At 50.8% G+C, this 57,671-nt stretch carries 47 protein-coding genes (2 of these 47 cut by a window edge); 17 read left to right on the forward strand and 30 right to left on the reverse strand.

Translation table 11 applies throughout. The annotated features are described in order from the left end of the window. The 4 genes from BUF15_RS10625 to BUF15_RS10640 form a co-directional block, all read right to left on the reverse strand. On the reverse strand, positions 1–65 hold the 5' portion of the coding sequence (locus tag BUF15_RS10625; RefSeq protein WP_073613461.1) for an acyl-CoA dehydrogenase family protein. 1,129 nt of this gene lie to the left of the window's left edge; the window shows 65 of its 1,194 coding nt (coding positions 1–65); it begins with the start codon at positions 63–65; its stop codon lies beyond the left edge, outside the window. Positions 66–147: 82 nt separating this feature from the next. Next, on the reverse strand, positions 148–1,140 hold the full coding sequence (locus BUF15_RS10630; protein WP_073613462.1) for an electron transfer flavoprotein subunit alpha/FixB family protein: 993 nt from the start codon (positions 1,138–1,140) through the stop codon (positions 148–150). 28 nt (positions 1,141–1,168) lie between these two features. Next, entirely contained in the window at positions 1,169–2,839 is a 1,671-nt protein-coding gene (locus BUF15_RS10635) for a long-chain-fatty-acid--CoA ligase (RefSeq protein ID WP_084553860.1), read from the reverse strand. An 85-nt stretch (positions 2,840–2,924) separates the two neighbouring features. Then, entirely contained in the window at positions 2,925–3,668 is a 744-nt protein-coding gene (locus tag BUF15_RS10640; protein ID WP_073613464.1) for an electron transfer flavoprotein subunit beta/FixA family protein, read from the reverse strand. A 124-nt stretch (positions 3,669–3,792) separates the two neighbouring features. On the opposite strand from BUF15_RS10640, the gene BUF15_RS10645 reads away from it, so the two are divergent. Beyond that, complete coding sequence (locus tag BUF15_RS10645) at positions 3,793–4,557, forward strand: histidine phosphatase family protein (RefSeq protein WP_073613465.1); 765 nt, start codon at positions 3,793–3,795, stop codon at positions 4,555–4,557. Positions 4,558–4,626: 69 nt separating this feature from the next. Here the strand turns inward: BUF15_RS10645 and BUF15_RS10650 are convergent, their stop codons facing one another. Next, complete coding sequence (locus BUF15_RS10650) at positions 4,627–5,805, reverse strand: diguanylate cyclase (RefSeq protein WP_073613466.1); 1,179 nt, start codon at positions 5,803–5,805, stop codon at positions 4,627–4,629. 433 nt (positions 5,806–6,238) lie between these two features. Between BUF15_RS10650 and BUF15_RS26575 the strand changes: the two genes are divergently transcribed. Then, the gene (locus BUF15_RS26575) at positions 6,239–9,145 is read left to right on the forward strand and encodes a PAS domain S-box protein (protein ID WP_084553864.1); all 2,907 of its coding nucleotides are present in this window, start codon (positions 6,239–6,241) and stop codon (positions 9,143–9,145) included. 90 nt (positions 9,146–9,235) lie between these two features. On the opposite strand, the gene BUF15_RS10670 is transcribed toward BUF15_RS26575, so the two are convergent. From BUF15_RS10670 to BUF15_RS10700, 7 genes are all read right to left on the reverse strand, one after another. Then, positions 9,236–10,132 (reverse strand): thiamine pyrophosphate-dependent enzyme, encoded by an 897-nt coding sequence (locus BUF15_RS10670; protein WP_143170694.1) that lies wholly within the window; start codon positions 10,130–10,132, stop codon positions 9,236–9,238. Positions 10,133–10,142: 10 nt separating this feature from the next. Then, positions 10,143–11,345 carry a pyruvate ferredoxin oxidoreductase gene (gene porA, locus BUF15_RS10675; protein ID WP_073613467.1) on the reverse strand — a complete coding sequence of 401 codons (1,203 nt, stop codon included), beginning with the start codon at positions 11,343–11,345 and terminating at the stop codon, positions 10,143–10,145. A 1-nt stretch (position 11,346) separates the two neighbouring features. Further along, positions 11,347–11,643, reverse strand: coding sequence for a 4Fe-4S binding protein (locus BUF15_RS10680; RefSeq protein ID WP_073613468.1), 297 nt, complete (start codon positions 11,641–11,643; stop codon positions 11,347–11,349). Positions 11,644–11,690: 47 nt separating this feature from the next. Further along, the gene (locus BUF15_RS10685; RefSeq protein ID WP_073613469.1) at positions 11,691–12,293 is read right to left on the reverse strand and encodes a 2-oxoacid:acceptor oxidoreductase family protein; all 603 of its coding nucleotides are present in this window, start codon (positions 12,291–12,293) and stop codon (positions 11,691–11,693) included. Between the two features lie 40 nt (positions 12,294–12,333). Next, a complete protein-coding gene (locus BUF15_RS10690; protein ID WP_073613470.1) occupies positions 12,334–13,011 on the reverse strand; it encodes a GntR family transcriptional regulator in 678 nt (225 codons plus the stop codon). Positions 13,012–13,170: 159 nt separating this feature from the next. Next, positions 13,171–15,786, reverse strand: a complete 2,616-nt coding sequence (locus tag BUF15_RS10695; RefSeq protein WP_073613471.1) for a hybrid sensor histidine kinase/response regulator — start codon at positions 15,784–15,786, stop codon at positions 13,171–13,173. Further along, the gene (locus tag BUF15_RS10700) at positions 15,783–16,916 is read right to left on the reverse strand and encodes an ABC transporter substrate-binding protein (RefSeq protein ID WP_073613472.1); all 1,134 of its coding nucleotides are present in this window, start codon (positions 16,914–16,916) and stop codon (positions 15,783–15,785) included. Before BUF15_RS10700 ends, BUF15_RS10695 begins: the two co-directional genes overlap by 4 nt. A 300-nt stretch (positions 16,917–17,216) precedes the next feature. Between BUF15_RS10700 and BUF15_RS10705 the strand changes: the two genes are divergently transcribed. Further along, positions 17,217–17,702 carry a cache domain-containing protein gene (locus tag BUF15_RS10705; protein ID WP_073613473.1) on the forward strand — a complete coding sequence of 162 codons (486 nt, stop codon included), beginning with the start codon at positions 17,217–17,219 and terminating at the stop codon, positions 17,700–17,702. A gap of 70 nt (positions 17,703–17,772) precedes the next feature. Further along, entirely contained in the window at positions 17,773–19,734 is a 1,962-nt protein-coding gene (locus BUF15_RS10710) for a methyl-accepting chemotaxis protein (RefSeq protein ID WP_073613474.1), read from the forward strand. 175 nt (positions 19,735–19,909) lie between these two features. Here the strand turns inward: BUF15_RS10710 and aspA are convergent, their stop codons facing one another. After that, positions 19,910–21,778: an aspartate ammonia-lyase gene (gene aspA / locus BUF15_RS10715; protein WP_073613475.1), complete on the reverse strand. Its 1,869-nt coding sequence runs from the start codon at positions 21,776–21,778 to the stop codon at positions 19,910–19,912. 9 nt (positions 21,779–21,787) lie between these two features. Continuing rightward, positions 21,788–22,834, reverse strand: a complete 1,047-nt coding sequence (locus BUF15_RS10720; protein WP_073613476.1) for an asparaginase — start codon at positions 22,832–22,834, stop codon at positions 21,788–21,790. A gap of 461 nt (positions 22,835–23,295) precedes the next feature. On the opposite strand from BUF15_RS10720, the gene BUF15_RS10725 reads away from it, so the two are divergent. The 6 genes from BUF15_RS10725 to BUF15_RS10750 all read left to right on the forward strand — a co-directional run bounded on the left by BUF15_RS10725 (position 23,296) and on the right by BUF15_RS10750 (position 31,954). Next, positions 23,296–24,129: a substrate-binding periplasmic protein gene (locus BUF15_RS10725; RefSeq protein ID WP_073613477.1), complete on the forward strand. Its 834-nt coding sequence runs from the start codon at positions 23,296–23,298 to the stop codon at positions 24,127–24,129. A gap of 766 nt (positions 24,130–24,895) precedes the next feature. Next, positions 24,896–25,969, forward strand: a complete 1,074-nt coding sequence (locus BUF15_RS10730; protein ID WP_084553870.1) for an ABC transporter substrate-binding protein — start codon at positions 24,896–24,898, stop codon at positions 25,967–25,969. Continuing rightward, positions 25,970–28,336 carry an ATP-binding protein gene (locus tag BUF15_RS10735; protein WP_073613478.1) on the forward strand — a complete coding sequence of 789 codons (2,367 nt, stop codon included), beginning with the start codon at positions 25,970–25,972 and terminating at the stop codon, positions 28,334–28,336. It begins immediately after the preceding gene. A gap of 356 nt (positions 28,337–28,692) precedes the next feature. Then, positions 28,693–29,778 carry a TRAP transporter substrate-binding protein gene (locus tag BUF15_RS10740; protein WP_073613479.1) on the forward strand — a complete coding sequence of 362 codons (1,086 nt, stop codon included), beginning with the start codon at positions 28,693–28,695 and terminating at the stop codon, positions 29,776–29,778. Between the two features lie 204 nt (positions 29,779–29,982). Continuing rightward, on the forward strand, positions 29,983–30,540 hold the full coding sequence (locus tag BUF15_RS10745) for a TRAP transporter small permease subunit (protein ID WP_073613480.1): 558 nt from the start codon (positions 29,983–29,985) through the stop codon (positions 30,538–30,540). Between the two features lie 73 nt (positions 30,541–30,613). Next, a complete protein-coding gene (locus tag BUF15_RS10750) occupies positions 30,614–31,954 on the forward strand; it encodes a TRAP transporter large permease (protein ID WP_073613481.1) in 1,341 nt (446 codons plus the stop codon). Positions 31,955–32,368: 414 nt separating this feature from the next. Here the strand turns inward: BUF15_RS10750 and BUF15_RS10755 are convergent, their stop codons facing one another. The 3 genes from BUF15_RS10755 to BUF15_RS10765 form a co-directional block, all read right to left on the reverse strand. Next, on the reverse strand, positions 32,369–33,724 hold the full coding sequence (locus tag BUF15_RS10755) for an 8-oxoguanine deaminase (RefSeq protein ID WP_073613482.1): 1,356 nt from the start codon (positions 33,722–33,724) through the stop codon (positions 32,369–32,371). A 71-nt stretch (positions 33,725–33,795) separates the two neighbouring features. Next, positions 33,796–34,977, reverse strand: coding sequence for a hypothetical protein (locus BUF15_RS10760; RefSeq protein WP_073613483.1), 1,182 nt, complete (start codon positions 34,975–34,977; stop codon positions 33,796–33,798). A gap of 208 nt (positions 34,978–35,185) precedes the next feature. Beyond that, positions 35,186–35,953, reverse strand: coding sequence for a sirohydrochlorin cobaltochelatase (locus tag BUF15_RS10765; protein ID WP_073613484.1), 768 nt, complete (start codon positions 35,951–35,953; stop codon positions 35,186–35,188). A 520-nt stretch (positions 35,954–36,473) separates the two neighbouring features. Between BUF15_RS10765 and BUF15_RS10770 the strand changes: the two genes are divergently transcribed. From BUF15_RS10770 to BUF15_RS10785, 4 genes are all read left to right on the forward strand, one after another. Beyond that, a complete protein-coding gene (locus BUF15_RS10770) occupies positions 36,474–38,006 on the forward strand; it encodes a DUF3373 family protein (RefSeq protein ID WP_073613485.1) in 1,533 nt (510 codons plus the stop codon). Between the two features lie 150 nt (positions 38,007–38,156). After that, positions 38,157–38,933, forward strand: coding sequence for a peptidoglycan editing factor PgeF (gene pgeF, locus BUF15_RS10775; protein ID WP_084553872.1), 777 nt, complete (start codon positions 38,157–38,159; stop codon positions 38,931–38,933). A 20-nt stretch (positions 38,934–38,953) separates the two neighbouring features. After that, positions 38,954–39,628, forward strand: a complete 675-nt coding sequence (locus tag BUF15_RS10780) for a response regulator (protein ID WP_073613486.1) — start codon at positions 38,954–38,956, stop codon at positions 39,626–39,628. After that, positions 39,618–41,075 carry a sensor histidine kinase gene (locus tag BUF15_RS10785; protein ID WP_159441282.1) on the forward strand — a complete coding sequence of 486 codons (1,458 nt, stop codon included), beginning with the start codon at positions 39,618–39,620 and terminating at the stop codon, positions 41,073–41,075. The genes BUF15_RS10780 and BUF15_RS10785 overlap by 11 nt, the downstream gene beginning before the upstream one ends. On the opposite strand, the gene BUF15_RS10790 is transcribed toward BUF15_RS10785, so the two are convergent. Further along, a complete protein-coding gene (locus BUF15_RS10790) occupies positions 40,997–41,746 on the reverse strand; it encodes an endonuclease/exonuclease/phosphatase family protein (RefSeq protein WP_073613488.1) in 750 nt (249 codons plus the stop codon). The two genes, BUF15_RS10785 and BUF15_RS10790, sit on opposite strands and share 79 nt — an antisense overlap. Before the next feature lie 131 nt (positions 41,747–41,877). Between BUF15_RS10790 and hemC the strand changes: the two genes are divergently transcribed. Then, complete coding sequence (hemC, locus tag BUF15_RS10795) at positions 41,878–42,810, forward strand: hydroxymethylbilane synthase (protein ID WP_073613489.1); 933 nt, start codon at positions 41,878–41,880, stop codon at positions 42,808–42,810. 74 nt (positions 42,811–42,884) lie between these two features. Here hemC and hypB read toward each other — a convergent pair whose 3' ends face one another. The 12 genes from hypB to BUF15_RS10855 all read right to left on the reverse strand — a co-directional run bounded on the left by hypB (position 42,885) and on the right by BUF15_RS10855 (position 55,733). After that, positions 42,885–43,700 (reverse strand): hydrogenase nickel incorporation protein HypB, encoded by an 816-nt coding sequence (gene hypB / locus BUF15_RS10800; protein ID WP_073613490.1) that lies wholly within the window; start codon positions 43,698–43,700, stop codon positions 42,885–42,887. Between the two features lie 40 nt (positions 43,701–43,740). Beyond that, positions 43,741–44,088, reverse strand: coding sequence for a hydrogenase maturation nickel metallochaperone HypA/HybF (locus tag BUF15_RS10805; RefSeq protein ID WP_073613491.1), 348 nt, complete (start codon positions 44,086–44,088; stop codon positions 43,741–43,743). 9 nt (positions 44,089–44,097) lie between these two features. Beyond that, positions 44,098–44,598, reverse strand: a complete 501-nt coding sequence (locus BUF15_RS10810) for a HyaD/HybD family hydrogenase maturation endopeptidase (RefSeq protein ID WP_073613492.1) — start codon at positions 44,596–44,598, stop codon at positions 44,098–44,100. 20 nt (positions 44,599–44,618) lie between these two features. Continuing rightward, positions 44,619–45,632 carry a hydrogenase expression/formation protein HypE gene (gene hypE, locus BUF15_RS10815; RefSeq protein ID WP_073613493.1) on the reverse strand — a complete coding sequence of 338 codons (1,014 nt, stop codon included), beginning with the start codon at positions 45,630–45,632 and terminating at the stop codon, positions 44,619–44,621. 98 nt (positions 45,633–45,730) lie between these two features. Continuing rightward, positions 45,731–46,819, reverse strand: coding sequence for a hydrogenase formation protein HypD (gene hypD, locus BUF15_RS10820; RefSeq protein ID WP_073613494.1), 1,089 nt, complete (start codon positions 46,817–46,819; stop codon positions 45,731–45,733). Further along, positions 46,816–47,100, reverse strand: coding sequence for a HypC/HybG/HupF family hydrogenase formation chaperone (locus tag BUF15_RS10825; RefSeq protein ID WP_073613495.1), 285 nt, complete (start codon positions 47,098–47,100; stop codon positions 46,816–46,818). Before BUF15_RS10825 ends, hypD begins: the two co-directional genes overlap by 4 nt. Beyond that, positions 47,063–49,435 carry a carbamoyltransferase HypF gene (hypF, locus tag BUF15_RS10830; protein WP_084553874.1) on the reverse strand — a complete coding sequence of 791 codons (2,373 nt, stop codon included), beginning with the start codon at positions 49,433–49,435 and terminating at the stop codon, positions 47,063–47,065. Before hypF ends, BUF15_RS10825 begins: the two co-directional genes overlap by 38 nt. Continuing rightward, entirely contained in the window at positions 49,413–50,054 is a 642-nt protein-coding gene (gene cybH / locus BUF15_RS10835; protein ID WP_073613496.1) for a Ni/Fe-hydrogenase, b-type cytochrome subunit, read from the reverse strand. The genes hypF and cybH overlap by 23 nt, the downstream gene beginning before the upstream one ends. 61 nt (positions 50,055–50,115) lie before the next feature. Continuing rightward, entirely contained in the window at positions 50,116–51,816 is a 1,701-nt protein-coding gene (locus tag BUF15_RS10840) for a nickel-dependent hydrogenase large subunit (protein ID WP_073613497.1), read from the reverse strand. A 102-nt stretch (positions 51,817–51,918) separates the two neighbouring features. After that, positions 51,919–52,992: a hydrogenase small subunit gene (locus BUF15_RS10845; protein ID WP_073613498.1), complete on the reverse strand. Its 1,074-nt coding sequence runs from the start codon at positions 52,990–52,992 to the stop codon at positions 51,919–51,921. Positions 52,993–53,363: 371 nt separating this feature from the next. After that, complete coding sequence (locus tag BUF15_RS10850; RefSeq protein ID WP_073613499.1) at positions 53,364–54,731, reverse strand: tRNA nucleotidyltransferase/poly(A) polymerase-related protein; 1,368 nt, start codon at positions 54,729–54,731, stop codon at positions 53,364–53,366. 15 nt (positions 54,732–54,746) lie between these two features. Further along, positions 54,747–55,733, reverse strand: a complete 987-nt coding sequence (locus BUF15_RS10855) for an NAD(P)H-dependent flavin oxidoreductase (protein ID WP_073613500.1) — start codon at positions 55,731–55,733, stop codon at positions 54,747–54,749. A gap of 268 nt (positions 55,734–56,001) precedes the next feature. On the opposite strand from BUF15_RS10855, the gene hisS reads away from it, so the two are divergent. Together hisS and aspS are read left to right on the forward strand one after the other, a co-directional pair. Further along, positions 56,002–57,258 carry a histidine--tRNA ligase gene (gene hisS, locus BUF15_RS10860; RefSeq protein WP_084553889.1) on the forward strand — a complete coding sequence of 419 codons (1,257 nt, stop codon included), beginning with the start codon at positions 56,002–56,004 and terminating at the stop codon, positions 57,256–57,258. A gap of 132 nt (positions 57,259–57,390) precedes the next feature. Further along, positions 57,391–57,671, forward strand: the 5' end (the start) of a protein-coding gene (gene aspS / locus BUF15_RS10865) for an aspartate--tRNA ligase (protein WP_073613501.1). The gene runs 1,504 nt beyond the window's last position; 281 of the gene's 1,785 nt are visible here — the first part of the coding sequence; its start codon is at positions 57,391–57,393; the stop codon falls past the right edge of the window.

Consider the following 57,671-nt stretch of genomic DNA (forward strand, 5'->3'; position numbering starts at 1 on the left):
TTCTCCACAAATTCGTCGATCATGGAGACAATGGTCTGAATCCGGTTTGATATCTGAAAGTCCACAATGAGTTCCTCTTCATGAAGGTTGATGGCTTAAAACCAGTTCATTTGATGGGATAACTGGATTGGATTCGATAAAAAATCTTCATCCCGATTCCATAAACGCCTCAATAAACGTATTCAGGTCCGCGACGATGGAGAGATCTGCATGGCGGCAGATGGGGGCATCGGGATTTTTATTGATGCTCACCACCCATTTTGATCCGGACATACCCGCGAGGTGCTGGGACGATCCGGAAATTCCGCAGGCGATATAGAGATCAGGGCTAATCGTGGCCCCTGTGATTCCGACCTGGCGGCCATAGGGTACCCAACCCATATCCACCAGCGGGCGGGAAGCACCCATACATGCTCCGGCAAATCGTGCGGTAAACGATTCTATTTTTTTAAGGTTTTCTTTTTTTCCGATGCCCCTGCCTGCTCCCACGACAATTTTTGCCCCCTGTATCTCACCGTTGCCCATTGATTGTCTGGTCATGGACAGTCGCTTTATTGCTGGTTTCAGACAGGATGGTGGTAGTTCCATTTCGACGATGGAACCTTGCCCGGAAACACTCTCCATTTTCCTGCTGGCAAAGGTTCCAGGTGGAAGAGTCAATACGCACAGACCGTGCTGTGCTGGATAAAGGGGAAGGAGGCGCGTGTTGTCCATAACCAGTCGATAAAAGACCAGCCGGTTTTCATGGCGTTGTATATCTGTAACTCCTGAAAGGGTACAACCGTTTAGTTTTGCGCCAAGGTAAGGGGCGACCTCTCTTCCCATGGTTGTCTGGGGTAAGATGACAAAAGCAGGAGATATCTCTTTTACCAGATGAACCAGCCCCTGTTGCAAAGATTCAGGTGTTACCTCACATGGCCACCGCACCGCCAGCGTCACGACTCCGGTGCGGTCATTTACCTCTTGTGCCAAGGTTAGAGGGGATAAACCGGGAACCAGAACCGCTATGTCCATTTCTGTTTTGCCGAATAACTCCCGTATCCTCTCAGCAGCAGCAACGAGCTCAAAAAGGAACGCGGGCATCTTTCCATCAACAGGTTCGGCAATTACCAGGATCTTTTCTCGTATATCCGTTTTCATGCAATATCCATTAACTTGCGGGAAACGATCAGAGATCGTTTGTCGCCATCTGCCGCAGATCCTTGCGCAGCACCTTGCCAACCGTCGATTTCGGTAACTCCTCGCAAAAAGTCACCATGGTCGGCAGCTTGTAAGCAGCCAGCCTCTCCCGGCAGAAGTGGATCATTTCCGCCTCGGTGGCAGTCTCACCAGACTTCAGGACAGCGAAGACTTTGATCTGTTCACCTCTGGTGGGGTGCGGCACGCCTACAGCGCAGGCTTCCGCCACCTTGGGGTGGGTAAAGAAAACCTCATCGATCTCTCGTGGATACACGTTGTACCCTCCCGAGATGATCATGTCTTTCTTGCGGTCGACGATATAGAAATAGCCTTCAGAGTCCATCGTGGCGATGTCGCCGGTGTAGAGCCATCCGTCTCTCAGGGTGGCGGCAGTCTCCTCTGGCCGGTTCCAGTAGCCGGCCATCACCTGCGGACCTTTGACAATGAGTTCGCCGGCTTCACCCAATGGGACGTCCGATACGCCGTCAACCAGGTCCACGAGACGGCACTCTGTGTCTGGCAGAGGCAGACCGATGGAGCCAATCTTGGTTTTTCCACTGTAGGGGTTGATATGGGTTACCGGGCAGGTTTCACTGAGACCGAACCCTTCGGAAATGGTCGTTCCCGTGCGTGATCTGAATTCGTTGATCACCTCGACCGGCAGGGGAGCGCTACCTGAAAAGCAACCCTTGATGCAGGAGAGATCGAGCTCGTCGACTTTAGGGTGTCTGAGGATACCGATGTACATAGTCGGAACCATGGAAACGAAGCCGGGTTTGAATCTCGCAATGGTGTCGATAAGATGATCTGGCTGAGGTTTTGGGATCAGGACGTTGCTCCAGGCCAGATAGAGGGAGTAGTTCATGCTGGTGGTGAGACCCATGACATGGAAGAAGGGCAAAGCTCCGAGCATCACCTCGTCTTGTTCTCGATTAAACACCGGGAACCATGCGTCTACCTGCTGAAGCTGGCGGCTGAGGTTGCCGTGGGTAAGCATGGCTCCTTTGGCGAGCCCGGTAGTGCCGCCTGTGTATTGCAGCATGGCCATGTCGTTCATGCTCAGGGAGGCAATTTCCTTGAGAGGCGTCTGTTTTTCGAGCAAGGTACACCAGGGATAAAGGTCATCAGCAGGGGTGACCTCAGCGGTCGGCACCAGCTTTGCCGTTTTCAGGGCCGATGGAAGGTAGTCGGCAAAACTGGTGTAAACGATCTGGCGTATGGCGGTTCTGGTTCTCAGAGCCACCATGCGGTCGGCCATCAGATCCAGGGTGACCAGACAGATGGCGCCCGAGTCGTTGAGCTGGTGGATCAGCTCACGATCTGTGTAGAGAGGGTTGTTCATCACCACGACAGCACCCAGTTTGAGAGTGGCGTGGTACGCGACCACGCAGGGGATCGTATTGGGTAGCAGGATCGCCACCCGGTCTCCCTTGGTGATGCCAAATCCTGCAAGAGCGGCGGCAAAACGGTCAATCATCTCCCCAAATTCAGTATAGCTCAGCTGAAAGCCCATAAAGTTGAGGGCAGTTCGTTCGGGGTAGTTGCTGATATTTGCTTCCAGTATCTGGGGCAGGGTGATCTGCCGGTAGTCTATTTTGTGAGGAACGCCTTCATCGTAGTGTGCCAGCCAGGGTTGTGCAGCCATCGTTGTCGTAGTCATCGCCACTCCTTTGTTCGTGATCCGATAATTGAGTACGGGGCAACCGGTTCGGCAAACGCCATGATCTATGCCGCCATGACCATTTTCATAAAAGCGCCCGCTCCTGCAAAAAAGATGTGAATATACGAACCTGTTTTTCAATGCTGCCGTTGATCATCTCTCCTGCCCGTGACTTTTGAGGTTCGATAGTATCCAGGAAAATCGCATCCGGTTGCATACCCGCCAGGTCCAGCTCTCGAAGAGTGATGGTTTGGATCTCGGCCGACGCCGCCTTGAGGATATTAGAGAGACTTGGGTAACGGGGAGTGTAGTGCCCCGCTTGAATGGAGACCAGTGCCGGCAAGGGGATCTCAAGGGTTTCTCTTTTCCCTCCTTCCCAATCCCTATGGCAGGCCAAGCTTCCGGATTGATGGTTTAACCGAACCACACCAGTGGCAAATGTGATTTGCATATGGACGGCCAACATGGGTCCGACCTGACCGGCCATGAGATCCTGAGACATGATGCCGGTAAGAATAAGGTCATATTCCGGAGTGAAATCAGTACACGTGAGAGCACGGCTTAGCAACTCTGCCGTTTCAGATGCCGGAACCAGTCCATCCGGTCTCTCATTCTTGTGATCGGTCAGAATGTGAAATGCGTTGTCTGCCCCCATTCCTAACGCTCGATGAAGAATGTTTGCCCACTTTGGCGGGCCGGCAGTGATCACATCAACCAGGCAGCTGCTGTCACTGTCCTTCAGCCTTAATCCGGCTTCAACAGCATGAGCCTCCAAAGGGCCAATCTCCTGGCCAGTGATGTTCGGTTTTATGCATATGAGAATTTTCATAATGCAACCATATAAGGGGCAAAGAGATAAATCAAGAAAAAAGAACAAGCGTTCGTTTTTAATGTTGACTTTAAGTAATCAAAAATACAGTATAATGAAAAATACTATAGATCGGAGGAGGTCAATGGCTGAAAAGAAACCCATCCCAAATAACGGTAGTGTAAAACTCTGGTTTGTCCGACACGGACAGGCTTCATTTGGCAAGGAGGACTACGATTGCCTTTCCCAGGTGGGAATTCAGCAAAGCAAAATTTTAGGAGAGTATTTCAAAAGATCAGGCCTTGACTTTGATGCAGTGTATTCCGGGCAGATGAAGCGCCAGAGAGATACGGCAGACCTGGTTATCGACAAACAGCCTCACCAGTCTCTTCCTGTGTCCACAATCATGAGCGAGTTTGATGAATATGACTTTATGTCTATTATCCATGACCAGTTGCCCTGTGTTATGGATGAGCTTGGTCTGCCGGAAAACATATTTGGCAATATCCAGGCTGATCGGAAAACCTTTCAGAAACTGTTCAATATCATCTATACCCGCTGGGTGGCAGGCACCCACAGCTCAGGAGAGATTGAGTCGTATCGACAATATATCTCCCGTGTACAAAAGGGAGTGCTCAAGGTCGTAGAAAACAGCCAACTAGGACAGAATATCGGCATATTTACTTCCGGAGGTGTGATAAATGTTGTTATGCAGATGGCCCTGGATTTGCCGGATGACGTGGCAACAGAACTAGGGTGGCGGATCAGGAATACATCGGTTTCACTGTTTACCGCTCATAAAGGGAAAACGGCTGACCACGGGTCTCGGTACGATTGTCGCCTGATGACCTTTAATTCCACCGCACATCTCGACCTGTTGGGAAATCCCGATCTGGTTACATATCGGTGAATCATCAGGGACTTGTTCCTGGAATTCACACTGTTATTTTTGAGTTGAAATAGCGAATGTCAGCTTTCTTTAAGATGGGTCGGGGGACTGTACCTGTTTGCGTAAGATGCTTGCGATTTCCTCACTGGCAATCTTGTCCATTGAACGGAAAGATGTAGTCATACCTATATCGTATCGGTTGTCCCCCAGGGACTCAACCCGTACAACCTTGCCTATGAGGAGTACCGGAGGGTTGTCTCCAACAGGCATCCTGACTTTGATGAGCGAGTCAATGGGGAGGGGGTAACTGTTTTCAAACAGCAGCCCACCAACGCAAACATCCTTGCTCAGGGCTGAAAACACTGTGGAATCCTGGAAATCCAATTCTTTCACCAGCACCGGTTCATGGATCTTGACCCTCAGGTAGCGTCTTTTCTCCGCTTTGTAGAAGGCGATATTGTTTTTCCCTGAGCCTTTGGCCAGATAGACGGCGCTGTCTGCCAGATTCAGGAGTTCGGCCGGGTCTGTGGAATGGGTTGGGTAGGTTGCGATACCACCGCTTATCGTCACGGAAAAGGAATCACGACGGTGTTTGATAATTGTCTCTGCGACATGTTTTCGAAGTCTCTCAGCCAGGATATATGCATTGAAGTTATCAGTTCGGCTGAGCAGCAAAACGAATTCCTCGCCGCCATAACGGGCGGCAATGTCACTGTTGCGTTTTTCATGCTGAATAATCTGTGCCACTGTCCGGAGAGCTTCATCGCCCGCTGCGTGACCGTACGTGTCGTTGATATCCTTAAAGTTATCGATATCAATAAAGAGAACAGAGAGGTTGTCACCATGGCGTTCTGCCATGGATATCTGCTGTTGGTAGGTCTGGTCGAAACTTGGTCTGTTGGCGAGGCCGGTCAGGTTATCGTGTACAGTGTCATGAACAATATTCTCAAAGGCTGATGTCTCAACAATGCGGGGGTGCTTGAGGAGGCTGGTGCGGGTTTGCAGGTAATCGCTGATGGCTGTGGTGATATCGACGTCTCTACCGAGAGTGAGGCTGAGCTGCTGTCTGTGATAAACGATGTTCTGCCAAAGCTCCTTTCTCTCATGTTCGGCAATATCAATTCCACCTAAGATTTCCAACAAGGTTTGAAAAACAGCCGTTCCTTCCAGCGCCGCCAATTTGTTGACCTGATCAAGAAAATCTGTATCGCTCTTTGCGGAGGTCAGGAGAGAGATCAGTCTTTTTTTCAGGGAGAGGACCATGACCATTATCGTTCCTTTGCAAATGTGACGAAAATCTGACCAGTTGTTGACATATAGTACTGGAAAGGTGGAAGCCGTGCAATGGTTACTGATGGATGAAAGTGTCAGTAAATATAAAGTTTTTTCTGTTTTAATATGAGATCAATCAAATAGCAAAGGCTGACGCCTTATATTCATGCAAAATAACCGTTACTGAAGAGGCCTGGTTGAAAAGTGGCAATCATTGGTTGAAACGCAGAATACGTGACCATTTGGTGTGGTACAGACGTCTCATTATATGGAATAGGGGGAAGGCATTGCCTCAATAGCAATGATCAGCTAATGTACATCATTACTCAATAAAAATTGGATGAACCCTCTAACTCTCCATCAAGGTTTCACACTCTTTTTTCCATCTGAACCTTGTTGAGTCAACTTGGTTTTATAAGGATTTCCCTTTATGTCCTGGCTCTTTCCGGCAGTTCTTTCAACATTGATTGGGTGCACTCTACTCAGTGTCGCTTATGGTTATCTCTACTATGCCTACCGGAAGAAATTCCTGGCGTTGTGGTTTCTCGCCTGGGCTGTTCATTCCCTGAGATATATCTTTCTTCTCATCATCATTGCCAATGGCAACTCTCCGGCGCTCTCGTTTGCCAGTTTGAGCATGATAGTTATCAGTTTGTATTTCCTGTACACGGGAACCTCTGAGTTTATCGAAGAAAAAATTTCTCCAATTTGGCAAGGGGCATTCGTTCTTGTCCTCGCCTGGACAGCTCTTGCAGTTTTTTTCAATTATTCCTTCCTGATGTTGAATATCCCGCTATTTGGATTTTTTGCCTGCGTTGACATCTGGGTGGGATACAGTTTTTTACGTTCAGACTTCTCCACGGGGGTCGGGAAAAGAGTTGTTGGCATCACATTTATTGTCTGGGGGCTACATCAGGCCGATTATCCGTTCCTTCGACCAGTAGAGTGGTTTGCGCCTTTTGGTTACATGATCGGTACCACCTGTGCGATTATCATCGCCCTTGGCATGCTGATTCTGTTTTTTGAAAGAATGCGTTCAGAACTTGATTTTCAGAAAACTCGGCTTCGCCAAATGTTTGATTCGGCTTCCTACGGCATTGCTCTGGCAGATCCGGCTACGGGTACTGTTATTGATTGCAATACCGTGTTTGCCGAAATGTTGGAAAGAGACATGTCTGAAATCATTGGAACGAAGCAAAAAGACTTCCATCCGGTTGAAGAACATGAGGAGAATTTCACCCATACTTTTAAGCAGCATCTACAGGAAAAAAGTGGGGAAACTCTCGTGAGCAAGCTGGTGACCGCCAGTGGTAAAATTATTGATGTGGAAATCAAGGCAACCCTTGTCGATCTTGAGAACAAACAATTCCTTCAGGGCTTTTTTACGGATATCTCGGAGAAAAGAAAAACGGAATTGGAGCTGGAAAACCTTCAGCATCTTTACAGAGAGACGGAGAAAGTCGGTAAAGTCGGTGGCTGGGAAGTTGATATTGCTTCTTTGAAGATAAAATGGACGGAGGAGGTCTATCGTATTCATGAGGTGGACAGCAGAACATTTCAACCGACTCTTGAGACCACAATTACATTTTATACCCCCACTTCAAGGTCGATTCTGGAAAAAGCCATACAGCGCGCAATTGAGTTTGATGAGCCATATGATCTTGAGCTGGAAATTCAAACGGCTCAAGGCAACTTGAGATGGGTTCACACGATCGGCAAAGTTGATAGAGATCAACATAAGGTAGTTGGCTTCTTCCAGGATATCACGAAACGAAAAATTGCTGAAGATGCATTGCTTGAGAGTGAGATTACGTTCAGAAAGCTGTTTGAGGGTTCTTCTGATCCCATCCTTCTTATCGACGGTTCCGGGGTTTTTGTGGAGTGCAACCAGGCAGCTCTTGATCTTCTGAAAATGACTCGTGAGCAGTTTCTGCTCCTGCCGCCTACCAAAATCTCACCGGAGTTTCAACCCGACGGCCGGCGCTCTGACGAGGCGGCACAGGAAATGATAGCATTAGCCTACAGCAAGGGGCGGCATCGGTTCGACTGGACCTGCGTCAATGCTGCAGGAGACGAGTTCATCGTCGAGGTTTCTCTCATGCCCGTCATGATCAAAGGGCAGAACATGCTCCACACCACATGGCGGGATATCACCGAGCGCAAGCAGGCAGAAGAGGACAAATTAAAACTCGAATCACAACTCCAGCAAGCTCAGAAAATTGAATCGATTGGCCAACTGGCTGGTGGCGTAGCGCATGATTTTAACAATATGCTGGGGGTTATCCTCGGACACACTGAACTGGCTTTGATGGAAGCTGATCCCGCAAGTCCGTTTGTTGATGATTTAGAAGAAATCCGAAGCGCTGCAAAGCGTTCGGCTGACCTTACCAGGCAATTGCTTACTTTTGCCAGGAAGCAGACAATCACCCCTAAAGTGCTCGATCTGAATGATACCGTGACGGGTATGCTGAAAATGCTGCAACGGTTGATCGGTGAAAATATCCAGCTTATCTGGAATCCAGGAGCCCATCTCTGGGCTGTTAATATAGACCCTTCTCAATTGGATCAGATTCTTGCCAATTTATGTGTTAATGCCCGTGATGCGATCTCTGGTATTGGGAAAATAACAATTCAAACGCGGAACTGTTCCTTTACAGAGAGTGACAAGAAAGCTCACCCTGAGGCTCAGCAAGGTGATTTCGTGCAACTTTCCGTCTCAGATGATGGCCATGGAATCAGCAAAGAAAATCTGGATCAGATTTTTGATCCATTCTTTACAACCAAAGATTTCGGGCAGGGAACGGGGCTGGGGTTATCGACTGTTTATGGAGCGGTTAAACAGAACCGCGGCTTTATTGAGGTGACGAGCGAGGTGGGGCATGGAACAACCTTTCATATTTATCTCCCTCGAAAACTCACAATTGTGGAGCCCGTCGAAGAGATAATCGTTAAACCTCTCCGGCAAGGAACAGAAACCGTTCTCCTCGTTGAAGATGATCAGATGTTCTTAAAGCTGATCAAAACCATGCTTGAAAAGGGTGGTTACGCGGTATTGGCAGCATCGACCATTGATGGCGCCATTTCTTTGGCAAAAGAACATCCAGGCCCCATTCATCTGTTGCTTTCAGACCTGGTTATGCCTGAGATGAATGGCAAAGATTTGCGGGACATCTTGCAGGTCATTCGTCCTGAGATGAAGGTCATCTTCATGTCCGGTTATACTGCCGACATTATTGCCCAGCAAGGTGTGCTTGACGAGGGAACCCATTTCCTGCAGAAGCCGGTCTCCTATGAAGCTCTGACGTCAAAAGTGTGGGAAGTGTTAGTGCAAAACTGAATCCCACCCACGCCGTAAAAAGGGCAAAGCATTTCAGCTTTGCCCTATTAATATTATGATATTTTTAGAAAAGAGTACGGCCGTTGAGAGTTATGCTGCCGAATCTGTTTCGCAACTTAAGCCTGCCAGCAGTTCGAGTCGTGCATAGTCTTTATCGATCTGGGTCTGTACCATTGCCAGGGTCGTAGCATCGATACCTGTGAACCGCTTTTGTGGCGTCAGGTATTCCTCTGCGGGTTTGACCTTGTTTACCTTTTTGGTGATGTTGACTTTGCTGCCGTCTACCAGTTCAAAGAGGTTCCAGCATCTAGTGCTTACTGCCAGTTTCGCCAGTTCTACGGTCAGGGCCGGGTCATATCCCCAGCCTGTGGGACATGGAGCATGGATGTGTAAAAAGGCTGGACCTTCAGCTATTGCAGCCTTTGCTTTTACCACTTTTTTGCGAAGGTCGTCGATATAGCCAATGGAGGCGCTGGCCGCATAGGGAATGCCATGAGCGCCAACGATCTGCATGAGATTTTTTCGTTTCACCGGTTTGCCGTAGGGCGTGGTGGTGGTCCAGGCACCCATGGGAGTTGAGCTGCTGCCCTGGATTCCGGTGTTCATATAGGCTTCATTGTCATAGCAGACATAGAGTATCTTGTCCCCGCGCTCCAAGGCACCGGAAAGAGATTGCAAGCCGATATCCGCTGTACCGCCGTCGCCGGCCAGACCAAGTACGTTGATGTCGCCTTTCCCTTGGTACTCGAGGCCCGCACGAACACCGGCAGCGATGGCCGCAGTGTTTTCCAGGTTGCCCTGAACGCCTGGAATTCTCAAAGTGGTTTCATTGCCAAAACCAGAGAAAAGGGCTGAACAACTTGGTGGTATGACAATGATGGTATTTTCGCCCATCACGTCGAGAATCACTCGAATGGCCAGTTCCAGTCCGCATCCTGCACATGTGCTTACGCCATGGGCGACCAACCCTTTGGTGGGATCTTTTATCGTCAGCATATCAGATTGCCTCCCTGTATTGCCTGAGGGTCATTGCATTGTCACTCATATCGAGCCACTGAACGTCCTTGTCGTATTGACCAGCCAGCAGTCGGTCAAAGGCGGAGGTGATCGCTACCGGGCGCACATCGCGCCCTCCAAGTCCTACGACAAAGCCCTGGATTCTGACGTTTAGGCCCTGGTTGGATATTGCCGAGCGTACATCATTACACACTGGCCCCGCCGGGGCTCCCATACTCATGCTGCGATCGAGTACCCCCACCCGCGCACCACGAGGAATAGCTGCGACCAAGTCCTCTTCCGGAAAGGGGCGAAAGGAAACAATTTTCAGATTGCCAACTTTTTTCCCCTGGGCGCGATACTGGTCTACCATCTCTTTCACGCTGCCTGACATGGAACCGAGGGAGATGAGGATAGCCTCGGCGTCATCGCAGCAGTAGGGTTCGATGGGGGAATGACTTCGACCAAATTGGGTTTCAAATTCCTTCATGGCCGTATTCAGGACCGGAAGGGCATTGGAGAAACCAGTGTGCTGCTGATAGCGCATTTCCATGAATTCGGTAGGCGGAATCAGGTTGTTGACGAACATGGGATCTGCGATATCTAACTTCAGATTCTTGGCCTGGTAGGGCGGTAGGAAATCGTCCACATCCTGTTGGGACGGCACATACACTGCCTGACTCATATGCGACAGAAAAAAGCCATCCATACAGACCATGGTGGGTACAAGCACATCGCCGTTTTCCGCCGCTCTGTACGCTATCAGGCACAGGTCCAGCACATCCTGGCAGTCTTCGGCATAGAGCTGCATCCAGCCGGTGTCGCGGGCGGCCATGCTGTCCTGGTGATCACACCACAGGCTCCAGGGACTCACCAGTGCGCGGTTGACTACCGGCATGACAATGGGCAATCGCAGTCCTGCGGCCACACCGAGCATTTCAAACATCAGAGCCAGCCCGACCGATGAGGTGGCGGTTCCTGTACGGACACCGGTTAGTTGCGCGCCAATGGCCACCGACATGGCCGTGTGCTCGGATTCCACGCGAATGTATTTTGCATCAAGACGTCCATCACCGGTGTATTCGCTGAGCACCTCGGCAATAGGGCTCTGGGGAGTTATGGGATAGGCCGACACCACCCCGATGCGGGCCAGGCGCATGGCCTCGGCAGCGGCAAAGTTGCCTTCAAGCATGACTTTTTTCATTTTAGGCCTCTCTTTCATCGATCATGGTTATCGAATCGTGGGGGCAAACGTTGGCGCAAATACCACAGCCCTTGCAATAGGTCATATCAATTTCAACTCTGCCCTCTGCCTTTTTTTTGTCCTCGGTCTTCATCTTTATAGTGTTCACTACTCCGGTAGGACAGTACTTCTCGCAAATACCGCACAATACACACTTTTCACCGTCAATCTGGGGGCGTACTATACGCCAGGTGCCGGTCTTGGTGCTGCAATAGACCAGCGCGCAGGGCCCGTAAATGGTCTTTACCTTTTCTGCCATCTTATTTTTCTCCCGATTGCAACCTCTGGCCGCGCCTGTTGAGATGATTATTTGACAAAGGCGGCGTGGTTTTTTGTGTTGGTGTCGATATCCTTGTTCGGTTCCGCTTTCTCGTCAGCCCTGATCAATCGGCGGGCCTCTTCAGCCGCTTCAACATTCTTTGGGGCGGAGTCACCGAATTTGCTGGTGATCGCCGCTTTGACAGCCTCGATGCCGACGATGCCAGCACCAGCCAAGGCCCCCAGCATTGCCGTGTTCGGAATGTCCCGGCCTAGGGATTTCAGTGCCACGGCCTGGGCATCCACACGGTAGATTTTGTTGCTTTTGAACGGGTATTTATCCTTTAACTTCTGAGTGTTGACAATAAAGACAGTTTGCTCTGAGGTCCCGGCCATCACATCGATCCCCTTATCGATGACCGAATCGTCGAACAGCACCACATAGTCCGGAGCGTAGACAAAACCTTTCATCTTAATCGGGTCGCGACTTATCACCGCATCAGCGTAGACAGGGGCGCCACGACGTTCATGACCATATGCGGGAATCGCCTGGGCATGGGCATCTTCGTGTATGGCCACAGCTTCGCAAAGTACTTTTGCTGCCGTTACCACTCCCTGCCCGCCAAGGCCATAGATCTTGATCTGTATCATAGGGCATTCTCCATACTATGATTTATACGTTATGTACCCCCTACATCATCTGGTCAATCGTCCGCTGCTTGCCAAAGAGTACGTGTTGCATGAGAGCGACAGCTGCACCTTCCGAATCGCCCTTTGAAATAGCGGTGAGAATTTTTTCGTGCTGCATGTTGGAATCGCGGAGCATGAAGGTCTTGGTGGCTTCACGGTGAAGGTAGAGCATCATCCGTTTTTCGATGCCTCGCATCATCTCCAATAAGGTGTCGTTCTTGGTCGCCTTAAACAGTAACTCATGGAAAACCTGATTGTATTTAAAGAACGATAATGGGTCATCTTCGGAAACTGCGCGGACCATCTTCTCATGCAATCCCTTAAGATCGGACAATTGTTTTTCCGTAATGCGCATAGGCAGCAGCCGACCGGCAGAAAACCCCAATCCGGCCATGACATCATAAAGGTCAAGGACGTCCTTCATGGACAACTTTCTGAGAAAGGCACCTCTGTTTGGAATGATCTCAACCAATCCTTCCTGGCGCAGCGCCTGAAGGGCCTCACGTATCGGTCCCCTGCTGACACCCAACTTTTCGGAAAACAGTTTTTCGTTGATGCGGTCACCGGCGGCAAGCGTACCGGTGAACACCATTTTTCGGATGAGAGCCTGGATCTCAATGGCAACTGTAGCCCGGTTGAGCTTTATTCCTTGAGTATCGTCAAATTTCAATGATTTCATTTAAGCCATTCCATGGATAATTACATGGTATTGATTGTCGAACATTCGAGATAAATTGTCAACAATTCTCTAATTTACAAAGACAATATGAGTGAAAATATCATTAAACCAGTTTGTTATGTTGATTGAGGGATTGTGAAAAGAATGAATGGATGCCTACTACATATCGCGCTGTAATACTTTATGGACGGCTTGTCCCAGGCTGAGCAGGCTGTAAGGTTTCTTGATAAACGCACCTGCCCCTTCTCGCAGGGTTGCCTCGACATCTTTGCTGGTCGAGTAACCGGTGGCTATCAACGCCTTCTGCAGCGGATTGTCCTTTTTAATACGCGAATACGTCTCTCTGCCGTTCATGCCGGGGTCCATCTGCATATCCAGCAGGACAAGATCGACAGGGGTGTTGCGGAGAAAGGTCAATGCCTCTTCACCGCTCTTGACTGATGATGTTTTATAGTCCAGTAATCTAAGCATATTGCAGGCAATTTCCCTGAGCGATTCTTCATCGTCAACGACAAGAATGTGCTCGCCGTTGCCTCGAAGATGGGCCGCTTCTTCCGGCTGCTTCTGGGAGACGGAGGCCTCATTTAGTGCGGGTAGCAGGACTGTGAACTGTGTACCTGACGAATTGCTGTTTACAGCAATGGTGCCGCCGTGTTCACGCACACTATTCCAGGCCACGGTAAGTCCGAGCCCTGTGCCGCTGCGGCCTAAACCTTTTTTGGAAAAGAACGGCTCAAAAATTCTCTTCTGGTCCGCCTCTGAGATCCCTTTACCGGTATCCCTGACGGTCATGGCAACATACTTTCCGGGTGGTTGGTTGGCGGCAATATCGGCAAGCTTTTCAGCAGCGATGTTGGCTGTCGTTACTTCGACTCTTCCTTGAGTCTTGATGGCTTCGAAGGCATTCATCACCAGGTTCATAATGGTTTTTTCTATATGAATAGGTGAGCAGTTGCAGAGCCAGATGTCAGGGCATGGAGTGAAGGTCAACTCGATATCAGGATGGGAATCTTGCAGTTTTTGAAATTCAGGGGTGGTGAAGTAGTTGTTTACAAGATGATTGAGGTCGGTGGGTTCATGGACCGCTGCGGAACCCCTGGCAACTGTAAGCAGGTCGGCAACCACCGCTGCCGCTCTTTCACCGGATTTCTGGATGGTTATAAGCGGCCTCCTTAGAGGATTGTCTTTGTCTAAGTCGAGAAGTAGCAACTCGGGATAGTTGATGATTCCCGCAAGAATGTTGTTCAGATCATGGGCGACTCCGCCAGCCATTAAACCGAGCAGCTCCATTTTGTGGGACTGCTGCCTCTTCATCTCAAGCTCTTTTTGCTGCTGCTCGATTTCGTAACGAACTGTAATGTCATGACCGATAATGTTGAGATCGGTGAGTGAACCTTCGTCACTGTAATGAAGGTTGAAAGACAGGAGCAGGTGGCTTGTTTCCCCGTCCTGATTACGTATCCGGCACTCAGCATCATTGCTTTCGATTCTGTCTTCAACCCATGAGCGGATGGATTTCTCAAGAGTAGGCCAGTCGTCTGCAACAATAAATATCCGAAAATACATGCCTATCGCATTGGCTATAGGGGTGCCTGTCAGCCGCTGGATGGTATGGTTGGCGTAGGAAATGATGAAATTTCTATCAAGGCGCAATACCAGGTTGCTGGTGTTCTCAACCAGTTCCCTATAATTGAGTTCCTTGTCACGTAACTCGGCTTCACGCTTTTGTATCGCTGTAGCCATCTGGTTAATGCTGTCGGCGAGTTGTTGTAGCTCGCTGAAGTTGTTAGGGGGCACGGGGTTGGTATAGTCACCTTGAGCGATGATGCTGCTTTTTGCCGTTATCTCTGTCAGGGGGCGGGAAAGCTTTTGGGCCCGCAAGACTGCCAACACCAGTGAAAGACCTACAGCGGCACAAATACCGCTGCCAATAATTAAAAGCGGAATTATCAGAAATGAGGAAAATTTTTCGGTAGGCTCAGCAATAAGAGACACCCAGCCTGTTTGTTCAATAATACTTGTGGAACCGAGAAAGCTTTTTCCCTGAAGGGTGAAATGTCCGACCCTCTCTTCACCTGCCAATGCTGCCGAAACAAGATCAATATCATTGAGCATGATGCTTCTTTTGACCAGGTCCGGGTTGGGATGGAAAATGATTGCGCCGTTACTGTCTATTACCATTGTCACAACCGTGTCGGAGCTGAGGCGATCTATAAATTGTGCCAGAGTGGTAAGGTTGATGTCAGCGGCGAGGACATTTTTTCCTGACGGCACATAGAGGGTAAGGCTGATTTTTCCGCTAACCAGCGACAGAAAGGTGTCGGACCATTGAGGGCGACCCGTTACCCGTACAGCCTGGAATTCTCTTTTATGAACAAGGTTTATTCCAATCAAGTCGGGCCGGGATAGTTCACGTTCAACAGGCAGCCCGGCATTAATGACTTCACCTATCGGATTTAAAAGATAAATAGACTCAAAATAGAGTGACTCACGGATATGGGTATTCAGGATCCTGGTGATATTATCTTCGCTGGCCGATTTTGAATCGGAGAGCATACTGCCGATGGTGTTCAGAGAGGTCAGTGGCTGATCCATGAAGAGCTCGATCTGGCCCCTTATTCCCTTGGATAGAAGGTCGATCCGGACCCTAAAATCCTCATTAGCGTTCCTGATAATGAAAAGAAGAATGAAAAGCGCAATAAAACAGAGTGGTATGAGGCTCACGAGAATGTGAGAAGTGATCAGTGATTGTCGAAGGGTGTGTGTCTTCTTCACCGGTAGTCCTCGAGAATCACAAACTCGCCATTTTGAACAACCCCCATGTAAGTAGGATGGTTTGAGTCCCCATACTTGTTGATGACAATGTCATCCTGAAGACCCTTAAAATGAGAGATACGAAGAATTGCCTGTTTGAGTGTTTCATTTTCATGCTGCTCATTCATAGATTTGAAAACCATCATGGCCGCATTATAGGCATGAAGCGCTCCGAATCCCGGTTCTGTCTTGTACCGGTTCTCGAACTCCTTTTTGAACTCGACATAGGCAGGCTTGGTGCTTTTTCTGTTAAAGAATTGCTGGATGGTTGCGCCTTCCACGGCGCTGCCGCCGAGGTTGATCAGCTGTTCGGTTGCCGCCCAGTCAGCAAGGGCCAATTGAACCTGCCAGCCGGATTTGCGCACCTGTTGGCATAACATGGCCGCGTCAACGGAATTGGCGACAATGGCCAGGGCATCAACTTGACGTTCTTGCATATGCTGAACGAGTGGCAATAACTGGAGGTCGGGTTTGGAGGTGAATGTCAGCGGCTCGACTCTGATTCCTCCTTCTGCAAGGAAGGTTTTTTTGAAGGTTTCAAACCAGATGCCGGTATACGCCTTGTTACCGAGATCATAGATAACTCCTGCGGACCTCGCTCCCTTCACAGTAATGAGGTAACGAGCCAGCATGGCTGCTGCAGCCGTTGAAACGGCGCAGGATCTGATGAAGTTGTCGTCTAGGTCTTGTAACAGAGAGGTCGAAGATGTGGGACCGACAAGCAGGGTTTGGCTACCGTTTACAAGCGGTAATGTGGTCATGGTCATACTGCTGGTGGCATGTCCGATAATGACAGGGACATTTTTCTCCAGCAGCGATTTAACGGCATCCAGAGCCATCTTTTCATTCTGACCGTCATCCATGGCGATCATTTCGATAGGTTTGCCTTTGACTCCGTGAGATTGATTGACTCTGCTAATTGCCATTTCCACGCCACGACGGCAGTCAACGCCAAGATCGGCGAATTTTCCCGACAGGCCGGCAACAAAACCTATGAGTATGGGTTTTTCCGCTCGGTTAGTCCAGAAAACACCTAGGGAGACGAGAATCGCAACTAAAATTGCAGTGAAAAAGATAGCTTTCCTATTCATCGTTGTAGGCTCCGCTAAACAGAGGGTCAATATCCTTTGGTAATACTGGCTGATCGAGAATTGCAGCGATTGCCGAAAGAATAAGTATATCAAATATAATTGTACCTTAAAGAATTGCAGATAAAAAGGAGGGATGAAAAAAGGTGGTTATTCGGCCAGTTCTGTATCTTTTACGAAAAAATTTGATGTTTGAAATCACCTTGTGATAGGCTCATAAGTAGTCCCCCGCAGGGACGGGGGAAATCTGATGAGCAGAGACAGATACCGTATCATGTTATGTCTTAACACCTGGAGGAAACCATGATGAAGAAAGCACTGTTGGTCGTATGTGTTTTGCTGTTTGGCTTTTCTGTATCATATGCTGAGGATGAAAACGCAAGTCCGGAGGATGTGTATAACCTCGTGTTGAAAGCCTATGACGTTGTCAAAGCCCTTGGTGAGGAATCGTTTCCCGCATTTAACGATCCCAAAGGTGAGTTTGTCTACAAGGATACATATGTGTTGGTCCAGCGTTGTCCTAGTGAAATGGTAGCCCATCCATTTGCCCTTGAGAAACTCAGAAGTGTTGACCTCGATAAAACATATGAATGGAACAAAAAGCTTTGTGATGCCGGGGCGCAACCTGGTGGCGGGTGGACTGAATATCCCTGGCCGAAACCGGGAGAGACGGAACCTTCCAGAAAAATAACCTTCTCCATTCTCGTTGAAGGCACCCCATATACAGTGATGGCGGGTGTCTACAGTGACACAGCAAAGGTGGAAGAACTCAATGCTACGCTGAAGTAAGTTGGGCTGGTGCATGGCCGGGCAGAAAGAATTTCTGCCATGAGTCTTCAGAATTCAGGAGGGACAGACTGTGTCATTCAATCTCAATATACGAAATAAATTCCTAATTCCGGCTGTCCTGCTGATTATTGTCGGTATGAGCGTGGCGACGAGTGTTTCCTATATCAAGTCGAAAAATGCGCTGACGGGGGCTCTTCGCCAGAATATAGAGCAGAACGTTGGTTCATTGGCGACAATTCTTGAAAGCTGGCTTCAGGACCGGCGTCTTGATCTAGGTAGCTGGAGTCATGAGGAAATATATGCCAAGTCACTCAAGGATTCTTTTGTCGGCAAAGCAGCCAGGGTGAACGCGAATGAAAAACTCAAAGGGCTGCAGCAGGATTATGGATATTATGAAGATATCGCTCTGGCTGGTGGAGACGGCTCAATAGTTGCTTCTAGCACAGAGGCCATTATCGGCAAGATAAATGTGGGAGATAGGGCATACTTCAAGGCGGCAATGGCAGGGGAGACGTTTGTCTCCGATGTCAGCAGCAGCCGCAACACCGGGAACCCTGTTATCTTTATCGCGGCGCCTGTGCATGAAAACAAGACTGTCAGTGGGGTTCTCTTTGGGGTTGTGAATATTGACACGTTTTCAAGTCGATTTATCGACTCCATTAAAATTGGCGAAACCGGGTATGCATACGCGGTCAGTAAGGATGGCATAGTCCTTGCCCATCCCGTTAAATCGAACATCATGAAGCTGAACTTGAATGATTTCGATTTCGGCAAGGAAATTCTCTCCCAGAAAAACGGTATGATTCAATATACGTTTGAAGGCGTCAGCAAAACTGCAGCCTTCAGAGAAATTTCGGGTCTGGGTTGGATTGTTGCAGTCAATGTGCCGGATGATGAAATCCTGGCATCAGCCAAGAGCCTGGGACGGATCAATACGCTGGTGGCGGCTGTTATTGTTGCCATCGCCATCGTCGTGATCTTTTTTGTTACCTCAACAGTAGTGAAACCGATCAACAGTGTGGTGGCCGGTCTGCGCGACGCGGCTGAAGGTGATGGCGACTTGACCAAGCGGATCATATTGAAAAGCAAGGACGAAGTCGGTGAGCTGGCCCGCTGGTTTAACACCTTTGTAGAAAAAATCCAGACCACTGTCGCGGAGGTGGCCGGTAACGCGTCAGAATTGAATAAATCATCAAGGGAATTGGCCGATATAGCCGAGCATCTTTCGGCCAATGCCGTGCAGACTTCCGGCAAGGCTGCCACTGTTTCCTCATCCAGCCAACAGATGAGCTCCACCATCGGGTCCGCAGCCGGCATCATGGAGGAGACGGTCAGCAACCTTACCATCGTCGCCGCAGCAGCAGAAGAGATGACGGCAACGATCAGCGAAATTGCCGCAAATACCGAAAAAGGCCGTGAGATTGCCGAGGCTGCTGTTGGCCAGACAAGGCGGGCAACTGAGCAGATTGAGGAACTGGGAACCGCCGCAGATCAGATTGGCAAAGTGGTTGAAACGATTTCCGAAATCTCCGAGCAGGTCAACCTGCTGGCGTTAAACGCCACCATTGAGGCTGCCCGGGCCGGTGAGGCGGGAAAGGGATTTGCGGTTGTAGCCAATGAAATCAAGGAGTTGGCAAAGCAGACGGCAACTGCTTCAGGTGAGATCAAGCAGCAGGTGGAAGGTATCCAGAGTTCGACCCAAAATACCGTCTCTGAGATCGGAAATATTGCCAAGGTTGTTGGACAGGTCAACGAACTTGTCGCTACAATTGCTGCGGCAGTTGAAGAACAGTCGGTAACCACCAGGGATATCGCCGGCAATGTGGCCAAGGCAACCGAGGGTGTCAGCGAGGTTAACATGACCATTGCCGATGGGGCTGAGGCCGCAAACTCCATTACGGTTGAAATCGCCGACGTTACCACAGCTTCTGAAGGGATGACCGGCTCGAGTAACCAGGTGAAGGCGAGTTCAAAAGAGTTATCCGATCTGGCCGAAAAACTGAATGTGATGGTCCAGCAGTTCAAGGTTTGATGGCGACCATTAAGCTGCACTGATTTTCGAAAACTATATTTGTCTTTTTATGCGCCCCATGTGGGGCGCATTGTATGTCGTGAGATAGGGAGAATCTCTCAAGATTCAAAAAAAAAGGCGGCCGTTGTATCTGCCGGCCGCTCTCAACACGTCTTGTCTCTATCCTTATGCATCCTCATTTCCGTGGGATTTCTCGTGGATCCGTCATGTTTTCCGGGCGGAGAATGTCATCGAGTTCTTCTTTGGAGAGGAGCGATTTCTCAAGAACCAGATCGTAGACACTGCCACCGGTTTTCAAGGCTTCCTTGGCGATAGCTGCCGAATGCTCGTAGCCGATAACCGGAACGAGGGCCGTGACCAGGCCGATACTTTTCTCGACATAGCCGCGGCAAATGTCACGGTTTGCTTCAATGCCTGCTACACATCGTGAAGTTAGTGCCACACAGCCGTTTTTCAATATCATCATGCCATGAAGCAGGTCGTAGGCGATAATCGGTTCGGCCATGCAAAGTTCAAGTTCGCTGGCCTCCGCAGCCATCGACACCACGTTATCATAGCCCATAACCTGATAGCATATCTGGTTGACCAACTCCGGAATGACCGGATTGACCTTCCCTGGCATGATGGAAGAGCCGGGCTGCATTGGTGGCAGGTTAATCTCATTGAGACCGCAGCGCGGGCCTGAGGACATCCAGCGCAAGTCGTTGCAGATCTTTGAAATTTGTACGGCGGCTCGCTTCAAGGTTGCCGACATCTGGACAAATGTTCCGGCATTCTGGGTGGCCTCGACGAGATTGCGGGCTTTTCGCAACGGGAATCCGCTTACTTCGGCAAGCCTTTTCGTCACCAGGCTGGCATAGCCGGGCGGGCTGTTGATGCCGGTGCCGATGGCTGTGGCACCCATATTGATATCAAGAAATTCATCGGCAGCCCTATCGAGTGCTTTGGTTGCGCTATCTATCATTACCGCATAAGCGTTGAATTCCTGACCAAGCGTCATTGGAACGGCATCCTGATTTTCGGTACGGCCCATTTTCAGGACGTCGCTGAACTCTGCGGCTTTCATCTCTAGAGAATGGCGCAGCTCTTCCATAGCCCGGAGAAGACTGCGGGCTGAGAGCAACACTGCCAGTTTGATCGCTGTGGGGTAAGCGTCGTTGGTGGACTGGGAGCAGTTGACGTGGTCGTTGGGATGGAGGTGCTGGTATTCGCCTTTTGCGTAGCCCATGAGTTCAAGCCCCCTGTTGGCAATGACCTCGTTGGTATTCATGTTTGTCGAAGTGCCTGCTCCGCCCTGGAACATATCGACGGTAAAGTGGTCGTGTAGTTTTCCCTCGAGCAGTTCGTCGCAGGCGCCGCAGATGGCCTGCATTCTTGCTTCATTGATGGCGCCCAGCTCATGATTGGTCAGCGCTGCGGCTTTTTTCACCATGGCCAACCCTTCGATCAGATGCTCAAAATTACGGACAAAGATCCCTGAAATGGCAAAGTTCTCCATGGCCCGGGTGGTCTGCACACCGTAATACGCATCATCTGAGATCTCTCGCATGCCAAGTGAGTCGTGTTCGAGACGAAAACCGCTCATCACCACATCACCGCTTTTGCTGTCATGCAGTTGTCTGGTCAGCATCCGTAAACGGCGGTTGATTCCTACTGCCACCCTGGAGACGATTCGGTAAAACAGTTCGGGTTTAACTTCTCTGAACGCTGCAATTCTCTCAACTGGAATCTGCCAGACGGTCGCGCCGTTACGGGTGAAGGCTCCGCTATTGTGGGCGTCCCCGTCCAGAAAAGCTCCTTCGCTGATCATTGAGCCTGCAATCATTGTGGCGATACGACGAGAGGAACCGTGCAAACCCCGCACCAGTTCGACTTCGCCATCAAGGATAATGCCAGCCCATTGCCTGGGGGTAGACTCCTGAAACAGCCACTCGTTAGGTTGGTATGTCTGTTGTATTCCTTCAGCAAAAAAGATAGCAAGATCTTCCTCGCTGATACCTGATGTTTTTGCGGCATGCCGGATACTGCTTTTTTCAATGATCATGTGATCTCCTTAGTTTTCTCTGCAATGTATGGTGTCATATGGCAGCAGGTCATCCCGAACGGGTGTTTCCACCAACTGTTTTATTTCCTGAAAAGTCTCTGCCTTGGCCATTGCCCACATCAGTTTCGGAACCAGCGCTTCCGTGTTCATGTCCCTGGCGTAGATGATTTTTTCAAGCGGCAGTTTGCGGCCAACTTCGTAGAGTTGTAGATCGACGCCTTCCTTCAGGCACTGGGTGGTAATGGCGACAACGATACCGGCTTCTGCAATGTCTTTTATTTTTCCGGCAAGATCGATGCTGTCTGTTGAGACACCTCCGGTGCCATAGCTTTCGATGATCACAGCTTTGAAGTTGTTGCGGATATATTCGAATATTTTGGGATCCAGGCCGGGAAATATCTTGAGAACTAGCAGTTGTTTTTCAAGGGTTGCAACTAGTTCCGGAGGCTGACAGTTTTCATGTGCTGTAATTGGCATTTGGCGAAAGGTCTGCCGGACCATCGGGCTGTATTCGATCCTATTGTGTTTGATTGTTGCTACCAGCGGGTAATTGATACTTTCAAAGGCGTCGTAGCTGCGGGTTTTGGTCTTGATTCCCCTGGTGCCGTTGATGACTTTACCGTCAAAAACAATAAAGACTCCGGCAATATTCTCTCCGGCCAGAAGGAGAGAATCTTTCAAATTCTGCAGTGCATCGGTTCGACTGTCGGTCATGGAAAATTGGGATCCGGTAAGGATCACCGGTTTATTCAGACCATCGAGCAGGTAGGAGAGGGCGGCCGCGGTATAGGCCATGGTATCCGTGCCGTGGGTGATGATAAAACCGTCAAATTCCCGGTAATGTTCGGTGACTTGCCGGGCAATGGTCAGCCAGCTTTCCGGTGTCATGTTTGAGCTGTCGATATTCATGACGGTTTTGCCGACAATTTTGCAGTAACCTATGGCCGGCTGGATACGGTCCAGCAGGTCATCCACGGTATAATACGGCTGTAAACCTTGCCCTTGGTCAGAGCAGACGATTGTTCCGCCGGTTGCGAGAATGACGATATTTTTCAAAATGCAATTCCTCAGAATACGTGATTTTTTTTGTTCTCGGGCATGCTCAGAAACGCAACGCTTTGTGCCTCGATCGAAATGGTTCCTCTCTTATTTATTTCCTATAATAGGGTTATGTATCCTATAAAAGGAATTATGATACTATAAAAGGAGCTATGTCAAGTGATATTGCATCGTGTGAATGATGAAAAGCACAGTCCGATGAGGGGTTATGCTGAGAGCGATGATCTCGGAGCGCAGGAATGGAGATGGTTTACGGGTAAGGGCAGATTCGGTGGCTGGTGAGCCAGTTGAAGTAATTTGAGTAGATGTACCGTCAAAAGTCTCACCCTCTTTTTGCTCATCTTCAAATCCTTGTTGTAGCTCGACCCTGAATTGTACCGAATTCTGTCATATAGTATCATCAACTGGCACGATTTCCCTGATTGTTGCTATAGATCATGTCTAGGAGTGAAGAAGGTATGAGCAGCATTCTATTCTCAGGCACATATAACACAGTACAGAAGAGCAAGATCCTTCTTGTTGCTTTTGTCGTCGTCATGATCTTGTCAGGGGTAGAATCGAAGATTTATGCGGCAGAAAATGGTAGGAGCGGTGATGGAAAATTGGCGACGGTAACACTCTGTATCGGTGAGAATTGGGAGCCCTATTATAGCGAGACATTGGATAATGGTGGGGTGGTGGTCGAGCTTGTCAGGAGGGCCTTTACCCGAGGCGGTTATTCGCTTGAACTGGAATGGTTTCCATGGACTCGGGCGTTCAATATGGCAAAAACGGGAGATTGTGATGGCGTGCTAGGTGCCTGGTATACCGAGGAACGAAAACAGTTTTTTATCTATTCAGAACCATTTTTGACAACTGAACTTGTCTTTTTCAAACGAAAGGGAGAAAAAATCACCTATACGACACTCCGGGATTTACAGCCATACAGAATCGGTGTTGCAAGAGACTCGGGACCTTACGAGTTATTGAAGCCGGAATTTGAGCAGAATCTCGATGTTGCTACGTCTGCTTACCTCAATATTCAAAAGCTGATGGGGAAGCGGTTCGATCTCCTGGCGGATGAAAAATTGAATGTCCTGTATATTATTAACACGCATCTCCCCGAATGGCGTGGCGCCCTTGAGATCCTCTCTCCACCACTTCAGATAAATAAGCTGCATGTGATCATTTCAAAGAAAATAGAGACCCCTCAAAAGATTGTTGATGCGTTCAATCACGGCTTGAAGGAAATTCAAGAAGACGGAACATTTGATGCCATCCTCAAAGAGTACAATTTTTCCGAGATTAAGTAGTGTCCATCCAGTATAATCCATATATTTAAATACGTTGCAAAAACAGAAAGAAAAGAGACAGGATTTTTTTCGTGACCCTTGGGTGATTATAATTCACCATCACCTCCTGCATGTGCTGGTTCGGAATTGTATGTGATCTTAATGCGCCCCACAATGGGGCGCATTGCATTTTGTGAGAATGCTTTCGCTCGATTTATGAAACACCTGGGAGTGCCTGTTGTGTGGTAACGTATTGTTTTTCTCAGAGGTCCAGTGCAAATATCCATAAATCTATTGACATAGGTGGCGATAGCATTGTGCGAATTGTTATTTCTGGTATTCCCTGCAAGGCCATTCCTGGGTGGCGTGGGTGCCTTTCAGTACAACTCCTGTTTTTGAAATATGCCAAATGATCGAATATTTTTTTGATCACTTACCGTTGATCGAACAAGCTGAATATTCCCCAAAAAAGTCATTAGCTTGGCTTACAATAATAGGATATGCTTCCCACATTTTTTCTCATGTCTTTTGTACGAACAATCATTGGTATAATACAAGGTTAACCTTTGTTGTCTAATGATTTGAATGATCAGGGAAAAACGATAACTTACAGTTGACAGAACTTGCCTTGAGAGAATAATGAGAAGTGTATGGTCAACGATTCTGTTAATGATTCAGGCTCCTAGAGCATATACCTGCCAGTCAGTGACTGGTGTCAAAATGGTTGCTTGCATGGGGGGATGAACCGCCTTCATGCAATTCAGACGTGTTAACAGGGAGAAGAGCAATGGGACAGAGCGCAAAGAAAACAGACCTAAGATGCGGGAGATCCCTTTTAGCTGTTATTGGAAGTTTTTTTATGGTTGGCATCTGTCTCTATGCTTTTCCTATCCAGGCAGCAGGTGACGTGTCACACATCAAAAAATATAAGATATTGCATGTTATGAGCTATCATTCTCCCTGGAAATGGACGGATGATCAGCTGGCGGGATTCAAGGAAGCCCTGAAAGATGTGGATGTTGAATATAAAGTTTTCCAGATGGACACAAAGCGCAACAGTTCCAAAGAGTGGAAAGAAGTCGTTGGCCTGCAGGCTAGAGAGCTCATCGAATCCTGGAAGCCCGACCTGGTCTATACAAACGATGATAATGCTCAGGAGTATGTAGCCAGATATTATGTTAACAGCGACACACCCTTTGTTTTTAGCGGGGTCAATGCTGATCCCGATGAATATGGATTTAATGGGAGTACTAATATTACAGGTGTTCTTGAGCATGAACATTTTGTTGAATCTGTCGAGTTGCTGAAAATGGGTGTGCCGGGTATCAAGAAGATTGCTATCGTTCTTGATGAAGGGCCCACTTGGCCGGGGGTCATTCAGCGAATGAAAGAGAAACTGAATGAATTGGAAGGTATAGAGATTGTCAGCTGGGATGTTATTCATAGTTTTGACGAGTATAAACAAAAGATAAAAAGCTACCAAGGCAATGTCGATGCTATAGGACTCTTGGGTATTTTTACGTTCAAAGATGACGATGGTCAAAACGTACCATATACTGAGGTGCTTAAATGGACGGCAAACAACAGCCAGTTGCCGGACTTCAGCTTCTGGAAAGACAGAATTTCATATGGGACATTGTGTACTGTAACTGTCTCCGGCTATGAGCAGGGACTGGCTGCTGGAAAGATTGCCCATGGTATTCTTGTAGACGGGCGAAGCCCTGCTAGTTTTGACATGGTGCCTACCGTAAAGGGAGAAGCGGTCATTAGTCTTGCCAGAGCCAACCGCCTAGGTATTTCGTTTAAATCGAGCATCTTGCTTTCAGCGGAGATCGTCGAGAGTTTTTCATGGAATGATTAAATGCGTTTAAGTATCAGGGCGAAAATTGTTTGTATTACCGTTGTAATACTGTCTCTGGCCATTGGCGTGAATACGCTGACCAGCGCGTATTTTTTTACAAAAGAATACACCCTGACACTGGAAGCCAGAGGGTTTGCCATTGCCCAGGACCTCAAACTCCAACTGGAAAGATTGCTGAGGCTGAAAATCCCTATCGACAATATTGTCGGCTTTGAGGAGCAATGTCAGGATATTGTCCGAAAACATGAGGATGTTGCTTATGCAACGGTCATTGATCAGAATGGGAAAACGCTCTTTCATAACGACCCGTCAAGGCATGGCAGCATAGAAACTGATCCCGATAGTCTCGGGGCCCTTCGATCAAAGTCTCGAAAAATCCAGATTATCAATTGGATGGGTCAGCCACATTACGATATCATTATTCCCATTTTGGGTAGCTATAAAAATCTGATTGGCGCTGTTCGCATAGGCCTTCCTCAAACGATTATCGCCGAAAAAAGAAAGAATTTGCTCGTCCAGTCAGTCGCCATCGGTGTGTTGCTTCTCGCAGCTGCGATTCTCCTACTGCTTTTCGCTCTATCCGCTCTGGTTACTAATCCCATCAAGGAACTGATGCGAGCGATCCAACAGGTCCGAAAAAAGGGGACAGAGCTTGTCCAGCCTCTGGCAATCAAAAGGCATGATGAGATTGGTCAGCTGGCCCAGACTTTTGACAAGATGATATTCGATCTGCAGAAAACCACAGTATCCAGGGATCTGTTGGTCAAGGAAGTTAAGGAACGCAAGCAGGCCCAGAAAGCTGCACAAAACGCCAATCAGGCCAAGAGCGAATTCTTGGCCAACATGAGTCATGAGATCCGCACGCCGATGAATGGCGTGATGGGCATGACTGGTCTGCTACTGGATACTCCGCTCACCGTTGAACAGCGGGATTATGCAGAAACTGTGAGGAGAAGCGCGGATAATCTGTTGACAATCATCAATGACATTCTCGATTTCTCAAAGATCGAGGCGGGCAGACTGGAGCTCGAAATTCTTGATTTTGAGCTGCGCAGTGCCGTGGATGATGTGATCGACATTCTGGTGATGGCGGCGTATGAGAAAGGACTGGAGTTGGCTTGCCTGGTCGACCACGACGTGCCGAGTCAGGTATGTGGCGATCCTGGTCGGTTGCGGCAGATTCTGCTTAATCTGGTAGGCAATGCTATAAAGTTCACAGAGACAGGGCACGTGCTGGTGCATGTCATGCTGGAGACAATGGGTGAGAAACGGGCGATGGTACGTTTCAGTGTCAAGGATACGGGTATTGGCATCCCCCAGGATAGACGTAAAAACCTTTTTCTCCCGTTTTCGCAGGTAGATAGCTCCACTACGCGCAAATATGGTGGCACCGGCCTGGGACTTGCCATCAGTAAACAGTTGAGCGAACTGATGGGGGGAAGCATAGAGGTCGAGAGCCAACCAGGGATAGGCTCGACCTTTCAGTTTAGGGTTAGGGTGGGCCTGCAGGCTGCAAACAAGGTAACAGAGGACGCACGTATTGCTGAAATCAGGCAGAAAAACGTTCTCCTGGTGGGCGACACTGTTACCATAAAGGTTGTCCTCTATGAAATGTTGAATTCCTGGGATTGTAGAGTTCAGCTGGTAGGAACAGGAACAGAGGCCTTGATTGCGCTTAGGCAGGCCAGAGATTCCGGTAGCCCGTTTAACATAGCTGTAGTCGACTCCCAAATCTCAGAATTTGAGACGGAATTTCTGGGAAAGCAAGTCCAGGCCGACCCAGATCTGCAGAATACCCGTCTCATACTACTCTGCCCTTTTGGTCAGAAAATGGAGGAGGCGACAAGGCGGAACAGTGAGTATGATGTTTGTGTCGCCAAGCCTATCAAGCAACCTGTTCTGTTGAATATTCTTGTATCTACAGATAGCCGCTCTTCGGGGAGCACACAGAAGGCTGCCATATCGCCAGAAGAAAGGGGTGTGACTTCTTCAAGTGCTAAGAACTTCAGGATATTGGTCGCTGAGGACAATGGTATCAATCAGAAATTCGTGTTAGCGTTGCTGGAAAAATTTGGTTTCCAGGCTGATGCTGTGGCCAATGGCGAGGAAGCTGTTAAGGCAATTGAAATGATACCTTATCAGCTCATCCTGATGGATGTGCAAATGCCCGTGATGGACGGATTGACTGCCACTGGGAAAATTCGAAAACTCAATTCACCCCAAAGTGATATCCCTATTATTGCTTTGACGGCCCATGCCTTAAAGGAAGATTATGACCGTTGCCTAGCGGCAGGCATGAACGACTATCTGGCTAAACCGATTGACCCTTACAAATCATTAGAAAAAATAAATGAATTTTCGTTATAAAGCCCATCGTGGAAGCTGCTGAGTATCATTAATAACTTCAAAGGTGTTGAAATAAAAAGTTATTATCAGCTTAAACAATCTCAGAGGGAGTCTCTTTCAAAGCAGATTTTGACATTGGGTGGGGCTGTAAACAGGTGTCTCCTTTATTTGTTCAATTCGGCAATGTTGAAAGCTGAACGGTCACAAGACTTAATTTATGTAGAAGATTTGAATAACTATGTTAATAATGTGCGGGTGCATGGTTTATACATCGTATTTGACTCATAAATGAACACGATCTGCCTGACATGGATTTGCCCCTCTCTGGGGACGGCTGCGCGGCAGGTTTTAAGTATTAGACACGATCAGGAGGCATCATGGAGAGAAGGACGTTTCTGAAACAGGCAGCACTGGGTACCGCCGCGGTTGCGGCATCGGTGACGGTGGGAGCGCCGGCGGTAATTGCATCGACAAAGAAGATTCGCTGGAAAGCCACCTCGTTCTGGAACCCCAAGGTCAAGATCATGTTTGACGGGGTGAAGCAGTTCTGCCAGGACGTCAAGGAGATGTCTGACGGCCAGCTGGACATAAAAATGTATGGCGGCGGGGAGCTTGTCCCCCCATTCGGGGCTTTCGATGCAGTATCCCAGGGGACAATGCAGATGGGAACGGGTTCTCCCTACTTCTGGGCGAGCAATTCCACCGCGTTCAACTGGTTCGGCTCTTTACCTTTTGGGATGAACGCTCAGTCTGTAAATGCATGGTTTTATGAAGGAAACGGCATGAATTTGATGAACGAGCTGTACAGCCAGTTCAACCTCGTGCCGATGGTTGTCGGTAATTCCGGTGTGCAGATGGGTGGCTGGTACCGAAAGAAAATCAACTCAGTTGAAGATCTCAAGGGGTTGAAGATGAGAATCGGCTCCATCGCCGGAAAAGTGCTCTCGGAACTTGGCGTCACCACCGTGATGCTCCCGCCCGCCGAGATCTTCCCGTCGCTTGAAAGGGGTGTCGTTGACGCGGCTGAGTTTGTCGGTCCGGTGCACGACATTCTTCTTGGCTTGTACAAGGTTGCCCCATATTATTACACTCCGGGGTGGCACGAGTTCGGTCCGGTGTTGGATGTTTTCTGCAACAAAGCAGCCTATGACGAGCTTCCAAAGCATCTTCAGAAGATCCTCCATATCGCGGCGGCCAATACAAACATCAGGACCCTTGCGGCTTTTGATGCCCAGTCCGGCGTCGCGCTCGACACACTGGTCAAGGAGCATGGCGTGAAAGTGGAGGTGTATCCGGATGACGTCATTGAAAAAGTGAAGGCGGTCGCCAAAGAGGTCATTGAAGAGGAAGCGAAAAAAGATCCGTTCGCAATGAAGGTGCATGAAGATTACAAAGCATTCCAGGCCAAGACCGCGGTCTGGGGCCAGATGTCGGAAAAGGTGTACTGGAACATAATGACTTGATGGAACCTTGAAAAAATGTTGATGCGGCCAAACTCTTGGTTGCATCCTGGATGGTAAGTGAACGCAACTGAGGTTAGCCACAAGTGCCCCATAGGAATTGCCTGAGGGGCACTTGTGGTGATATTGGGACGCGGCTCGAATGTGAACGACTTCCCTGATTGTTCAAGGACTACCTGCTTTGCATAATCAATCGCAGCATAGCCAATGAAAATTATAAAAAAAATCATCGCATTGTGCGATGCTGTAAATGAGTGGATAGGCAGTTACCTTGTGTCTGCCGCTGTTTTCATCTTCATAGCTGTAATTTTTTCCAATGTGGTGATGAGGTATGTCTTCAACACCAGCTCCGTCTTCATGTCCGAAGTGGAGTGGCATCTCTTCGCCTTTATTTTCCTGATGGGAGCGGGGTACACCCTCCTTCACGACAGACATGTACGGGTTGACATCTTCTATTCGACAATGGGAGAGAAAAAACGGGCTCTGGTGAACCTTCTCGGGGTGCTGTTTTTTCTGCTGCCATCATGCTACCTGGTTTTGACCACCTCCATCCCCTGGGTTATCACGTCCTACACAGTAGGGGAGGTTTCGATTGATCCGGGTGGAATTCCCGCTCGGTTCGCGCTGAAGGCGGTTCTGCCCATTGCCTATTGCCTGATCCTGATGCAGGGACTGTCGCTGGGGTTGAAAAGCTTTCTAGTGTTGTTTGGCAGTGGGGACGGCTCCGGGAAGCCCCCTTTATCACAATCCGGTAATCAAGTGTGAGCTGTATCTTTAAACCGTAAGTGGCAACAGCCCAATCCTCCTAAATCATTTTGACATTTTTCACTATTTTTTCATGCTGATCGATTTTCTTCCGTTCTGGATCGCCGACTATCTTGCTGTCTGGCTGTTCGTGGTGATGACCCTCGCCCTGATGGCCGGATTCCCTGTCACCTTCTCCATGATGGGCGTCTCCTTTCTCTTCGGTCTTATCGGCCTTGATCCGACCCTGTTTAACCTGATGCCGCTTCGCATGTGGGGCATTATGACCAACACCATGCTGATGGCGGTCCCTCTCTTCATATTCATGGGCTTTGTTCTTGAAAAGTCTGGTCTTGCAAAGGATTTGCTGGAGACGATGGAGGAGCTGTTCAGCAACGTTCGCGGCGGCCTTGCCATTTCGGTTATGATCGTGGGGGCATTGCTCGGCGCCTCCACCGGAATAGTTGGGGCGACTGTGGTCACGATGGGGCTCATGTCGTTGCCGACCATGCTCAAACATAAGTATTCGAGTTCTTTCGCCTCCGGGACCGTTGCCGCCTCCGGGACGCTGGGCCAGATCATCCCGCCCTCCCTTGTCCTGCTGCTGCTGGGGCCAGTCATGGAGGTTTCCATAGGCGATATGTTTGTCGGTGCGGTCATACCCGGCATACTTCTTGTCGTGCTCTATTGTGTGTTTATCTGGGTGTGCTCATTTGTCGGAAACAGGCATGTACCCGCCACAAAAGGCGAGCGCGTCAAATTCAGTAAAGATTTTATTATAAAATTATGCAGGGCCCTTCTGCCTCCGCTCTTTCTTATCATCGCAGTTCTCGGGACCATCTTTGCCGGGATTGCCACCCCCACCGAATCGGGCGCCATGGGTGCGGCAGGGGCTGTGTTGCTGACTGTTTTCAACGGCAGGTTCAGTTTGCGCCTGCTCCATGATGTGGCCAAGGGCACCATCAAGATGACCTCCATGGTCTTTATCATCATCATGGGCGCGACCTGTTTCTCCCTGGTTTTCAGGGGGCTTGCCGGGGACGATCTTCTGCGTGAGTTCATTGACTCAATGCACCTCGAGGGCTGGCAGCTGATAGCGATAGTAATGGTTTTCATCTTCCTGCTCGGCTTCTTTCTTGATTTCATTGAAATCACCTATATCCAGATACCGATCATAGCCCCGATTGTAGTCGATTACGGGTATGACCCGCTCTGGTTCGGCATCATGTTCGCGATGAACCTTCAGACATCGTTCATGACCCCGCCATTCGGCCCTTCGCTGTTCTACCTCAAGAGCGTCAGCCCGCCCGGAGTCAAGACAACCGACCTCTACAAGGGCATCATCCCGTTTGTCGTAATTCAGCTACTTTTGCTCTGTATCATCGCGGCCTTTCCCAAGCTGGTTACCTGGCTGCCGAAAGTGGTGTACGGCTGATGCTTGCCCAGATCCGGGGCTCTTGAGGTGATGACTCTTCCAATATATTGAAATACGAGGCAATGGAGTCCTGTGAGGAGTTTCTTGCATCGTCTCATCAGGTGCAGGAGGACCAGCTCAATGCCAGAGGATGCGCCCGTCAGGTTGAGCCTATCATGATACGACGATCTTGGAACGCGGGAAGAGAGATGGTTTACGGGTAAGGGCAGATTCGGCGGTTGGTAAACCAGTTGAAGTAATGCAATATACCTTGAACCTCGGTTCATGAAGGCAGGCTTTTGTTTACGAACTTTGTCGGGATAGTGCCGATCTTGGTATTCTTTGGGGGCGAATAGCGGTATCAGGAGTTCCCTCTTTCCCCTGCTCTTCTGTATTGCTGTTGACGCATTGAGTGCGTTTCAGGGTACAAACGAGTTAGCTCTCGATAAGTTGACGTGCCAGATGGTTGTGCTGAGCCACGTGTTGATTGAGATCGAGTGGTAGCAGTTCGCCGTCGCTGACTACGATCTTGCCGTTTATTATTGAATGAGTAACCCGCTGCGGTGAGCAAAATAGCAGCGCTGCAACCGGGTCGTTCGGTGCGGCGCCAGCGGAATCAATCCCCTGAATGTTGAATGCGACGACGTCGGCACTCATACCGGGTGCCAATGCTCCAATGTCGTTGCGGCCCAGTACCCGTGCACCGCCGAGCGTGGCCAGTTCAAGTGTCTGGCGCCCACTCATGGCTGCCGGGCCGTAACCAACGCGGGCCAGCAGCATGGCTTGACGCGCTTCGGCCATGAGATGCCCTGAGTCGTTCGACGCGCTTCCGTCGACTCCCAGGCCGACCGCAATACCGGCTTCAAGCAGAACCGGTATCGGCGCTATGCCCGAGGCGAGCCGCATGTTTGAACTAGGACAGTGCACAATGCCGGTGCCGGTACGTGAGAACAGGTCGATGCCTGCAGCATCAAGCTTGACGCAGTGAGCATGCCAGACATCAGGACCGACCCAGCCCAGCGATTCGACGTATTCGGTCGGTGTCATACCGAATTTTTCAAGGCTGTAGGCGATGTCATTGTCGTTTTCGGCGAGATGAGTATGCAGCGATACACCATAGCTGCGCGCGAGTGCGGCCGACTCTCGCATCAAATCACGGCTCACCGAGAAAGGGGAACATGGCGCGACGACAATACGCTGCATGGCATGGCGCCCGGGATCGTGCCATGTTTCGATTAGCCGTTGGGTATCCCTGAGGATCGAGTCTTCATTTTCAACCAGCAGATCTGGTGGCAGGCCGCCTTGGCTTTCGCCGACACTCATGCTGCCGCGCGCAGCATGGAAGCGCATGCCCAGCATATCAGCAGCCTCGATCGAGTCTTCCAGGCGGATGCCGTTCGGATAGAGGTAGAGATGGTCGCTCGACGTTGTGCACCCAGAAAGGATCAGTTCTGCCATTGCGGTTACTGTCGAGACGTGGATCATCTTGGGCGTGATCCGGGCCCAGATGGGATAGAGGTGTTTCAGCCAGGTAAAAAGCTCGGCATCCTGCGCACCGGGAATTGCCCGGGTCAGGCTCTGAAACATGTGGTGGTGTGCGTTGATCAAACCGGGCATGACAACGCACCCGGCAAGTGAAATAACCTTGTCGGCAACCTTGGGAAGATCCTTACTCGGTCCCACCGCTTTGATGACACCATCTTGAATGAAAACACCTCCACTCAGTATTTCCCGTCGTTCTTCATCCATCGTCACCAGAACATCGGCATTTTTGAGGAGCAGTGTTGTCATGGCATCAGGTATTAATAAAAATGATTATTATGTTGCAACCATTGTAACAATATCAAGGAGACAATGGTGAATTATCGGGAAACGAAACGTCCATGGGGCCAGGATGGGGTTGATAATGCGGTTCCCAGGTTGTATTTGATAAGTCTGTGTCGCAATTCCAGCAGTTGGTCCACCAAGGCCGGCTCGTCTTCGGCATAGGCCTTTTCATCGGCTATCCGTTTCACCACGACTCCTAAGAGCTCTGTAATAGCATTACCGACGGAGTTCTGGCTTATGGTGACGATGAGTCTTCCATCATCGTCTCGATAGAGCAGTTGCTTGTACGCCGGCTGCCAGCGGATCTCATTGGCCAATTTGGGATCTTCGGTCACCTCCAACCTTAATATTCGTGCGGCTTCATGGAATTGATTGTTGAGCAGCAGAATATCTTCAATCTGGCTTTTATATACAGCGCCGGCAGGAATTCGGGTGTCGCCGGAGGCAACAAGCGCAAAAAAGGTTCGATAAAACTCTAGAAAACCGCTGAGGACCATGTCGTACTCTTTCCAGAACTTGCCTCGATTGAGGGTATCCGCCCCACCAATGACCTCCCAGCTCGGCAATCCCTGCGGATAACCGGTAATAGATAATTTGCCCTCTTCAGGGGGGATTGGCCTTAGCAATTCGAGCCGAAGAACATCAAGAAAGCGGAGGTAGACCTCGCTCAGATAGTACAAAAAAATGCCGTTCTGGCCGCTGTCGGTCAGGTTGGGGTCATCATCGGCCGCAGCGGGAGAGGACGCGAGCAAGGATTTTTCAAAGACAATAAAGTGGTTATGAATCATCCGAATGCTGGGCACGCCAGGCTTGTTGAGCGGCCAGGTCGCGTCGAGACTGGCTTCACCGCAAAAGACCAGATGCTCTTTTGGGTCAGGGTATTTTTCCAGCATGTACTGAAAAACGACATTGGTCATTCGGCTGAAGGTAATGTTTTCCTCGCGGGTCAACTGGTCCCGCCGGACAGGCCGGCCCATGGGGTCCAGCAATTTTGCGGAGGTGTCGAAAATGATCGAGGTATCGAAGAGGTTCGAATGGCCGATCGCTTTACGGTAGAGCAGAAAACCTTCCTTGGTGCGGAGCAGGCCGTTTTCCCGGGCGAGATGACGAAGGTTGCAGGGGCTGTTAAAGAATTCTGTTGGGGCGACACCTTCCGGTATCGCAATTGGTATCGGGCGATGGGGTACGACAACCTCTCTGGGATAGGATGTGTTCATACAACCTCCGCAGGTTTTGGATGTGACCGCTCTTCAGTAGCTCATAAAAGAGGTAACGGCAAATAGGAATTTTGTCTATTTGTTTTACAACCAATAAAGTCCTGATCTGAATTGGTGTGAGCCAGTGTCATTCAGGCCTCGCGCTGATTTCTCATAAAAAAGGACAAGAGCGGGGTGGAGTTTCCGGTACACCGTTCTGTTTTGATATTTACTCGGCTTCCTCTATATGGCGCACTACCAGATCACCTATACCCGGCAGCATGCCAATCCCGTGGTGAATCGCTTCCACTACAAGGCCATGGTTTTCAAGTTTCATCTTCCAGGAATGCTCACTATCTCCAAGCAAATCACGTTCGACATGAAAGCCATGAGAGAGAAAGAATGGGATGAGAAGAACCTTTTCATACCCTTTATCGGCGATTGTTTCAGCCAAAAGGTCTGTTTCCGGATAGTGCTCTACAACTCCGACAAAGACGCGTTCACCGAAACGTTGCCGTAGCAGGTTCTCCAAGGCAAGATAAGCCGTCCAGACAGGGTGACGGGTGCCATGGCCGATCAACAGGACGGCCTGCTGCTGGTTTTTCATGATATGGGGAGCAAGCAGGTCTAAGAGTGTTTGGTAATCTGAGGGAGACGAGAATAGCGGCAGGCCAAGTCGGCAGTCGATTCCTGTTGCCTGCCTGACTTCATGGTGGAGTTCGTGGAACTCGAATCCAGGCAACAGGTGCAGGGACTGAACAATCGCCATTTTATGCCCCTTGGCAGCAACGTCGTGGAGAATATCAAGAGGCAGCCGGATATCCTCCTGCCCTTTATTCTGAGCGTGGGTAACGGTTCGCTTATTATAACCCCAGAAAACAGGTCGATCAGGAAAATGGTTGCGGACGGCGGTTTCGATCTTTTTGCTGGTGGCTGTGGCTGCTGCACTTGTGCTGAAGGCTGTCAGGATAATAGGGGAAATGGCTTGGTTGGTCATGGTGAGCCTTATCGTGAAGTGAACCGTTGTTGACCAGCGGAACCGGGATTTGAAAAAAAATGTCTAGGACGGGGCAAAAGAAAGAACCCATCCTTCGGCCACTCGTTCATGCTGTTGTCTGTTACTTTATTGAAATGACATGCATATTACTGCATCATATGGTTTCAGCAAAGAGATCTTGCATCGTGGGTGCATGAAAATGTTAGACATCTGTCGTACATATTTTGAATTAAAAGGATTTAAAGGATTTAAAGGATTTAAAAAAAGTAGTTTATGACTCCATATATTTGCGGGGCAAGGAAAAACCTGATATGCTGTTGACACATTGTGGCAAAGTGTAGTATGAAGCAATTATGTTAATTAATTATATAATGTAATGCTTCATCTTGTGATGGCAAGCGGGTTTGGGGAACACGCTTGCTGGAAAGCGGGTTTTGGGGCATGTCCAGGCTGTACCGGTGTTACTATGGGGGTACATAAGGTCATCGGTGGAGCGCAACCAGGCAGGAGGATGAGAGAGATGATAAAGAGATTTTCTGTAATGGCCCTTGCGGGCCTGCTGGTGTTTCCTGCGGTATCAATGGCGGGTGGCAGCTCAAACGTTGCCGATCTGGAACGCAAGATCGAGGAATTGAGCCGGCAGCTCAATGATCTGAAGGCGGCGATGGAGGAACAGGCCGAAACCAATGAAGAGCAGGACGTTGCACTCGAAGATTTGGACGAACGCTCTGAGGATTGGGATCTGGCGGCTCGTATCAAGTTCTACGGCGATTACCGCGGCCGGCTTGATTATTACTCTGCTGACCGGAAGTTTGGTTCCGATGTGGATAACGATACCCTTTGGACCAACCGTTTCAGGCTGAATATGCGGGCCAAGGCAACTGAGAATATGGAATTCAAGGCGCGTCTGGCCATGTTTAAAGCGTGGGGTAACCAATCCGGCTTTTATGATGCTTCAGGGGCCATGTGGCCTGTTTTCGACGGCAATGTGACCCGGACTCCTGAAGACAGTGCACTATATGTTGATCGGGTGTTTGTCAACTGGAACAATATTGGCGGAATACCGATGTGGTTCTCCATCGGTCGTCGGCCAACGACCGATGGGCCACCTGCGGAGATGCGCATGGGCACTGACGAGCGGATGGCAACTCCCATGTCGTTTATGGATTGGCCTTTTGACGGTATTTCAGTAGGCTATGCATGGAGCTGGGGTAATGAGACCATGGGCGATAGTAGAATACGCTTCTGCTATGGTCGTGGTTTTGAGGCGGGCTTGCAGGCTGATAACTCTCCACAATCGGCTGACAATATTGACGACATGGATTTTGCTGGTTTGAGCTGGGATGTCATGAAGAAAGATGACCGATTCCTGTATCTCCAGTCTTATGTCGCTTTTAATGTTATTAGATATCCTGATTTTCAGAATCCTGACGATACTGATTATTACAATAGTATTTATGGAGATAATGATAACCTCGGCAAAATATGGCACAGTGCGGCAGTATATGAAGATAAAGTAAGTAATCTTAATTATTTTATCGCAGGTGGTTTGTCATATGCTATGCCGGATGATTCCGGCTGGGGAATGTTCAGCGATTTTGCCCGAATGGGTGCCGGTTTGAAAGGGCCGAATTATGATAACGAGACCGGTTACAGTCTGTATGCTGGTGTCCGCTATGATATCGATGACATTGGTTTGAAGGTCGGCGGCGAGTTTAACTGGGGTTCCCAGTACTGGATTGCCATGGCTCCCGGGCATGATGAGATCTATATGTCAAAGCTAGCGACTCGTGGCCAAGTGTATGAGGCGTACCTCATTTATGATCTGCCCACCGGTGATGTGATTTCGAAATATGCCAAGACTTTTATGCGACTTGGCTATCAGCATTATGAGTATGATTATGCTGGTTCTGGTGACTGGAACATGTATCCGTATGACCTCGGCAGTAGTTCAGATATGATGTACATGAATGGCCTTGTTAATGCGGGGATGGCAAATGATCCCGTCGAGAGAGCAGATCAGGTCTATCTGACATTTGAGGTCTATTTCTAAGATTTCTATCAAAGATCGTCTGTCTTTAAGGGGAGTGCCCGGAATCGGGCCCTCCCCTTTTTTGTTGCCCAGCTTACACCTATGTACTACATTTTCATGTGGAAAAATAAGGCGTTTAGTTACATCTGAATTGTTTGTAATGGAGTATGCATGGAAGATATGAGAGTACAGAGTATCCGTTCGATAGTGAGTCTCGGTAGCTTTGGGAACCTGCAATGTCGTTATGGTCTCTTTGACCGGCATGGCGGAGTAAGTAGTGGTCCTTTTGCTTCGCTCAATATCGGTTTGGCGGTGGGCGACAGCATTGAGGCTGTTGAAGAAAACAGGCAGTTGGTGAAAGAACGAATGGGGGTTGATTGGTGGCTTTCAGGCCGGCAAATTCACGGCGAAGCAGTCTATGTACTGGAACAGGCCCCTGACAGTGATTTGGAAGTGGACGGCTACGATGCTTTGATAACCAACCAGCAAAATGTGGGTCTCGTTATCCAGCATGCCGATTGTCAGGCTGTACTGCTCTATGATCCGGTCAGCCAGGCGATAGGAGCAATTCACAGCGGCTGGCGTGGAAGTGTTGTAAACCTTATTGGTAAGACAGTTCAGGCCATGGCTGATGTTTTTGGCACTGATGCTCGCAATCTGCGGGCTGTTGTAAGCCCGTCACTAGGCCCCTGCTGTGCTGAGTTTGTCAATTATGAGCTGGAGTTGCCGGTCTCTTTTCAGGAGTTCATGGATGACAACAGGCGGTTTAATTTCTGGGAGATCTCAAAGCGTCAGTTGATGGATTGCGGGATTCGGGAAGAGTCCATTACCCTACCCAACATCTGTACCAGCTGCTCGACTGATTATTTCTCCTATCGACGTGCCTGCCGGGAAGGCGACAGCGTTACAGGTCGCAACTGCTCAGTTATCGCTCTGATTGCCGAATAGAACAAGCCGTGGAGGTTGTCATGCGGATTCTCTTGATAGAAGACGACAAAAAAATAGCGGGATTTATCGAGAAGGGGCTGCGGGAATCGGGTTTCGTTGTGGATACCTGTCATGACGGAACAGAGGGGCTTGAGCTGGGCGTGCAGGGCGTTCATGATGCGGCAGTGGTGGATATCATGCTGCCGGGAATGGATGGACTGCAGGTGATCGAGCGAATGCGCAAGGTCGGCGTCGATACGCCGGTGCTCATCCTGAGCGCCCGACAGTCGGTGGATGACCGTATACAGGGGCTGCAGCGGGGTGGTGATGATTATATGATCAAACCGTTTTCGTTTAGCGAACTATTGGCCAGGATTCAGGCGCTGATACGTCGGGACAAAAAAAGTACCCAGCCAACTGTGCTGAAGGTGGCGGACCTGGAGATGGATCTCCTCAAACATGAGGTGGTTCGCGGAATCGAGAAGATCGAATTGCCTGCCAAGGAATATGCCTTGCTGGAACTGATGCTGCGAAACAGCGGGGCAGTGCTCTCCAAAACGACTATTCTTGAGAAGGTCTACGACTATAATTTCGATCCTCAGACCAATGTTGTCGACGTGCTGGTATGTCGATTGCGCAACAAGATCGATAAGGATTATGACCGGAAACTGATCCAGACGGTGCGGGGGATGGGATATGTCCTTCGTGGTGACTAAAGCGGACTTCAGTCCCAATCGGTTGAAGGCGGCGCTGCCGTTTTTTATGGTGCTTCTTGTTGGCTTCAGCCTTTTTCTTGGCCTCTTTCTGCTCGTGGCCCGTCATCAGCTGGTGAAAACGGAGATGGTGGAAACAAACCGCCTGCTCTTGGCTTATCTGCAACGGGGCAGCGCTGCACCTTTGCAGTTTGGCCAAGGGCTTTCCGTGTACGATGAGCAGTTGGGTGGGCTTGACTTTATCCGGATTTCTAAGAGCAACAATCGATTGCTGCTGGCCGGTGATGCTATCTCTGCCTCGCTCTTTCATGAACTGTTGCGGCTTGAGCCGCTGGAGGATGCACCCTGGCTGAGGTTGGCCGGTGAGGATAGGGAGACGATCTGGTCGGTTGTAAGTAAAACACCGGGCAGCGGTGTGGTTATAACAGCCGGAAGAGACAGCAGCTTCTCTTATCGGCAATATCGGCAGTTGTTACTCCTTGTAATGACCGGCTGGTGTGCTGGCCTTGTTCTTTCTCTTACCATTGCCCTTTTCTGTGTGCGGCGGCTTGTATCACCGCTGGTAAAGTTGCGGGTCGAGCTGGAAACGCTCATGGCCGAGGGGCGGGAGCAGTTACTGCCTGAAAAAGGAGGCGACACCGAGCGAGAGCAGCTATACCGTCAGGTGAACCGCCTTATTCGCCAGAATCGACGGCTGGTAAGCGAGATGCAGGCTTCGCTCGATAATGTCGCCCACGATCTCCGTACCCCCATGACCCGACTCCGGTCGGTGGCGGAGTTTGGTCTCAGGGAGGAAAGCGACATTGAAAAATTACGGGAGTCGCTGGCCGACTGCCTGGAAGAGTCAGAGCGGGTACTCTCGATGTTGCGGATCATGATGAGCGTAGCTGAAGCTGAAACAGGTACCATCCAGCTGGAGTATACGAGGCTTGACCTGGCGGAGAGTATTGGAGAGATGGTGTCGCTTTATGAATATGTAGCGGAGGAGCGGCGGGTTACGCTCTCCTGCGAGTGTCGTCCAGGGCTCACAATCCAGGCCGATCGCACACGTATTGCCCAGGTCTGGGCCAATCTTCTTGATAACGGCATTAAATACGGCCGTGAGGGTGGTTTTGTGCAAGTCGAGACCGCTTCGGCTGGCACAATGGTCTGCGTACGTTTTCGCGATAACGGTATGGGCATTTCCGCCTCAGAGCAACCGCGCATCTGGGAGCGACTCTATCGCGGTGATCGCAGCCGGTCCCAGCAGGGGTTGGGTCTCGGTCTGAATTTTGTGAAAGCGATTGTGGAGGCCCATGGCGGTACGGTACAGGTGGAGAGTGTGCTGCATGAGGGAAGCTGTTTTACCGTCATGCTGCCAATGGCCGAAGCTCAGCTTTTAGAAGTTGGCTCGATGGAAAAATCGCAGACCAGTGGCGAGTGGTCTGAAAGCTTCACGTCAGGAATATAGAAGTTGGTGATCCGGATTCCCGGGCTATGAAGGATAAAATCAATCTGCCGGTGCGGGGAATGGCTGGGGTGCGAGGGGAGATTGAGCAGATTTGCACTTTGCAGATTTGCAGCGGCCAGAAAGAGTTTTAATTCGCGACTGCCGAAAAAGGTGTTGAAGTCCCCGGCGACAATCACTTCCTTCTCGGTCCTTTTCACCAGCGTGTGAAGCTGTTCCAGCTGATGCTGGCGATGCCGGTACTTGAGTGACAGATGAACAAGAAATATCACAGCTTCATCTAGCTCGGTTTTGATGATGAGCCGTTTTACGCCCTCTTTGAAATAGTGGAAGCTGTAGCCATGTATCCTCTCACGGGTGAGGAGGGCGTTGGATTGTTTCTTGAGAATCGGCACACGCTGTGCCAGTGAACGAGCACTATATTTCGTTTCCGCCACGTAGTTATAGCCAAGGCATTTGGCAATCTCCTCGGCCTGGCAGCTGTTGCCGGAGCGATAGGAACCGGAGTCCACTTCAACGAGGCCGACGATATCCGGGTCCACTGAGCGGATGAAATTGATGATACGCTGCAGGTTGATCCCGGTCTTCTTGAAAAAACCGAAAAACGGTACGGGCAGATGGTAGCCGTTACGATGTCCGGTGGCGTAGCGTATATTGTACAGCAGCATTCGCATGGGTTCTCTGCCTGGTAAAGAGGAAAAGTTGGAATTTCATAACTGCAGTGTATATGTTAAGTTCTTCTGCAGTCCAGATAAATACTCCCTTTTGAGGATAAACATTTTTGCCTGAAGCAAGGATCGTATAGATGATTGAAATTGCAATAGGAACACGAAAAAGCAAGCTGGCGATGTGGCAGACAAATACTGTTGCCGGAATGCTCGAAGCAGAAGGAATGTCCACCCGTATTAGTAGTATGGAGACCATCGGTGACAAAGTGCTTGATACCTCCATTGCCAAAATCGGCAGCAAGGGGGTGTTTACTGAGGAGCTCGAAGCACAGTTGGCATCAGGAGAGACGGATATCGCCGTTCATAGTGCCAAGGACATGCAATCGAGGCTTCCGGAAGGGTTCGAGCTGATTGCCTTTACCGACCGCGAGAAAGTGAACGACGTGCTGGTAAGTGATGACCCTACCATCAATATCGGAGACAGTTCGAGGAAATTACGGATCGGCACCTCGTCGGTTCGCCGTGTAGCGTTGCTCAACCATTTTTATCCCCATGTGGAGACCGTGGAGATGCGTGGCAATCTCCAGACCCGTATCCGCAAAATGCGTGAAGGTGATTGCGATGCCCTGATGCTGGCGTATGCCGGGGTTAAACGGATGGAATATGAAGATCTGATCGTGAAGATCTTTTCGGAGGAAGAGTTTATCCCGCCGGTGGGCCAGGGCTGTATCGGTATCGAAGCCGCCACAACGCTTGATCCGGAAAAACGAAAGAAAATCAGGAAATGTCTGAACAACGCCGAAAGTGAGGCCTGCCTTTTGGCGGAACGGGCGTATCTCAAGCAGCTGGAGGGCGGTTGTTCGATCCCCGCCTTTGGCCTAGCAAAATTAGATGGCGATACGTTGACTCTGAAGGTGGGGCTGGCGAGCCTTGATGGCAGTAAGATCCTGCAGAAAGTGGTCACTGGTACTGTGGCTGAGGCAGAGACCATGGGAAAAGAAGCCGGGGACTACATTCTGGACAATGGCGGGCGGGAGATGCTTGCTGAGATTCGCCGACAGCAAAAATAGAACAAGGGTGCAGCGCAAAGACGCATTGCACCCCCGATGGTCAATAAAAAGGCTGTGTACCCGGGATTTCTCGGTTATGCAGCCTTTTCTCCTTTCTTAGTACGCACCAAGTCTCTCAGGTAGTCGAGCCAGGCATCAAATCCTGCGCCTGTGGTAGCGGAAAGCTCCATGATTTTGAGGCTCGGATTGGCCTTTAAAGCCTCGCTGCGTGCCTCTTCCAACGGGAAATCGAAATAGGGCAGCAAATCTGTTTTGGTGATCAGAAAAGTCTGGGCGGTGCCGAAGGTTTTGGGGTATTTTGCCGGCTTATCGGGGCCTTCCGGTACGGAGACCAGCACGATACGCTCATGTTCGCCAAGAGCAAAGGTTGCCGGGCAGACAAGGTTACCCACATTTTCGATAAAAAGCAGATCGACACCCGCATAGCCAGGTTCTTTCTCCAGCAAATGAAAACCCTTGTGGGTCATCGCCGCGTCGAGATGGCAGGCGCCGCCGGTGGTCAGCTGGACGACCGGCACCCCTTTAGCGCGAATACGCTGGGCGTCGCGATCGGTCTCCGGATCACCTTCGATAACACCAATTTTCATCTCATCCTTCAGCGCCATGATGGTGTGCTCAAGGAGCGTCGTCTTGCCGGAACCCGGGCTGCTGATCAGGTTTAAGGCCACTGCCCCGATCTGGTCAAAATGGTCCCGGTTGGCCTGGGCCATGGCATTATTGGCGGCGAAAAGACTGGTGCGTACGTCAACGGTCTTGGTTGCAGTGTCGTGGGAGTGATTATGGTCATGGCCGTGCTCATGGTTATGGGCATGACTGTGGCTATGGCCGTCGTGGTCGTGGCTGTGGTCGTGATTATCTGAAGGACTTGGGCAACCGCATGAATCACACATGTTCGTTCTCTCGTATAAAAAAGGGTGAATGATTATGACATTATTCCATTTCCACCTGTTTCAGCAACAGGTCGTCACCGCCGCGGGTAGTGAGTAAGAACTCACCGCAATTGCCGCACTGGTCGGGCCGCTCGCCGGCGGTAACCTGCTCCTGGGAGCATGAAGTGCAGGTGTAGGTGACTTCAGGAACTTCTATGACCAGCTCCGTTTCCTTGAACATTGGTTCCTGGGCAGAGAGGATCTCAAAACCGAACTGGAAAGAGTCGACGACCACCCCGCACAAGGGGCCGATTTCCATGGTGACCTTCACAATCCGGGTGGCGTTATTTTCTGCGGCAAGACTTTTTAACTGCTCGAAAAGGCCTTGCACCAGCGACATCTCATGCATGGTGTTCCCTTAAGCTGTTTCCTTGCGGCGTACGTCAACGCCCAGGTCTTTTACACGCTGTACGATCATCTCGGCTACTTCGACCTTGCGCGCTTCCGCCTTGTCGGAGAGTTCGATACTCTCGGTCAGTTCTTTGGGGATGATGGTGTAGAATTCGACTTCCTCAGGATGCTCGCCACGCAACTTGCAGACCTCAAGAATTTCAAGCAAGCCAAGCTGGTGGGGGGACATCCTGGTCTGGAAGGTGCCTGCCTTCACATCGGCTAATGAGAAGAAGTGGAAGGAACCGGGCTCGCCCTGGATGTCCACCACGTCAATCACCAGTACCGGATCGCAGGTCTCGAGAAATGGTGCCATATAGATGCCGGCGGTACCGACATCCTGGATATCGACGTTGTCAGGAAAATCATAGTTGTTTTGCAGGTATTGTACTACGTGGACACCAAAACCTTCGTCCCGTAACAGCAGGTTGCCGATACCGGCAATGCCGATCTTTTTTACTTCGTTCATGTCACTTCCAATTGTTGATTTCAGCAGATGCGCGGCAGCGGCTCGCCATGGAGCGGGGTTACCACTCTTGAGCCGCCGACAGGGGTGTTAATCACCACCCGGCCGGCTTTGCCTTGGGTCATTGTGCCAATGATCACCGCTTCCGCCCCTTCCGGGGTAGAACGCATGATTTCAAGTGCTTTTGCAGCCATGTCACCTTGGACTACAACAAGGCATTTGCCCTCATTGGCGAGATAGAGCGGTTCAAGCCCCAGCAGTTCGCAGGCGGCTCGTACGGTGGGGCGTACCGGCAGGTCTTCATCTTTTAACTCAATGGCAAGTTCACTGGCTGCAGCAATTTCATTGAGTGAAGTGGCGACGCCACCCCGGGTGGGGTCCCGCATGGTGCGGATTGCCTCAGGCATCTCAGCAAGCAGTTTTGCAACCAACCGGTGCAGGGCCCTGGTATCGCTTTTCAGGTCTCCCTCCATGGAAATTCCGGCCCGGCGAGTCATGATGGTGATGCCGTGATCTCCGAGAGTACCCGAGAGGATGACAGCATCGCCAGCCTTGGCATTTTTCGACGAAATGTTGATACCGTCGGCAACAACGCCGATGCCGGAGGTATTGATAAAGATCTTGTCGCCTTTACCCTTCGGTACAACCTTGGTATCACCGCAGACAATCGGTACCCCGGCCTCCTTGCAGGCTTCTGCTATCGAGATGATGACCCGCTCAAGCTCGTCGAGGGAAAGCCCCTCTTCAAGGATCAGGCCGAGGCTGAGGCATATGGGCTTTGCTCCACGCATCGCAAGATCATTGATGGTGCCATGCACCGCCAATTTACCGATATCGCCGCCGGGAAAGAAAATGGGATCAACTACATAGGAATCGGTGGTGAACGCCAGCCGACCCGGTTGGTTGTCGATAACAGCACTGTCCTCGAGGCTGTGAAGCGTCGGGTTATCAAGATATTTGAGAAACAGGTTGCCGATCAGCTCCTGGCTGGCCAGCCCGCCGCTACCATGATCAAGAAGAATGGTTTTTTCTGTCATGCAATTGCTCGTTTATACACGTAATAATAAACAGACCTGAGAGCGGATGTCGAGTTAACCCCGGTGTGCTCATTTGGAATGAATATCTTGAAATGGGACTAGATATCCTGGCCGTATTTATGGTAAGCGGCACAGGTTCCTTCACTCGATACCATGCACGGGCCGATAGGGCTGGCCGGGGTGCAGCGCTTGGCAAAAAGCGGACAATCCTTCGGGGTGTTGATTCCTTTTAAGATCTGGCCGCACATGCAACCCTTGGCTTCCTGGGACGGTGGCAGCTTGATATCAAGACGGACCTCGGCATCGAAGTCGCTGTATTTGTCACGGATCTTGAGGCCGCTGCCGGGGATGACACCGAGACCGCGCCACTCCATGTCGGCCGGTTCGAAAATTTCATCAACCATTTTCTGGGCGCGGGGGTTGCCTTCCCAGCTGACGACGCGGGGGTAGACATTTTCCACCTTGATGTCACCGGTTGCAACCTGCCGGGCCAGCATGATGAGGCCTTTTACCAGGTCGGCGGTTTCAAAGCCTGCTACCACGCAGGCAAGACCATACTTTTTCGCCAGTGGCTCATAGGCGCCGGCTCCGATGATTGACGAAACATGACCGGGACAGAGCAGACCATCGATCTTCAATTCAGGATCGTCCAAAAGGGCGATGAGAGGTGGCGGCATGGTCTTCTGGGTGGAAAAGACCACAAAATTTTTCACGTTCTGGACCTTGGCAGCCATGATGGTGGCGGCGATACCGGGTGTAGTGGTCTCAAAACCGACCCCGAGGAAGACCATCAGCTGATCGGGATGCTGTTTGGCAATTTCAAGAGCGTCCATTGGCGAATAGACGATGTCGATTTTCGCACCACGGGAGCTGGCGTTGGCTAGAGATCCGTTTGAGCCGGGTACCCGGAACAGGTCGCCGAAGATGGCGACGCGCACGCCGGGCCGGTCGGCCATACCGATAAACGCGTCCATATGTGGCGCGGAGGTCACGCAAACCGGGCACCCCGGGCCTGAGACAAGCTCCATTCCTTGCGGCAGGACGGTGCGCAGCCCATTGCGAAAGATCGCCATGGTATGTGAGCCGCAGACTTCCATGACCCGGAGCGGTTTGGTAACCGCTCGCTGCAACTCCTCAACCAGTGGTTTCACCAGTTCGAGGTCGCGATATTCGTCAAGATGTTTCATTCTTCATTCACGTTGAGCGGTGAGAGCAACTCTTCCGGCATGGTATCAGCAAGCTGTTTCAAGAGCTCGAGGTTCTTTTTGGCTTCTTCTTCCACCAATGAATGGATTGCGAAACCGGCATGGATAATAACGTAATCACCAACCTGGGGCCAGTGGTCGACGATGTCGAGTCTGACTTCTTTCTGGATGCCATCGGCATCGACGGTGGCTATCTGGCTGGTGGTGAAATCGTCGGGATCACCTTCAACCTTTACCACCCGCATGGGTATTGCGAGACACATGTTGCAGACCTCCAATAATTGTCTGGCCAAAAGAGATGGCACCGTCGTTGACCGGCAGTGCCATTCCGGTAAAAATCTGTAGATCTTTTGTTTTGAGAGTGCGGAGCAATCCTTCCTGCAACAGACTGTTCTGCATGGAGCCACCGGCAAGCACCACCTGCCGGATACCTGTCATCCGGGCCAGTCTTGCGACTAACTCGGCGATGGTGGCGATGAGCTGAAAATGAAACAAAAGGGCGGCTTGTCCTGCACTGTTTCCGCCGGCCTGGGCAGCGAGTGCCAATCTAACAAATTCTGTTGAACAAATCTCCATTTTTCCGCCCTTCTCGCACAGTAGTGTCGGGGTCTTCAGTTCGCTGAAGGCCGGAATATCATTGAACCACGTGCTGGTTGCTGCCTGTTTTGCCAGTGCTTCCAACTCGATCGCGGCCTGACCCTCGTAACTGATGTGCTGCCGAATAGAGAGCAGAGAAGCGATGGCATCGAAAAGGCGCCCGCAGCTTGAGGTGAGCGGGGTATTGAAACCATTGGCGAGCATGGTGTTGATCACCGCACGTTTCTCCTGAGGTATAGCAAGGATGCCGGGCGGTAACGTGTTATCCGGCCAGGGTGCCCTGCCATTTGCCAGGTAGAGGGCGGCAAGACCCATCCGCCATGGTTCGGTGGCGGCGGCATCGCCACCGGGTAACTGGAGATGTTCAAGGTGTGCAAGGCGCTGAAAGTCGGTCAGTTGCGCAAGCAAGACTTCGCCGCCCCAGATCGTGCCGTCATCACCAAAGCCGGTACCGTCCAGCACCACTGCTAGCACCGGATCTGTAAGACCATGTTCGGCCATCACTGCCGCGGCATGGGCATGGTGATGTTGCACCCGATAGAGGGGTAGGCCCAGTTCGGCAGCGTAGCGGCTGCTCATGTAATCGGGATGCAGATCGCAGACAGCGATCTCCGGATCAATCTGGAACACCTTTTTCAGGTGTTCGATCGATTCGGTATAAAAATCATAGGATTCGAGATTGAACAGGTCGCCAATATGCTGGCTGGGGTAAACGGAGTTCTCCCGGCCTAGGCTAAAAGTGCTTTTCAATCCAGCCCCACAACCAATCACTTCCGGCAGTTTCCAGACAATTTCAACGGGAGAAGGGACATAACCCCTGGCCCGTCGATATATCTGGGGCTTGTCAGCTACTATCCGTACCACCGAGTCGTCTACGCGCGTTACGATTTCACGGTTGTGCAGCAGGAACGCATCGGCGATGTGGGCAAGGCGTTTAAGCGCATCGTCGTTGGTTGTGCAGATGGGTGCCCCGCTGACGTTACCTGAGGTCATGACCAGAACATCAGGGCAATCGTGCGCCTGGAAAAGCAGGTGTTGAAAAGGGGTGTAGGGCAGCATGACGCCCAGTTCGCTGACATGCGGGGCCAACGCTTCCGGCAGCGCGAACGGTTCGTTCTTCTGCAGCAATACAATAGGGTGCATCGTGGAGAGGAGTAGTTCTTCTTCCTGCTCGCTCACCCGGCAATACTTTCTGATGGATGCAACATCGGGCATCATCACTGCAAGAGGTTTGTCGGGGCGACCCTTGCGGTTGCGTAATAGCGTGATGGCGCTCGCGGAATGGCCGTTCACCGAGAGGTGAAAGCCGCCTAGTCCACGCATCGCCACAACTTTGTCATTGGCTAATGCCTGCGCCGCTTCGGCAAGAGGTGAAACAGTATCGACCTGTGTCTCAGCCCCATTGTGCCAGGAAAGCTGCGGGCCGCATTCGCCGCAGGCGTTAGGCTGGGCATGAAAGCGCCGGTCCCGTGGATCAGCGTACTGGCTGGCACACACTTCACACATGGGAAAGACCTTCATTGAGGTCTTCGGCCGGTCATAGGGAATAGTCTCGACGATGGTAAAACGTGGTCCGCAGTTGGTGCAATTGATAAAGGGGTAATTATAGCGATGATCGCTGGGATCTCTCAGTTCTCTCAGGCAGTCGTCGCAAAGGGCAATATCGGGTGGGATGGCAGTCTTGGCGGAGCTTCCGGCAACGGAGGCGAGAATGGTGAAGCCCTCACCATCAAAGAGTCCGGCAAGCGGATGGTGATCGATTGAAGTGATCCGGGCCAGAACCGGAGCCTCAGTTTTCAACCCTTCCAGAAACAACACAAGCCCATCGTCTTGAGCGTATGCCCGGATAAGCACGCCGTCACTGGTGTTGGTCACCGTGCCGGCAATCCCAAGACGAGAGGCCAGGTTGTAGACAAAGGGCCGAAATCCTACACCCTGGACAGTGCCCCGGATGAGGATTTCGAGCCCGCTCTGCTCTTTATTTATGCAAAAACTTGTCACCGGTAAAAATCGAGGAAATGATTCCCTCCGGCTCTTTCACGTCGTTCCAGATGCACAGATAGACATGAATGAGTGCGAACATCATGAACCACCACATAAGCAGGTGATGGAGGTACCGACCCCACTGCTGATTGCCGAAAACGGCGGTCCCGATGCCTTGCCAGGTGGCAACTTCCGGGAACAGCATGAAGAAGCCGCTGATGATCATGAATATAGCGACGACAAAGGTGAAAAGATAGGTCAGACCGGCCAGTACGTTGTGGCCGAGACGAACCTCATGATTTTCACTGATGTAGGCATAGCGCAGGATGGTGGAGAAGAGATTCTTGATATTCCGCGGGGTAATCGGCAGAATATCCCATACTCTTTCCTGCTTGTTGCCGAAAATGTACAGAAATGTACGGATAATAATTGCACCGGCAAAAACATAACCGGCAGTAAAATAGATGAAGCGCGCGAATGCCATGGGGAAACTCGCGCTACCCTCGATCATTGTGTTGGTCCACGGCCCGTTGATGTAGAAGCCGGTGATACACAGGGTCACAATTGACAGGGCATACATCCAGTGAAAGAGCCGGAACAGTACGCTCCAGCATTTCTTTTTCTCATATGTAGCCATGGTAGTTACCTCCTACGGTATATACCGGAAAAGTAAGGTTGTGGTTGTGTTGAAACTGTTATTACAGAGCCTTCACTTTAACCGTTTCCTTGCCTTCCGGATCAAGCATGTGAACCGCGCAGGCGATACATGGGTCAAATGAGTGGATGGTACGCAGTACCTCAAGCGGACGCTCCGGATCGGCGATCGGGTTGCCCATAAGTGATGCTTCGTACGGTCCGAGCTGGCCCTGTTCGTCGCGTGGGCCGGCGTTCCAGGTTGATGGTACAACACACTGGTAGTTTTTGATCTTGCCGTCCTGGATAACGATCCAGTGAGAGAGCAGACCACGCGGTGCCTCGTGGACACCGACGCCGCGCTGTTCGCCTTTCGGGAAGACCGGCGGATTGAAGATCTCGTAGTCGCCGGTGGCGATGTTGTTGACCAGTTTATCCCAGTGCTCGAGGCAGAGATCGGCCATAATGCCTGCGCGTACTGCGCGGGCGGCGTGACGGCCAACGGTACCGTGGAGGATTTCCGGTCCGACCTGGACGCCGGCAACGGCGCTGACGCGGGACAGGAAGGAGTCAACGGCTTTGATCGTTCTCTCATGACCCTGGGCGTAACCGACAACCATCTGGGCCAGCGGACCTACCTGCATTGGCTTGCCCTGGAAGCGAGGAGCTTTCAGCCAGGTGTACTTGCCTTCGTCTTCGAACTGGGTGAACTTCGGATCAGTGGATTCTTCCCACGGATGCTTGGACCAGTCGCCTTCATACCAGGCTTTGGAGATGGACTCTTCGACATTCTCGATGAAGTACGGGTCGGCGATGGTGGAGATAGGCTTGATGGTGCTGAGGTCGCCGTTCATGACGGTACCACCGGGCAGGTCGGCTTTGATGCCGGCTGCGTCGAGGAACATATCCGGGGCGGCAAGGTAGTTGGTAACACCGGCGCCGTAAGGCAGCCACTCTTTATAGAGGGCACCGACGGCGACAACATCGGTCATATAGACCATCTTGATGAAGTCGCGAACTTCGCTTACCAGCTGCTTGATGTAATAGAGCCGCTCCATGGTGACTGCGGTCTGGTTCTCCGGATTCAGGTTGGTGGTGACACCGCCGACGGAGAGGTTCTGGATATGCGGGTTCTTGCCGCTGATAATAGCGAGTGCCTGGGTGGCTTTACGCTGATAATCAAGTGCTTCCAGGTAGTGGGAAACAGCCATGAGGTTTGCCTCGGGTGGCAGTTTCATCGCAGAGTGGCCCCAGTACGCATTGGCAAACGGTCCGAGCTGGCCGCTGGCCACGAGTGCCTTGACCTTGTCTTTTACGGCTGCGAAACGTTTCGGGCTGTTGCCGTGCCAGTCTGAGAGACTGTCTGCCAGCTTGGCGGTGGCGACAGGATCCGCATCAAGAGCGGAAACCACGTCGACCCAGTCAAGGGCGGAGAGCGCGTAGAAATGAACGATATGGTCGTGCAGACAGTGGATTGACTGGACCATGTTACGGATGAGCTGGGCGTTGAGCGGGATCTGGAGTCCGAGGGCGTTCTCGACGGAACGTACGGAAGCAAGAGCGTGAACGGTAGTACAGACACCGCAGATACGCTGAACAAAGAGCCACGCGTCGCGGGGATCACGGCCCTTGAGGATGTTCTCAAGACCACGGTACATCTGGCCGGAAGACCACGCCTTGGTGACCTGGCCTCCGTCTACTTCGACATCTATTCTTAAGTGACCCTCAATCCGTGTGACCGGATCAATGGTAATTCGCTGAGCCATGTGCAAAACCTCCATGAAATATTGGTATACCGGAGAGGGTGAGAGAAACAGTGTTTCAGGCACCGGGCCGGTAAAAAATCACTGAACTTCAAAACGAGCTACTTATTCGTGGCTGCTTTTCCCTTTGATCAGGCCTTTACCAATGCCGACTGCGGCGTGGACGCCGATGGCGGCCGCGGTTACGCCGAGGACCTTCTTGCCGATATTGTCAGCATCTTCAACAATGCCGGTACCGGGGATCTTGACCTGCGGAAGTCTGTCGTAGAACGGGGTCATGGTATCCCAGAAATTCGGTTCGGTACAGCCGATGCATCCGTGACCGACGGATACCGGCCAGACTTCTACACCGTTAAAACGGACAGCCGGGCAGTTGGAGAAGGTTTCGGGGCCTTTGCAGCCGACTTTATAAAGGCAGTAACCCATCTGGTGGGCTTCGTCACCGAACTGCTCGACAAAGCGGCCTTCATCAAAGTGAGCACGTCTTTCGCAATGGTCATGGATTCTGCGACCATAGGCAAACAGCGGACGGTTCAGCTTGTCCATCAGTGGAAGACGGTTGAAGGTGAGGTAATGGAGGATTGTGCCAAGGAACGAGACCGGGTTCGGCGGACAACCTGGGATATTAACAATTGGTTTGTCTTTGACCAGATCCCAGACACCGACGGCGCCGGTTGGGTTTGGAGCCGCAGCCTGAACACCACCGAAGGTAGCGCAGGTGCCGATGGCGATGATCGCGGAAGCCTTAGGAGCTACTTCAGCCAGTATCTCCATAGCGGTTTTGCCGGCGATCATGCAGTGGATACCGTTATCCTTGGTCGGGATTGCGCCCTCAACCACCAGCAGGAACGGGTGATTGTTGACGGTCTCGTGCAGGTTATGCTCAGCCTGGTGACCCGCGGCTGCCATGACGGTCTCATGGTAATCAAGTGAAATAATGTCGAGAATCAGTCGAGCAAGATCTGGGTGGGAAGAGCGCAGAAGGCTCTCCGTACAGCCTGTGCACTCCTGAAAGTGCAGCCAGATGACCCGAGGGCGTTCGCCTGAGGCCGCAGCCTCCACCATTTTCGGGATCATTGCTTCGGACAGCCCCAAGGCGGCAGCCGCCATTGTGACGCCCTTGAGGAAACCGCGGCGATTCAGCTGCGGATCCAGATGTGTGTTTACCGTGTCTGCCATATCAACCTCCTGTTGCTGTAACAACATTTTTGCGCAAAAAGCGCGAATGCGCCGGCATGAAAAACCGGACAAAAGTAAGACCTGCAGCCTAAGCCGCATCCTCCAGATTTTCAGTGCGCCAGGAAATCCGTGGAGGATTGGGCAAAAAGGGCAATGCTACGTTGAAGCAATCTGAGATGTACTTAGAAATTATTGTGCATAAATGCAAATAAAATGACATTACAGCATATCAAAAATAGTTGCAATAGTTGTTGATGATACTGATGTATTGAAGTTTGTGCAATAAAAACAACACAGTGTGGCAATATTCATCGAAGTGTAACATTGTAGTGATCTTTGCAGGGGATTGGGCGAGATGGTCGGAAGGGCTATTATTTTTTCAAACCAAAGATGCCTTTTTTCGAGCGGGGGGCGAAGGCGGGTTTGTTGCGCTTTGAGGAAGAATCCTTTGAAGATGTTGACTTGGGCGATGTGTGCATATTGGGCACATTGTCAAGATGGACGCTGGAGGTCTCTTTGCCTGAGATGGCTTCCAGATAGCAGTTGTAAAACACAGAGCACTGCTTGAAGTAGCTTTTCCGGCGCAACCATTTCGGCCACGAGTCATTCTGCCGGTTATGGATAAGGGCGCTGAGGTTGGTGAGAAGTGCGGCAATATCCTGGCGAATGGCTCGACTGAGGTTCAGCTGGGTTCCGATTTCGCGGTCGATGTCCGCACGGATTTTTTTGCCGATCTGAAAAAGGACTGGCCCTTTAAACTTCTCGGAAAAGAGACCGTAGCTGGCGTCAGCCCAGGGGATGAGGATCAGCGCCAGCATGAAGTAATCAGGTTGCCGGGAAATGCGGTTCTCCTTGGCCACGCGATTGATCCGGTCTATCATGGTGAAGATGTCGCCAAGGAATTTGCGGCAGGGGGTTCCGTCTGCCATGGTGGCGTAAATCGACTCTCGATAAATCTGGAAAAGGTCGATGAAAATCCCTGATTCAACGGCCAGTTTGTACCAGGGTGCGGCTGCACCACTATATATATCCTTGAAGGTTTCGTCGCGGAGTCTTGATGGGGGACAGAGGCGGAGCTTGGCGTGGTTGTCGCAGATGGCCTGCCAGGATTGTTCCTCGATAGTAAAGCCGTTTCGAGCTGCATGCCGAATCGCCCGCAGCATTCGTACCGGATCCCTGTTGATCCGTTTATCAGGGGTGCCGACGATACGGATGATGGAATGGTCGAGATCTTCGACCCCGTTCACATAATCGATAATAGTGTTGTTCTCGATTTCATAAAACAGGGAGTTGATGGTCAAGTCACGCCGCTGGGCATCCTGATCAAGCGAACCAAAGGTATTGTTTGGCGCGAGCACCGCCTGGGGGCCGTCGAGATCGTGTTCGGAAAGCGAACGAAGGGTGGAAACCTCGACGACATGGCCGTTTCTGAAAAAGACCTGGACGAGTCGAAATCGCCGGCCAATGGTTTTTGAGTGGGGAAAAAGCTTTCGGATCTGGCCGGGACGGGCATCAGTACTAATGTCGAAGTCCTTCGGCTCTTTGTCAAGATAGAGGTCCCGTACTCCGCCGCCAACAAGGTAGGCGGAAAAGCCGGCCTTGTTGAGCTTCTGCATGACATACAGGGCGTCCTGATTAATCATCTCCCGGGTGATCGGATGATCGCCGGGAGAGATGACACGGGCGGTGAGGGGCGGCGCCGAGTTAACGGGCAGTCGGGATTCCTCTTCTGGTTTCATGCGTGTTGGCAGCTATCAGCAGGCGGGAGCGAATCCCTTTCCTTCCTTGTAGACCGATTCCGCCTGTTCCTTGAATAAACGGAAAATTTCGGCAACGGGAAGAATCTCTTTCATCTTATAGGTATTTGCTCCAGCAAAAACCAGCCCTTCCTCGATATTGCCGGCTCGCGAGGCCGTGAGGCGCTCACTGATGCAGTAGTGATGGTCGCATTTTTTCAGGCAGAGGTGGAGACATTTTTTAGTGGAATGATCAACGCCGGCATTTTTTGCAGCAACAAACGGGGTTCTGATGGCCCGGCCCGGCATGCCGACCGGTGAGGAAGTAAGAACGATGTCTTCCTTATTGGCGTTGAGGTAGGCCTGCTTGAATTCATCGGCAACATCACACTCTTCGCTTAACACGAAACGGGACGCGATCTGGATGCCGTCGGCTCCATACTGATCCATCATCTCCGCCATTTCGTAGCCGTTGGTGATGCCACCGGCGGCGATGAGCGGAATATTTTTCACCACGTCACGGATGGGTGGGAAGATCTCTCTAAGTGGTCTGTCGGTACCGAGATGGCCGCCTGCTTCGGTGGCCTCAACGATAACCGCGGCTGCGCCAAGTTTTTCGGCCATTTTGGCAAGCGCCGGCGAGGAGACGATCATCACGATCGGGACGTTGTGTTCTTTGCCGATCTTGAATATATCACGGGAGAAACCGGCACCGGTAATGATCATGTCGACCCCGGCCTCGATTGAGCACATGACGAGATTGTAAAAATTCTTCATGGCATACATGATATTGACGCCGATAACGCCATCGGTCATGCTTTTGGCTTTGCGGATGTCAGCCGCCAGCTCCTCGGTGGGAAGCGCAGATCCGCCAATGACACCGATTCCTCCACAGGAGGCGACCGGAGCGGCCAGGGCAGAGGTGGATACTCGAATTGACATGCCACCCTGAATAAGAGGGAACTTGGCGGTAAACTTTCCAATGGTAAGGGACGGTAGCTTCATGTACTTCAAGACTCCTTATAAAAAAGTAGGTAGAGAGCAGAGACCGATAATGCCCGTCTTAGGTTTATTTGTCAAGCAGTCTAATAGTGCGTCAGAACGTGCAGATGGCCACATTGCAGAGAGAATTGCTCCACCAGGGATCCTATCATGGACTTTTTGCGGGATTTTTTGGCCGTGCTTGACAAAGGAGGAAAATTGCGTTTAATTTTGTTCTTTTTTGGTTAAGCTCTACTGTAATCACTTTTTTGTGCCTGTTGGAGATACTTTCGTGAAAATTACAGCCTTGAATGGCTTTAAAGATATTCTGCCGGGCGATATTGAGCTTTGGCAGCGAGTAGAAAGCACTGCCCGGGAAATTTTTTCGCGCTTTCAGTTTTCTGAATTGCGCCTGCCGATCCTGGAAAAAACCGAGCTTTTTGCCCGGTCCATCGGTGAAGCCACGGACATCGTCGAAAAAGAGATGTACACCTTTGTCGACAAGGGTGTCACCATGCGCCCTGAGACAACCGCCCAGATGATCCGAGCGTACATCGAACATGGTCTTTATGCGCAGCGGCCGATTCAGCGGCTCTTTACTATAGGCCCCATGTTTCGGCATGAACGTCCGCAGCTGGGCCGCCTCAGGCAGTTTCACCAGTTGGATGCCGAGGTACTGGGAACAGATAATCCCCGGATCGATGCCGAGGTTATGGCCATGGGCTCGATGTTGCTTGAGCGGCTTGGCATTTCGGTCAGCCTTGAAATGAATTCGCTCGGTTGCCCCGAATGTCGTCCCGTTTTCCGTCAGCGGCTTCTCGCTTTTCTTGAAGAGCGGATGGACCACCTCTGCGACGATTGCAAGAGAAGAAGCACAACCAATCCGTTGCGGGCACTGGACTGCAAAAATCCGACATGCCGTGAGCAGGTTGCCGATGCGCCGTCGATTCTCGATAACCTCTGCGAAGGGTGTGCCGACCATTTTCAGGTGGTCCGTTCCTGTCTCGACAAGTTAAAAGTACCATATTCTCTGAATAAGTTCATGGTACGCGGGCTCGATTATTATTGCCGTACGACCTTTGAGTTTATCACCGGAGATCTGGGCGCGCAGTCGGCGGTTGGCGGTGGCGGTCGGTATGACGGGCTTGTTGAAAAGCTTGGCGGCCCCAAAAAGACTCCCGGCATCGGGTTCGCCATGGGGCTCGAACGACTGGTCCTGCTTCTGCAACAGCAGGAGAAAGAACAGGAAAAGCGGCAGGAAGAACTGGACATCTTTGTCGCCGGACTGGGGCCGGTTGCCTCAGAGGTCTGTTTTGACCTGGTCCACGAACTGCGCAAGCAGGGGCTGCGGGTCGGTATCGACCATGAGGGCAAAAGCCTCAAGAGCCAGATGAAACAGGCGGACAAGGCTGGAGCTACCCATGTGCTGATCGTCGGCGAAGATGAACTGGCGAGAGGCGAGGGGGTACTCAGGAATATGACCAATCAGGAGCAGCAGGATATCGCTCTTGATCCGCAGGTGATCGGCACGAAGGTTAGCGGCCGTTAATTGGGCTTGCAGCAGGAAACTTAAGCGAACATATTTTTTCGAAAACCCCATCCATATGGTTGCGGGTTTTCGAATTTTCTCACATCTTTTCACCCTTTCGGGTGGAGACAACTCAACCAGACTGACATAATCATGGAATCAATGGGAAGCTTAGTCCGGACGCATTCCTGTAATGCACTCGGCAAGGAAAATATCGGTGAAGAAGTAACACTCATGGGCTGGGTTCTGCGCCGTCGTGACCATGGTGGCGTTATATTTATAGATCTCCGTGACCGGGACGGCCTTACTCAAGTAGTTTTCAATCCGGAGGTCAATCCCGCGCCCCATGCTAAGGCGCATCAGCTGCGCAGTGAATGGGTCCTGGCTGTACGGGGCAAGGTTTCGGCGCGGCCGGGTGATATGGCGAACCCCAA

The organism is Desulfopila aestuarii DSM 18488, from assembly GCF_900143695.1.
Classification (GTDB): Bacteria; Desulfobacterota; Desulfobulbia; order Desulfobulbales; family Desulfocapsaceae; genus Desulfopila; species Desulfopila aestuarii.

Excerpts from the sequence above, each read along its gene's own strand:
- porA (WP_073613467.1), bottom strand. The coding sequence starts at position 11,345 with ATGAAAAAAGTCATGCTTGAAGGCAACTTTGCCGCTGCCGAGGCCATG.
- BUF15_RS10840 (WP_073613497.1), bottom strand. The coding sequence starts at position 51,816 with ATGGCTCAGCGAATTACCATTGATCCGGTCACACGGATTGAGGGTCAC.
- BUF15_RS10635 (WP_084553860.1), bottom strand. The coding sequence starts at position 2,839 with ATGACTACGACAACGATGGCTGCACAACCCTGGCTGGCACACTACGAT.
- BUF15_RS26575 (WP_084553864.1), top strand. The coding sequence starts at position 6,239 with ATGTCCTGGCTCTTTCCGGCAGTTCTTTCAACATTGATTGGGTGCACT.
- BUF15_RS10730 (WP_084553870.1), top strand. The coding sequence starts at position 24,896 with ATGGGACAGAGCGCAAAGAAAACAGACCTAAGATGCGGGAGATCCCTT.
- BUF15_RS10735 (WP_073613478.1), top strand. The coding sequence starts at position 25,970 with ATGCGTTTAAGTATCAGGGCGAAAATTGTTTGTATTACCGTTGTAATA.
- BUF15_RS10685 (WP_073613469.1), bottom strand. The coding sequence starts at position 12,293 with ATGATACAGATCAAGATCTATGGCCTTGGCGGGCAGGGAGTGGTAACG.
- aspA (WP_073613475.1), bottom strand. The coding sequence starts at position 21,778 with ATGATCATTGAAAAAAGCAGTATCCGGCATGCCGCAAAAACATCAGGT.
- hypB (WP_073613490.1), bottom strand. The coding sequence starts at position 43,700 with ATGTGTGATTCATGCGGTTGCCCAAGTCCTTCAGATAATCACGACCAC.
- BUF15_RS10705 (WP_073613473.1), top strand. The coding sequence starts at position 17,217 with ATGATGAAGAAAGCACTGTTGGTCGTATGTGTTTTGCTGTTTGGCTTT.
- hemC (WP_073613489.1), top strand. The coding sequence starts at position 41,878 with ATGATTGAAATTGCAATAGGAACACGAAAAAGCAAGCTGGCGATGTGG.
- BUF15_RS10745 (WP_073613480.1), top strand. The coding sequence starts at position 29,983 with ATGAAAATTATAAAAAAAATCATCGCATTGTGCGATGCTGTAAATGAG.
- BUF15_RS10760 (WP_073613483.1), bottom strand. The coding sequence starts at position 34,977 with ATGAACACATCCTATCCCAGAGAGGTTGTCGTACCCCATCGCCCGATA.
- BUF15_RS10725 (WP_073613477.1), top strand. The coding sequence starts at position 23,296 with ATGAGCAGCATTCTATTCTCAGGCACATATAACACAGTACAGAAGAGC.
- BUF15_RS10645 (WP_073613465.1), top strand. The coding sequence starts at position 3,793 with ATGGCTGAAAAGAAACCCATCCCAAATAACGGTAGTGTAAAACTCTGG.
- cybH (WP_073613496.1), bottom strand. The coding sequence starts at position 50,054 with ATGGCTACATATGAGAAAAAGAAATGCTGGAGCGTACTGTTCCGGCTC.
- hypD (WP_073613494.1), bottom strand. The coding sequence starts at position 46,819 with ATGAAACATCTTGACGAATATCGCGACCTCGAACTGGTGAAACCACTG.
- BUF15_RS10810 (WP_073613492.1), bottom strand. The coding sequence starts at position 44,598 with ATGAACGAAGTAAAAAAGATCGGCATTGCCGGTATCGGCAACCTGCTG.
- hypE (WP_073613493.1), bottom strand. The coding sequence starts at position 45,632 with ATGACAGAAAAAACCATTCTTCTTGATCATGGTAGCGGCGGGCTGGCC.
- BUF15_RS10850 (WP_073613499.1), bottom strand. The coding sequence starts at position 54,731 with ATGAAACCAGAAGAGGAATCCCGACTGCCCGTTAACTCGGCGCCGCCC.
- BUF15_RS10780 (WP_073613486.1), top strand. The coding sequence starts at position 38,954 with ATGCGGATTCTCTTGATAGAAGACGACAAAAAAATAGCGGGATTTATC.
- BUF15_RS10765 (WP_073613484.1), bottom strand. The coding sequence starts at position 35,953 with ATGACCAACCAAGCCATTTCCCCTATTATCCTGACAGCCTTCAGCACA.
- BUF15_RS10855 (WP_073613500.1), bottom strand. The coding sequence starts at position 55,733 with ATGAAGCTACCGTCCCTTACCATTGGAAAGTTTACCGCCAAGTTCCCT.
- BUF15_RS10770 (WP_073613485.1), top strand. The coding sequence starts at position 36,474 with ATGATAAAGAGATTTTCTGTAATGGCCCTTGCGGGCCTGCTGGTGTTT.
- BUF15_RS10825 (WP_073613495.1), bottom strand. The coding sequence starts at position 47,100 with ATGTGTCTCGCAATACCCATGCGGGTGGTAAAGGTTGAAGGTGATCCC.
- BUF15_RS10640 (WP_073613464.1), bottom strand. The coding sequence starts at position 3,668 with ATGAAAATTCTCATATGCATAAAACCGAACATCACTGGCCAGGAGATT.
- BUF15_RS10845 (WP_073613498.1), bottom strand. The coding sequence starts at position 52,992 with ATGGCAGACACGGTAAACACACATCTGGATCCGCAGCTGAATCGCCGC.
- BUF15_RS10740 (WP_073613479.1), top strand. The coding sequence starts at position 28,693 with ATGGAGAGAAGGACGTTTCTGAAACAGGCAGCACTGGGTACCGCCGCG.
- pgeF (WP_084553872.1), top strand. The coding sequence starts at position 38,157 with ATGGAAGATATGAGAGTACAGAGTATCCGTTCGATAGTGAGTCTCGGT.
- BUF15_RS10755 (WP_073613482.1), bottom strand. The coding sequence starts at position 33,724 with ATGACAACACTGCTCCTCAAAAATGCCGATGTTCTGGTGACGATGGAT.
- BUF15_RS10680 (WP_073613468.1), bottom strand. The coding sequence starts at position 11,643 with ATGGCAGAAAAGGTAAAGACCATTTACGGGCCCTGCGCGCTGGTCTAT.
- BUF15_RS10805 (WP_073613491.1), bottom strand. The coding sequence starts at position 44,088 with ATGCATGAGATGTCGCTGGTGCAAGGCCTTTTCGAGCAGTTAAAAAGT.
- BUF15_RS10690 (WP_073613470.1), bottom strand. The coding sequence starts at position 13,011 with ATGAAATCATTGAAATTTGACGATACTCAAGGAATAAAGCTCAACCGG.
- BUF15_RS10700 (WP_073613472.1), bottom strand. The coding sequence starts at position 16,916 with ATGAATAGGAAAGCTATCTTTTTCACTGCAATTTTAGTTGCGATTCTC.
- BUF15_RS10630 (WP_073613462.1), bottom strand. The coding sequence starts at position 1,140 with ATGAAAACGGATATACGAGAAAAGATCCTGGTAATTGCCGAACCTGTT.
- BUF15_RS10790 (WP_073613488.1), bottom strand. The coding sequence starts at position 41,746 with ATGCGAATGCTGCTGTACAATATACGCTACGCCACCGGACATCGTAAC.
- BUF15_RS10650 (WP_073613466.1), bottom strand. The coding sequence starts at position 5,805 with ATGGTCATGGTCCTCTCCCTGAAAAAAAGACTGATCTCTCTCCTGACC.
- BUF15_RS10750 (WP_073613481.1), top strand. The coding sequence starts at position 30,614 with ATGCTGATCGATTTTCTTCCGTTCTGGATCGCCGACTATCTTGCTGTC.